Source organism: Limosilactobacillus ingluviei DSM 15946, assembly GCF_001435775.1.
Taxonomy (GTDB): Bacteria; Bacillota; Bacilli; order Lactobacillales; family Lactobacillaceae; genus Limosilactobacillus; species Limosilactobacillus ingluviei.
In genome coordinates this window covers 166-42,702 of record NZ_AZFK01000086.1, presented here as the reverse complement: position 1 = coordinate 42,702, position 42,537 = coordinate 166, and the positions used below count along the sequence as shown (strand labels likewise).

The following is a 42,537-nucleotide window of genomic DNA, read 5'->3' as shown; positions in this document are numbered from 1 at the left end:
GTCTACCACAAATGGCTTTTCTATTTTTCTAACTTAATTTTACAAACCGCGTCTAATTAAATATCATAAATTATGCCAAAATCGTCTTTTTGGTTGCTTGCTATTTCAATTAAAAAGTGGCACAATGGCATACGACAAAATAAAGAAGGCCCGTGAGCCTTCATTTTGGAGGAATTAAATATGGAACAGACAAGCAACAAACTGTTGACGCAGGCAAATAACGAAAAGTGGGTCATGGCCTCTACGGCGGCCGGTTTCTCATTGGAAAACATGGACATTATGTTTTTATCGTTTGCCCTGGCGCCGATCATCGCGGATCTGCACCTTTCTGGTACGGCGGCAGGTTGGATCGGCTCGATTACCAACTTAGGGATGCTCGCGGGCGGTGCGGTCTTTGGTCTGCTCGGTGATCGCATCGGTCGTGTTAAGACATTCTCTTACACGATCTTTATTTTTGCCTTCGCCACCGCCGCGATGTTCTTTGCCCACTCGCTGAGCGCCATTTATGTCCTGCGGTTTCTCGCTGGTATCGGAGCCGGTGGTGAATACGGGGTTGGGATGGCCCTGATTGCCGAAAACTTTGCCGCCAACCGGATTGGCCGCTTAACGTCGGTTGCCGCCATCGGGGGCCAAATCGGGGCGATTTTCGCTGCTTTAGCCGCGGCCGTAATCATCCCCCACTTTGGTTGGAACGCCCTGTTCTTGTTGGGCATCATCCCGGTAGTCTTAACCTACTTTATTCGGCAACACGTCAGTGAAAGTGCCGAATTCATTACGGCTCACGCGCAAGCGCAAGCCAAGCACGAAAAAATTGCCGTCAGTCGCCTCTTTGCAACCCCTCGCTTAGCGGTGCAAACCCTGGGCTTAATGGTAATGGCCATTGTCCAAATCGCTGGTTACTTCGGCTTAATGAACTGGTTGCCACCAATTGCCCAAAAGCAACAAGGCTTGTCGGTTTCCGGTTCCTCCCTCTGGATGATCGCTACCATCATTGGGATGAGCCTGGGGATGGTCGTCTTTGGGACCATCATGGATCAAAAGGGCCCGCGGTGGGCTTTTGGGATTTTTCTCCTTGGATCGGCCCTGGTGATGTTTGCGATCTTAATGGCTCACACCTCACTGCAATTAATCTTGGCTGGCGCACTGATCGGTTTCTTCTCAAACGGGATGTTCGGCGGTTACGGTGCCGTCATCAGTCGCCTCTACCCTACGGAAATCCGGTCAACGGCCAATAGCATGATCATGAACACCGGGCGGGCCATCGGGGGCTTCTCCTCGGTCGTGATCGGCTTTTTGATGGATCACGCCACCCTCTTGACTACGATGGGCTGCTTAGCTGCGCTCTACTTGCTTAGCTTTGCCATCATGCTGAGCTTACCGGGCATCCGCCACTTACAAGCCAACTAAACTTCAAGCAAAAATAAAAAATGAGCACCTCCGCGCTGGGAAGTGCTCATTTTTTTATTCCGCCGCATTTACCACGTAGCGTGGCGCCTTACCGGCTAAAACCGCTAACGCATTGTTCGTCACGATTTTGGCCATATCATCCCGGGCTTCAACCGTCGCATTCCCCACGTGTGGCGTCAAAATCACGTTGGTCAATTGCTTAAAGCCCTCTGCTACCAAGGGTTCTTTTTCGTAGACATCCAACGCTGCCCCGGCCAGTTCGCCGGTTTGTAACGCCGTCAAGAGGGCGGCTTCGTCAAGCACTGGTCCCCGGGCACAGTTGATCAACAAGGCTGACTTTTTCATCCGTTTAAACGCTGCCGCTCCCAGCAGATGGTGCGTGGCGGGCGTCAGCGGGCAGTGCAAACTAACTACATCGCTGACTTGTAAAAGTTCTTCTAGTGAAACGTATTGGGCATGATAGTGGGCTTCGGTGGCCGGGTCAGCCTGGTACCGCTGGGTATAGACAATCTTCATGTCAAACGCCTGCATCCGTTGGGCCACATTCTTTCCAATGTCCCCCAAGCCGACGATCCCCAAGGTCTTGCCCGCTAACTGGTGCCCCAAGAAGAAGAGCGGGGCCCAACCGTCAAAACCCTGAGTCCGCATTAATTGATCCCCTTCAACCATCCGGTGCGCCAAGGCGACCATCAACCCGCAGGCTACTTCGGCCGTCGAAACCGATGAGACAAACGGGGTGTTGGTCACATCGATCCCCCGGGCCCGCGCGGCTTGGACATCAATGTTATTGAATCCCGCCCCAAAGTTAGCAATCAACTTTAGTTTCGGGGCCGCCGCAATCACTTCTTCATCAACCTGGGTCGACAGCGGCGTAATCAACACCTCAATTTCCGCTACGTGTGCCAGCAATTCAGCTTTCGTAATCAATCCCGGCCCCGCAAAGCTTTCATAAGTGATGCCCGCTTGTTCTAACAATTTCGTCGCTACAGCTGGTAACGGCGCCGTAAGGTATACCTGCGTCATAATGCTCGCTTCCTTTTCTTTTTCATCAACAACTAGCGTTACTTTTATTATATTGGAAACGGTTTCGCTTGTTAATGGTTAAATTAACCGGCAACAAAAAAGACCGGGAAAACCTCCCCGGTCGCAGCCCTGGTTGCTAGGGTTTCCGCAATTTCGCCGTCAGCAGCTGACCAAATTCCGTCATCATCGAGGTCGTCAAGGCCGGGCGCCAAGCTAAGACATAGCGTTGCGTCAACGCCACCGTTTCGGACCCCTGCAAGGCGACCCGAGCAATTTGAGGTGCGGCCGGCCGCCAGGTCCCCACTTGGTCGACTAACAAATAGCCTTGGTTGGCCGCCACCAAAATCTGCGCCTCCGTGAGGCTGTTGACAAAGCGAAATTCACTCAACACGCCGATTTGTTCCCGGTAGTAACGGGCTTCTTCAACCGCCCGCTGCTCGGTCGCAATCACGATACAGGGCAGCTGCGAAAGGTGCGCCAAGCTCACGGTTGGTAATTGGGCCAGCGGGCTGGTTTGGGCCACCTCAACAAAACGCCGGGCCGCCAAAACCGGCTGCACCTGAAAGTCAGTCGGTACATCGCCGCGCTCGCCCACCAGGGCCAAATCTAACGTTTCGTTCGCTAAATTTTGCAATAAGTCCGCGTGACTTTGCGCCCGCACCGTCAGTTGCAACTGTGGATACAACTGACTAAAGGCACTCACCACGGCGCTTAACTCTACCCCATCATAATTTTGGGGATAGCCTAACGCCAGCTCACTGACCTCTTCTTTGCCAACGTTGATCGTTGCTTGCTGAAGCTCATCGGCAGCCGCTAACAGCCCCGGCCCGTGCCGATACAGATAATTACCAGCACTGGTCAGCGAGAAGCTGCGGTTATGGCGCCGCAACAATTTAACCCCCAACTCTTGTTCCAACGCCCGAATCTGTTGGGAAACGGCCGATTGAGAAATGAAGGCTGCATCCGCGGCTTTAGTAAAGCTCTTATTATCAACAACTTTTATAAAATAATCTAGCTGTCGCAACAACATCTCCGACTCCTCCATTTCTCATCCATTACATCCTTTGCCCATAGTATAGCTGATTTAGCGGAAAAAGCATAATTTTACGGTGAGTTCTTATACAAAAATCGTTTTTCTGTGATAAAAATTAAGAATAATAAACACAATCGATTATTTTGTTGGCGGTTTCACAGTTTTTTTAGGCAGCGCCAGTTTGCCCGGCACAAAATAAAAAAGACTGGTCCCCGGGGTTCACCAGTCCCTTTGCCGTCATTAATCATCCAAGCGCCGCATCGCTTGCCGAGTCACTTGGGCCAGTTGCTCAACTAATTGTTTGCCGCTGGCCATGCTAGGATTATGATCCGTATAAATGGCAATCGTGTAGTCATTTGCGCCTGGGCCATCGATATAGCCAATACTGTTGATAATCCACTGGTCCTTGCCATAGGGCAGCCACCCGTTCTTTAACGCAAACGAGTCGCTGCCCGCCGAAATACCCCACTGCTGATCGGTAGCCACATGGGCCATTAAATACCGCAAGTAGGCCCGGGATTGATCGTTCAATTGATCCGAACTAAAGTAAATCTGATTCAATAAGCGGACTTGGTCAGCCGGAGTCGTCGTTGAGAGCCCCCACGCCTTATGAGCCGTCGAATGGGTCATCCCAAAGGCCGCAAAAGTGGCTTGCAAGCCCGCCTGGCCGCCTAAATAATCTTCAAACAGCAAATTGGTAGCGGCATTATCCGAATTTTCAATCATCCGGGTGGCCAAGGCCTTTTCTTGCGCCGTTAAGTGCCCCTTTTCCTGGCGCAAAATGCCAGCTAAAATCGCTACCTTGACGGTACTGGCCATGTGAAATTGGTGGTGGGCGGCGTTGGTGCGACTATAGAGCTGGCCCGTTTGCGCTGAATACAGCGCAATACTTACCCGTTCACTGCGCCCCGCCAGTTGGGTTCGCCAAGCTGTTTGCAAGCCATAATGCACCCGGGGGCCGATAAATAAATTTTCCATGGCCTCCAGCGGATTAGAAGTGGTGGGGGCGGACCGTTGCGTGGTGATGCCCCCAATCAATAACAACGCAGTCAGCAAAAAGCCACCGCTCAGTCCCCACCGCCAGCGACGTTGGCGGCGGCGCTGCGCTTGGCGTTGGCGTCGTTGCATCGGTTTGTCCCCCTTTTAAATCTGAATTGATTTATCTTAACACATTTTCTGAGTAAAATAATTTTTCCGTGCTTGGTGCCGTTTTCAAGACGTTCTATAATAGAAGTTAAAAAGGAGGAGATAACCATGGCTAAGTGGCAGCAACTTTGGCAAACATTCAAAGCCGGCTGTAAAGAAAATTTCTTTGCCTACCTGGCCTTCTTCGCTCAAGAAGATGAATTTATCCATGCTCACCAACGGCCCAAATCAAAGCAGCAACCGCGCGATTAATTCCCGCGGCGTCATCGTCCGGGGATTTTGATCCCAAGCAGCTTCAGCAGGGTGGTAGTGATCAGCAAAGTCAAAGTACCCGTCCAACAAGGCGCGGCCGCTTGAGGTTAATAACACCCGCTGATCCTTATAGCTGACCAAACACAAATGGGCGGCCAATAGTGGAGCTAATTGCGCGGCCACGGGCGGTGCTACGGCTTGCCCCTGATAAAAAAAGTAGTCTGCCAACCAGTGCAGTTCACCGCCAGTCTGGTTGGCTTTTTCCACGAACGCCAGCGCCACAAAGGTCGCATATTCCACCGCTAACCCTTGGGCCGGTTGGGCCATGCGAGCTTGAATCGCACGCACCAAGGCCCTGCGCCCCGGATAACGACGTAAATTAAACGACCAGGGATCGGCCGCCGTTTGATCATGAAAGGCCAGCCGCACCACGTAAAGACGCGCTTGCTTCACGAGGGCCAAATACGTACTCTCGCTTTGCTTGGAATGGTGCTCGTGGATCAGCCAGACATCGGCTGGGGCGATTAAGTGCGCCCGCACGGCCGCGACTTCTTTTTGCCAATCACCTACCGTTACCGTCATTGCTTACCTTCTCCTTAATTTTTGTTCCGTCAGGGGGGTGCCCTGACGGATGGTTGTTTCCAGTTTACGCGGAAAATGGGGGGATTACCATGGATTTAAAACAATTTCGTAATACCAACGCTGACTTTCAAATTGCAACAGCCCCGACCAGTTTTGACACTGGCCTGGATCAAGCCGGGACCAAGGCTGAACTAGCCAAAACGATGGCCAAGATCAAACAAGAACAACGCAAACTCTTTGCTGATCGCCGTTACGGTATCATTGTCGTCTTGCAAGCGATGGACGCGGCTGGGAAGGACAGTTTGATCAGCCATGTCTTTTCACAAGTCAATCCCGGCGGGCTGCGGGTAGCCAACTTCAAACGCCCTTCGTCAACCGACTTGGCCCACGATTTTTTGTGGCGCATCAACGCCCAATTGCCGGAACGCGGTGAGATCGGGATCTTAAACCGGTCTCACTACGAAGACGTTTTGGTCTCCCAAGTGCACCCCGAATTGATCGTCAATGCCCACTTACCAGGAATCTACGATCTAGCAGACGTGACCCCGGCCTTCTTTGCCCAGCGGCGTGATGACATCAACCACTACGAAAGTTACCTGACCCACAGCGGCTTTGTGATTTTAAAGTTCTTCCTCCACGTTTCCAAGGCCGAACAAAAGAACCGCTTCTTAGCCCGGATCGAACGCCCCGAAAAGAACTGGAAGTTTGAACGTGCCGATATTGCCGAACGCCGCTTTTGGGATGCTTACCAACAAGCCTACCAAGACACCATCCAGGCTACGTCCAGCAAGGAAAATCCATGGTACATCATCCCGGCTGATGATAAATGGACCAGTCGCTTATTAGTCGCCAAAATCATGGTCAAGCGCCTCAAGCAACTCAACTTGCAATTCCCGGTTACCCCCGCGGACCAAGAACAATTGATGCAAGATGCCCTAAAAATTTTAGCTAAAGAATAGCGCCAGCGACCAGGAAGAACCCGCTTTTTTCCTGGTCGCTTGTTTTTTTCCGCTGGGGCGGGTAAAATCAAGCCATTGATTTTCATCAAATTTTAATTTAAAGGAGATTCGCGATGCCGCGCTCAGCTTTTAACGTTGCTTGGCATGCCTCCCTCCCCGTTTTGTTTGGCTACTTAATCTTAGGACTAGGCTATGGCTTATATATGCATAACCTGGGCTTTGCCTGGTGGTACCCGCCCTTAATGGCTGCTACCATTTACGGGGGATCCGTGGAATTTGTGATTGCCACCATGCTGACGCAACACTTCAACCCCCTCACCGTCTTATTAATCACCTTTGTCGTTGGTTTTCGCCAGTTTTTCTACGCGGTCAGTATGTTGAACCGTTACGACAGCGGTGACTGGCGACAATGGCTGCGCATTTATGGTCTTTCTGATGAAACCTTCGCGGTCAACTACACCCTGCACGTCCCAACTGGGGTCAACCGGCAAACCGTCTATACGTGGGTGACGGTGCTTGACTATGGTTATTGGATCAGTGGCGCCTTATTCGGCGGGTGCTTGGGCCAAGCCCTCGCCTTGCAAATTCCCGGGCTTGAATTTGTTATGACCGCCCTGTTTATCGTCCTGTGCTTGGACCAGTGGCAACGGGAAAGCGATCACCTCAGTACCTTAAGCGGGCTGGTCTTAACCGCTTTGACCCTGTGGTTGGTCGGGAAAACCTACTTTTTGCTGGTCACCTTGTTATTATTAGTTCTTGAATATAGTTGGTTAGATTGGAGGCGTCGGCAGTCATGATCCTTTGGCAACGTTTAGCGACCATCGGCCTTGCCGCCATGGCCAATTTTTTAACCCGGGTGTTGCCCTTTTGGCTGTTCAAACGGCCCGGCAGCCAAACGCCCCCGTTTATTCAGGGCCTCGGGGATTTTTTGCCCGGGGCGATTATGGCAATGTTGGTGATCTACTGCTTGCGTGACGTTAATTGGACCGGGCCCAGTCACGGCCTGCCGGAACTAGCGGCCGCTTTCATTACTGCCGGGGTCCATTTAAAGTGGCACCAAACCTTCCTGTCATTACTTTTGGGTACTGGTAGTTATATGCTCTTCATAAACTGGCCGTTTTAATTTTTTAACGCTAAAAGGGCGCCCAATCACCTTCGATCGGGCGCCCTTTTAGCTGGGGTCGACTGCTGATTAAAGTCTTAGCTGAAACGGCTGCGAATACCGTGGGAGAATGAAACAATAATCAGTGCGACTAACCCCAAAATTGCAATTACATTACTCATCGTTGACATCATATTGAACACTCCTTTTTTTCTTTTAATCGTCGGGCGCTAGGCCCCGTTCTTGTTTACAAGCTTATCGTAACAGCCTTTTGCGGCTTTGACCACTAATAATCTGCTGATGTTTTGATGAGGAAAATCCCCGCTCCGCCCGGGATTTTTAAGGCAATTCTGAGCAATTGTCCTGGTTTTAAAGTCTAGCTCTACTCGTCAACGTTAAACCCGCAGTCTAATCCCCTTTGCCTCCCCCGCGAAATTAATTATCTTTCGTCAGATTGGTCGAACCATTCAAATTTCTAAGAATCACGGCCATAATCTTCTTAGAATCGCAAGTTGAAGCGTCAAAAATTTTTTACCCGGACCCTTGGCAAAAATAAAAAAGCCGGGGAAATTTCCCTCGGCTGCTAAGTGATTAAAACTGCCACCAATGGTGCTTGGCAACGCTGGTCGTGGCCCAAGCGGGCAAAGTAAAGTCGGGCATCCCCGCCAACTGCAAGGTAATCGTCCCCACCCGTTGGCCGGCCTTGACGGGAGCCCGAACCTGGCGGTGCGCAATCGTATCTTGATCACTGCGCACCTTCAGCTTAGCTGGCCAATGCTTGGCAGTGGCCAGTTGCTTGGGCACCCATACCACCGTTGATTTAATTTTAACCCCCGTCTGGTGCCGGTGGTGACCATGCGCCACTTTTACCGTTTGGACTTGGGCACTCAATTGTTGGACCTTGGTTAAGGTCACCGGAGTCGCGCGGTTCATTACAATATCCAGCATTTTTTGGGTTTGGGTAAACTGGTTGTTAAACTCACCGGGGGCATGCAAAACAACGGTAATGATTCGCCGGTTGGCAAAGGTTCCCGACCCGACAAAACAGTTACCGGCCTTATCGGTTAAGCCGGTCTTGAGCCCGTCGATTTCGCCGCCCTTCGCCGCCACACCATTTTCTGGCAGCATAGCGTTAATATTGATCATTTGCTCCTCTTGGCCGTCGGTGACCCGGAAGTTGACAAATTTTTGACTGGTCAGTTTAGTAACGTCGGGGTAGTGATTTAACAAGTAAGCCGCAATTTTCGCCATATCTTGCGCCGAAAAAAGGTTTTCGGCATCCTTGTCGACCCCTTTTAGACCGTAGCGGCCCAGCTCGCCGTTCGACAGGCCAATCATATTGTAAATTTTAGCGTCCGTCACCCCCGCGCGGTGAGCCATCTTTTGCATCTTCTGATTAAAAGCCTGGGTGCTCCCCGCCGAGGCTAAGGCCAAGGCTTCGGCACTCCCATCGGCCGAAACAATCATCATTGATTCCACTAAGGCCTTAACGGTGTAACTTTCCCCTTCGTTTAATTGGACGTTGGAAAAACGCCAGTCATTGGCCAACTTCGCCACCGCGTGGTCAATTTTGATTTTTTGCTCCCAATCCAAGCGGTGGTGGGCAATATCATCTTCAATTACTAATAAGGTTAAAATCTTGGTCACCGAAGCCACTGGATAACGCTTAGTGGCATTTTGGGCGTACAAGACCTGCCCGGTTTGCTGATCAATCATAACCGCCGCGCGGGCATCCACCCGCGTCGCCGCTGCCCCTTGCACCGGAGCGCTCACGAAGCTGCCTAACAAGACCGCCAGCATCACCACGCCTGACCAGTGGTGCCGGAGCCAATTAACACTTTGTTTCCACATAAAAATCCCCATTCATGGTTTGCATTTTTGTCACAATAGGTAACATTGTACAAGATTTCGCCATGCCCGGGGGATTTTTTAACAAATTGTAGGAATTTAGTAACCAGGCCTTAATTATTGCCCGGGAAAAGGTTGGGCCGTCGTATGCGGTACCGTCGTCGTCGGGGCCTGGTGCTGGGCTTTAAAGGTCGCAATTGAATCATCGCGAACTTGCAGCGCCCGTTGCTTTAGCTCGCTGTCACTGCCGGGGGCATAGATTGAAAATTCCCCCGTCAAACGCATTTCCGTCAGCTCCAGTTCTCCCGGAATGATAAACTCGCTCTTCAGTAGGCTGACCAAGTACTTGGCGGAGTCGCTCAAGTCTTCGAGTTTCCCAAAGCTGTCACGAAAATGCTTCATCTTGGCCGCTTTTTCCGCGTGCCATTGGAAATACTCGTTGAATTGTTCAACGACGTGCATCAGCTTGCGCCGGTATTCACGCCGAAACTCCGGGATCCCCCGCAGGTCTTCGGCCACGTATTTTTTCAAAGCCACGAATTCCAAATTAAAGCCACTGTTGGGCGCCATTTGAATCCCGTTGGCCGCTTGGTCCGCTAATTGGGGGGTGATATGAAATTGAATCAATTGTGCATCCATTATTTTTCCGCCTTTTCTGTCTTTTCTTCAGCCTATCATTTTTTTGCGCTGCCGACCAGTCAAAACCAACCCAGTAATTGAATCAGCCACTTCAACCAGCTGAGCCAACTGAGCGCTAAGAGGACTGCCCCGACAACATCACTGGGGTAGTGGGCCCGTAAGGTCAAACGGGAATATGCCACCAGCCCCCACCATAGCAATAAGCTGCCGGCCAACCACCACGCTGGCCCATATAATTGCCAGAGCATTACCGTCATGACCGTTGTTCCCAGCACATGGCCAGAGGGAAAACTATAGCCATCATCATGGGCCAAATGTTGTACCGGACGTGGGCGCTTCAGGGTATGCTTAATGATAATTCCAATCACATTGGCTCCGCCCAGGCCGGCTAACACGCCCAACGCCCCCAGCCACCCACGGGTGGACCACTGGACCACCGCCAGTAAGAAGCACCAGCCCACCATCAACTTAGGCTGGGTTACCCAGGCGACACCCCGCCAAAACCAGCCCTGGTTGGCGGTAACGAAGTAGGCATGCCAACGTTCATCCCAGACTTGCACCTTGGTCACGCGACGCAATAAAAAGATCAGCCCCGCTAACGCCCCACTGCTGAGGAGGGCCACAATCAGTTGGTTAAGCATCTTCTTCCCCCGTTAATAAGCGCAAGAGTTGGTCATCCAGTGGTGTATCCAGGGCCAAATTGACCGCCAAACGCGTCAAATCCCCGTCGACCACCTTCGTCAAACTATCAGCTTGGTAATGACAAGTCCCAAGGTAATAGTAGCTCTGTTGATCGAGGGCATTGGAACGTTGGACAAACAAGTGGAGGCGGTCTTGGCCGCTAAGCAACCGTTGGACGTTTTTCGCGGTCGGTTTGATGTCCTTGCCATTCAAAAAGAAGCGTAACGCCCCGTGACCAATAAACTCATTTTGATAAGCCAATGCCTTTTTGATTCCCTGTCGCTTCTGATAGGAGACAAAGAAGATCCCCTCATGCAACTGTGACTCGGCATTGGTAAAGTAATAGCCGCTCACAATCTGGGCATTTAAATTCTTCGGGTTGTTAATTAAACGCACCGCATCCTTGCGGGTATACTTTTGCCCCCGGGTAAATAACTGGTCCGGGCGGTAGGCCTGGGCCAAGGCCAACCCCGTTTTCACCGTGTCGGCCACTAGCGCGCGAAACTGGGGCGTAGTCTGTAAAGCCGCCCGCATTTGGGGTCCCCACTGGTAGTGATTTCCCACGAACTCCACCACTGGTTGACTGCCGTAATCGGCCTGGGTCGGTCGCGCTCGCTTAGCAAAATACGACAAGTCCAAGACCTTGTGAACCGAGCGCAAGGTCAGCGGATCACTCACGCACCCGTGGGCTTGCAGCTGGGCTTGAAAGGCTTGGGCGGTGACCACCGGCTGATTAAGCAACTGGGCTAATAACAACAACTCGTGGCGCCGCTTGCCATTCAGCAATTCCGCGCTGCAAAAATTCAAGACCCGGTGTTGGTAATCAGTTAATGTCACGGGTTCACCCATTTTGGCCAAGAATTGGGCATAGTTGCGCACCGGACCGGTACTGGTCACGACCAAGGGATCGGCCACCCCATAACGCTGAAAGTCACTTAAGGCTGGGCGCCGCCCCAAACGTGCCTTTAAATCCATGTACAGGGGCCGTAACCGGCTCAGCGCCGTTAAATGGGCTTGACTCAGGGTTGCCAGCACCCGCTCCTGGGCGACCGGTTCAAATTCAATCGTCGACTGCCCCACCAACGTTTGCCCCTGGACAGTGGCCCGGGCAGCATCCGCCGAAGCCGTCGCCGCCCCGGTCAAGGCTAGGGGCAACAGGTAATTGTGCTTAAAATTCCCGATAAAATCAATCACCACCAGGTAATCTTTCCCCGGTGACTTGCGCAACCCCCGCCCCAACTGCTGTTGGTAAACGATTGGTGACGCGGTGTTGCGCAAGAAGACAACCTGATTAACGCACGGAATGTCGATTCCTTCATTAAAGATATCGACGGTAACCAAGTATTCTAACTGCCCCGCGGTGAGTTGCGCCACTAATTGTTCGCGGCGCGCAATTCCGTCGGTCCCACTTAGCGCCGCGGCCGGGTGCCCATGCCGGCATAAAGCGGCTGCCAGTTCCGTTGCTTCCAAGACACTGGCACAAAAAATCAAGCCGTGCCCCTGGTCACCACTGTAACCATAATAAGCCGTTTGGGCCAATAAATAGGCCACCCGTTCATCTGACGTCAACAACGCGACCGCTTTGGCATCCGCCCGGTGCGCTGAACCCGTCGCAAACTGCGCTTGGTACTTCGTCACCCGTTGGTTGTCCGCCGCGAGCGTAAATTGGTAATCAGCAATCCCCACGTAGTGAAAGGGCACCAGCATTTCAGCCGCTAAGGCCTCCGGCAGGCGAATTTCATAAGCGACTTGATGATCAAACAGGTCAAAGACGCTCACTTCGTCCGTCCGTTCCGGGGTCGCCGTCAACCCCAGACAAAAGGTGGGGTGAAAGTAATCCAGCAAGGCTTGGTACGTCGCTGCCCCGGCGTGGTGAACCTCATCGATGATCAGATAATCAAATTCTGCCGGTTCAAACGCGGCCAAATTTTTTTGCAGGGTTTGGACGGTCGCAAACAGGTACTTGGCGCCCCAGTCGTGCCGATTGCCAGTCAGCAAACCATAATCGCGTTCGGCACCCCCCAGAACCTTTTGAAAACTGCGCCGCGCCTTTTGCAAAATCTGCTCCCGGTGAGCCACAAACAACAACCGTTGGGGCCGCGCCGCTTGCACCGCAAAGGCCGCCAGATACGTCTTGCCCGTCCCGGTGGCAGAAATGACTAAGCCACGCCGGGCCCCGGTGCCACGCAGTTGCTCAATTGCCGCCAACGCCGCTGCTTGCATCCGGTTTGGCCGAATCACCGGCGTCGGGGCGGCCGCCAGTGGCTGAGCTTGCGGCGCCTGATAGTTAGCCTGATACGCGGCCAGCCACGCCGCAGTTAATGGTTGCGCTTGGGCCCATTGGCGCGCAAAGAGCTGCTGAAATTGCCCAGTAAAGGCCCCAGCGGCCCGGGAATCCAACTGCAACATCCACTCTTGGTTGCGCCCCAACATCGCCCCGGCCGTTAAATTCGCACTGCCCACCAAAAACGTTGCGTAAGCCCCGTGATCAAACCAGTAACCCTTCTGGTGAAAGCCCGCCCCGGCGGCGACTCTGACCTCAAGGTTAGGCAATTTCAATAGTTCCGCAAAGACTTTCGGGGTGTTGAAATTTAGGTACGTCGCCGTTAACAACTGGCCCTTCACTCCCTTGGCTGCCAATTGCCGCAACAGTGGTTTCAAATTTGATACCATCGCGTCACTGATAAAGGCGACACTAAAACAAAAGCGTCGGCAGGTCAATAAGTGGTGGCGCAGGGTCAGCCAAGTCGGTGTGCCTTGATTGTCCAATAGACGCGGGCCAAAGTTGACACTGGCCTGGCCATGACTTTGGTCCACCAGACTATTTACTAATGCCGCTTGTAGCTCCGTTGTTTGCCAATCCGTCATCCTGATTCCCCCTGAATTCAATTCACTTTTCCCATTATACCGAAAAGGCAGGACCCCCGCCGGAGATCCTGCCTGTGATTTAAAATTGTTTTCGTTCGCCGGGTCCACTGGCGAAGGGCCCCAGGCTGGGAGGAAGCCTGGGGTCCGAAGGAAGGCGGTCTAATTATAGCAAGTGAATGCCGACCTTATCGCATTCTTCCCGCATGCTTTCTGGCCACAGGCTGGCTTGCACTTCACCAACGTGGGCCTTGCCTAACAGCAACATGCACAGCCGGGATTGCCCAATCCCCCCACCGATCGTGTATGGCAGTTCCCCCGCCAACAGGGCGCGGTGGAATGGCAATTTCGCCCGCTCTTCAGCGCCGGCTTTCTTTAATTGTTCCGCCAGCGATTTTTCGGATACCCGGATCCCCATACTGGAAACTTCCAACTTGCAGCCCAGGGGTTCATACCAGAAAATAATGTCACCGTTCAACGCCCAATCATCGTAGTCGGGGGCGCGCCCGTCGTGACGTTCACCGGAACGTTGCAACTTGTCACCGATCTTCATAACAAAGACACAGCCCAATTCCTTAGCGATCTTGTCTTCCCGTTCCATTGGCGTCAATTCTGGCCAGCGGTCTTCTAGTTCTTGGGTCGTCACAAAGTGAATTTCATCTGGCAAGTGGTGCACAGCTTGCGGGTACTTGTACCACACCTCGTGTTCCATGTGCTTGATGACCTTGAAGATTTGCTTAACAGTAGCCTTTAAGGTCGCTTCCGTCCGTTCTTCTTTGGCGATCACCTTTTCCCAGTCCCACTGGTCAACGTAGATCGAGTGGAAGTTGTCCATGTCTTCGTCCTTGCGAATGGCGTTCATGTTTGTGTACAGCCCTTCGTGCATCCCGAAGCCATACTTTTTCAAAGCCAGGCGCTTCCACTTGGCCAGGGAGTGGACGATCTCGATCCGTTCATCGCCTAAGTCTTTGGCGGTAAAGTGGACTGGCGTTTCAACCCCGTTTAAATCGTCGTTGAGCCCGCTGGAGTGGCGCACAAACATCGGGGCTGACATCCGTTGCAAGTTTAATTCCGCCGATAATTCATCTTGGAACGTTTCCCGGATGTAGCGGATGGCTTCTTCGGTTTCGCGAATCGTCAGCTTTGAGTCATAATCTTTTGGTAAAATCAACGTCATAAGAAGGTCCTCCTTAATTAACTCACGTGCAACTTGGTTTTAAGAAATGAAAAGAAGCCCTTCATCCCCTGAATTCCAAGGGACGAAAGGCTTCTTTCCGCGGTACCACCCTAGTTGCTTGGGGGTCTGACCCAAGCCACCTCAAATAAGAGTACTAACATACTCTGCCGGGGGTAACGTTCCGGTAACGGCTGCGCCTACTTCGCTTTGCGTTTGGGGCAGCAACATCCGAAAGGGTTTTTCACCAGTCCAGGGTCGCTTGGGTTCCCACTAACCCCAAGTCACTGCACGAATGCGGCTGGCTACTCGTCTTTCTCATTGTTTTTTAAATTTGTTGATTATATTCTAACCAACTTTTGGGGAATTGCAAGCCCCGGTCCCGAAAAAATTTGAACTTTTTCTGCGCACCAGCTAACAAATTGGTTACGATTGGCGAAAAAACTACCATTTCGCAAGGGCTTCTTTTAAGATCAAAGGGAACGAAAGAAAGGATTTTATCATGCAGAAAAAAACACTGGTAGCCATCTTGATTGGCGGCTTAGCCCTCATCGCTTTAGCCGGCCTGACCGTCTTTTTAGTCAACCGGCCCAGCCAAACGCCGACGCGGGAAAGTCACCCGGCCGATATGACGGTCAAGCAATTCATCAAGCAAATCGCTCCGGCGGCCCAAGCAGAACAAAAAAAATACCACATTCCTGCCAGCATCGTGATTGCTCAAGCTGGCCTGGAATCGGATTGGGGCCGGGCTAAGTTGGCCTATAAATACAATAACCTCTTTGGGATGAAGGCTTCCGGCCACCAGGCCAAGGTCCGGTTAGCGACCAAAGAAACGCTCAACGGGCATACTAAGACCGTCAAACAGGATTTTGCCGTTTATGATTCCTGGGCAGACTCGATTCAAGCCCACGCCAAACTGATTTTAAACGGCACGGTTGATAACCACGACCGCTTCAAAGGCGTCACCACCGCCAAGGATTACCAAACGGCTGCCTGGGAGTTACAAAAAAACGGCTACGCGACCGACCCCGCCTACGCCAATAAGCTCATTTATGCCATCCAAAAGTTCAAGCTTGATCGCTACGACCATTTTGCTAACTAATTTTTCAATCGTCACCCAGCGTAATTGGTGCTATCCTAGAAGCAGCAAAATTATCACGGAGGCAGTTTAAATGGCAATTCCAATCTTAGTTCCCGCCAGCACGGCCGATCTCCCCGCCATTATGACGATTATTGACCAGGCGAAAGCCGCTTTAAGGGCCGCCGGATCCCCGCAGTGGCAAACCGGCTACCCGAATCAAGCCACGATTGAAACCGACCTAGCGGCAGAACAGGGGTGGGTCTTACGGCTGGAGCAAACTGTGGTCGGGTACCTGGCCCTCGTGGTCGGCGACGAACCAACTTACCAGCACATCGATGGCGCTTGGGCGGATACGACCGCACCATATGCGACCTTGCACCGGGTCGCCTTGAGCGACCAATACCGGGGCCAAGGACTGGGCAAATTCATGCTCAGTACCGCTATCTCAGTTGGCGCGGCGCAAGGAATTCGGAATTTCCGCATTGATACCTACCAACTCAACCAGCCGGTCCAGACCCTCGTCAAGGCAGCGGGCTTTAGCCACCGCGGCACGATTTACGTTAATGAACCCAACCATCCGGAACGTTTGGCCTTCGAATTAAATCTTTAATAAAAAATCACGCTAGCCACCTGGGCAAAGCGTGATTTTTCGTTTAGCTTTGGTTACGCCACTTGGCCGCCAACATAATCAAAACCGTGGCCAACGCCCCGTAGAGCGCCGCAATGTAGCCGACTTTCGTCAGATCCAAGAACCGAACCGTTTCCGCAGCCGTCAACGATCCCAGTGAAATCCCGATGTTAGCAAAGATCGAGTTTAACGACGAAGCCAGATCCAAGGCTTGCGGGTACTCTTTTTCGGCGATGTTTAAAAACATCAGCTGGGTCGAGGCCCCATACCCCGCCAAAGCCACGCAAACCAAAGCGATGATGGCAACCGTCGCCCACGGCCAAGCAAACGACGGGGCCATTAAGGCTAAGAGGATCGTCATCGCCACGTACATCCCCGGCAGCCGCTTAACACCACCGTTGTCAGCCAAAAAGCCCCCAAACTTGTTACCGATAATAAAGAAGATCCCCATCATCAATAAGAGCCAGTTTAACCAGGTATCATTGAAGCCCAAGACGGTGGTCAATAACGGCCGAATGTAAGTATAGAAGGTGTAGTCGGCTGCACAGACTGCCACGATAAAGGTAATCCCCACCAAAATCCGGCGATCAGCAAACAGGGCAAACTGATCTTTCAAATGTCCCTTAACCTGAGGGGTGTCTTTGGGTACCAACCAGACCAACAGGCCCATTACGATCACCGTCAACCAGGTAATCATCCAAAAGCTGTCATGCCAAGTGAGATGCTGACTGACCAAGGTCCCAATCGGCACCCCAATCACGGAAGCAATACTAAAACCGGCAAAGATCCACGAGACCAACCCCGCCCGCTTCGCTGGGGGCGCGACAAAGGCTGCAATCACCAATACCAAGGAGATAATTGCGCCGGCCACCGTCGCCGTCAACATCCGCGATAAAATCAAAGCCCAATACCCCTTGGCCAGGGCCGTCCAGGTATTGCCGATTAAAAAGACGACCATCAACGCCAGCAGCACCTTATGCCGGGGCCACCGCCCCGCCACCGACGTAATAATTGGCGTACTTAAGGCGTAGACAAAAGCAAAAATCGTCACCACGTAACCCAGCGAGGCCAACGAGACATGGTATTCGTGGGCCACATCGGGCAAAACCCCGACAATCACGTACTCATTACAGCCCAACATAAAGGCGACTAAGACAAAAACAATCGCACGCAATTGCTCTTTTCGCATTGTACGTTCCTCCGTTTCTTTATGGTCCCGCGGCCAAATTAAAAACCAGGCGCCAACCTGGTTTGCTCCGCCGCCACGGGCGCGTTAAATTCTATCCAATCTACTCTACCGGGTTCTGAAGTGACATGCAAGCCTTTAAACTTGACAATTTTCTTTGCAATCGCAATCATAACCATAAAATACGCTAACTGGAGGAAACGAAAATGCAAAAATTTTGGTGGCGTTGGTTGCTCGTGCTGGTGGCCCTGGCCGGGGCCGTAGTGGCAGCGAACCACAATCGCACGCAACAAGGAACGCAAGCCGCCCACTTTGTTAATTCCACCACCCCAACCCTCTTTTTTCATGGCTGGGGCTCGTCATACCACGCCGAACAGCAAATGGCCAATTACGCCCTCAGCCGTGGGGTCACCACGACGATCGTCCGCGCCGATGTCGCCAAGGATGGCCAAGTCACCTGGTACGGTCGCTTAACCCCTGGCGCGCGCAATCCAATCATCGAAGTTAACCTGCAAAATAACAAAAGCGTCAAATCAGGCGCCGGTTCGCTCGTGGACGCCTACGCCAACAGTAGCCAGTACGTTCTGGCCGTGATGCGGGCGGTCAAAGCCAAGTATGGCTTTACCAAAGTGAACGTGGTTGCCCACTCGATGGGGAACCTCCAAGTGTACTATTATTTGAAGGCCCACGGACAAGATCGCTCCCTGCCCCAAATCCAAAAGCTTGTTGACCTAGCCGGGCATTGGAACGGCCTGGTAATGGAGCCGGGGGCAACCACGGTAACCTTAGCGGGCAATGGGCGGCCCTCCATAATGTTGCCACAATACCAGGGCTTGCTGAGCTTACGGCAAACCTTTCCCCGTCAAATTGACGTGCTCAACGTTTATGGCAATTCAAAGAATAACACCGATGGGACCGTACCGAACGTTTCCTCGCGTTCTTTACGCTGGTTAGTAGCCGGCCGCGCCCATTCCTACCAGGAAGAAGTCATCAAGGGCCCCGGCGGCCAACACAGCCAACTGCACGAAAACAAGGCCGTCGACCGGCTCCTGGTCCGTTTTTTATGGCAAAAATAACCTTCTTGATGGTTTTTGAATATTACACAGATCACGTGGGAAATAACCGCAAGCCTAGTGGATAAGTACGAACGAAGAACGACGCGTACCGCGCCAACCTTCGTCCTAGCTTATCCATCCGGCTTGCCGAGCAGGTTATTTCCCACTCTCATTTTATTTCCCAGGAAATTATTTTTCTTCTGCCAACGCCGCGATTAGTTTCGTTGCCACCGCTTGGGCCGAAAACGGATTTTGTCCGGTAATCAAGCGACCGTCTTGCACAGCAAAGGTCGCATACGGCCGCCGTTTGACGAAGTGGCCACCTCGCCGGGTTACTTCAACTTGGTTTAAAAACGGCACCTGCCAACGCTTACCGGCCAGCACTTCTTCACCGGTGGTGAACCCGGTGACCTGGCGATTGACCAGCAAATACTCCCCATTTGGCCGCCGCAAATTCAAGAGTCCGGCAATTCCGTGGCAAACTGCGGTGACATAGCCGCCCTGCTGGTAAATCACTTCCGCCAACTGTCGCAGCCCCGCATCCGCCGGAAAGTCCCACATCACCCCGTGCCCACCGGCATAGTAAATCGCGATGTAATCCTGCGGTCGCACTGCCGCTGGTGGCAGGGTTTGGGCTAAGGCCGCCCGCTGAAAGGCTGGTTGGCGATACAGGGCCAAGCTGGCCGCATCGGCATACTTCATGCTTCGGGGATCCAGGGGGACATAACCACCCTTCGGGCTAACGTAATCAACTTGATACCCCACCGCTTGGACTGCTAACACAAATTCTGTGGTTTCTCCCAGCCACAGCCCAGTCGCTTCTGCCCGCTGGCCATAGCTGGTTTGATTGGTTTCCACAACTAAGATCTTTTTCATTTATCACCTCCACGGTATTAACGCCTTCAATCCTTGTTCACGTAAAGCATAGCCTAAAATCGGCCAAGCCGTCTGCGGCCGCGTAATGGCTTGCCCCGCTGCCAAACTGGCCATTTGTTGTTCATAGTAAGCCAAACCAATTAATGACCCTACCTTGCGATCTAATCGGTGCCACCCCGTCGAAAAATGGGAAACCTGCACTGGCCGAAGAGTACCGGCTTGGAGCTGGTGTGGCAAATCTGGCACTAATACCAACGGGCGAGCAAGCCCGACCAAATCAGTATCCCCGCTGGCCACTGCTTCTTCAATCCCTTCCCGGGTCCGAAAGCCCCCGTAACCATAATTGGCACGTCGACGGCGGCCTTTGCCTGGCGCGCGTAGTCAATAAAAGTGGCGCCCTGGCCATCCTCCATCATCTTGGGATGCTCGTATAAGCCACCTGAAATTTCAATTAAATCGATCCCACGATTGGCCAGTTCCTTCATCACCGCCAACGAATCCGCCGCCGTCTTAGCCGTCGCCATCAAGTCGAAGAAAAAGGATCGCAAGTCCTTAGGGATTGCCGCGGCCATCTACGGGATCAACCTGCGCTTCCGCAAGGTCTTTATCTCCGGGTTGGCTGGCTCAGCCGTCGGTGGTCTGATCACCGGGTTAATGCACGGCTCGATGTACGGCTTTACCGGGTCGCTGATCGGTTTCTCTTCCTTCTTTAATCCGGCGTACCCAACCGACTTAAATTCCTTCTACGCTTTCCTCTTCTCCAGTCTGGCGGCGATCATTGTCTCCTTTATCGTCGCTTGGGTCTGGGGCTATAACGATCAAATGGAAATGGGCAAGAAGGTCACCAAGAAACAAACGCCTAAATAACTTTCAGTTCAATTACCACTTAACCGCTGCTCAGCACGCCTCTCCCCGCTGCTGGGCGGCGGTTTTTGCTATCCCAGCTATAAAACGATAAAATGAGAGGCTTTTAATCCCACCGATGGAAGCCCTCCCACATGAATTGACGAATTTCTTTTGTTGACGCGGATCCGCGGACTTGCTAAACTAGATTAAGAATTTATGAGAGAGTTTTAACCCTACATAGCATTTATTTTGGTTTAGTTCAAAAGGAGGAGATACTTATGAGTTTTTGGCAAACCATTACCCGTAAGGAAGACCCGAATGTATACCAGGACAAGGACAGTCACCTGATCCGCACGCTGCGGGTCCGCGACTTCCTGGCCCTGGGGGTCGGGACAATTGTTTCAACGTCGATTTTTACCCTGCCGGGGGAAGTGGCCGCGATGCACACTGGGCCAGCGGTGGCGATTTCGTTCCTGCTCGCGGCGATCGTGGCCGGGCTGGTCGCCTTTGCTTACGCGGAAATGTCGGCCGCCATGCCGTTTGCTGGATCAGCATACTCATGGATTAACGTCGTCTTCGGTGAATTCTTCGGCTGGATCGCCGGTTGGGCCCTCTTGGCTGAGTACTTCATCGCCCTGGCCTTCGTGGGTTCCGGACTGTCAGCCAACCTGCGAGCCTTGCTGGCCCCAATGGGCTTGAAACTGCCGGCTTCGCTTTCTAACGCCTTTGGCACCGACGGTGGGATCATCGACTTGATTTCCTTAGTTGTTATCGGCCTAGTAGCCTTCTTGGTCGCCAAGGGGGTTTCGCAAGCCGCCCGGGTGGAAAACATCCTCGTTATCCTCAAAGTCGGTGCGATCCTGCTATTTATCTTCGTAGGGTTAACCGCCATTAAAGCGGCCAACTTCACCCCCTTTATTCCGAAGTACCACCCAACGGCCAACGGGCCATTTGGGGGCTGGCAAGGGATTTACGCCGGGGTTTCGATGATCTTCCTGTCTTACATCGGTTTTGACTCGATTGCCGCGAACTCCGCGGAAGCCAAGGACCCGCAAAAGACGATGCCCCGCGGGATCTTGGGATCGCTGCTGATCGCCGTGGTCCTCTTTGTGGCCGTCGCCCTGGTCTTAATTGGGATGGTCCCGTACATGAAGTACGCTAACTCCGCCGAACCAGTTGGGCTGGCCTTACGGAGTGCCGGTCACCCCGTGGTCGCTTCGGTCGTTCAAACGATTGCTGTCTTCGGGATGTTTACCGCTTTGATTGGGATGACGATGGCTGGCTCCCGGCTGATCTACTCCTTCGGGCGGGATGGGATGCTACCTAAGTTCTTGGGTGGATTGGACAAGGAAAACCGACCCAACCGGGCTTTGTGGACACTGGCGATCATCGCGATCTTAATCGGGGCCCTCTTCCCATTTGCCTTCTTGTCCCAACTGATCTCAGCCGGGACTTTGATTGCCTTCATGTTTGTCTCCCTCGGGATTTACGCCTTGCGTAAGCGTGAAGGTAAGGACATTCCAGAACCAGCCTTTAAAATGCCATTCTATCCGGTCCTGCCCGCGTTGGGCTTTGTAGCTTCTCTGATCGTTTTCTGGGGATTAGACATCCAAGCTAAGCTTTACGCCGGTGGTTGGTTCGTCCTCGGGGTTATTATCTACTTTGCTTACGGAATTCGTCACTCTTACTTAGCCAAGAAGGGGGCTGACGTAAATGGAGACAACCAATAAACAACTGCTCGCCGCTGAAGATACGGCCCTGGCCACTAGTGCCCGGATCAAGTACTACGATATTGTGATTGACCACGGTCATGGCGCCGTTTTGACCGACGTCGAGGGCCACCAATACCTTGATTTACTGGCCAGCGCCAGCTCAACCAACACCGGCCATACCCACCCCAAAATCGTGCAGGCCATTCAGCACCAAGCGGCCAAATTGATTCAATACACGCCCGCTTACTTTGCCAACACCAGCGCCGCGAAGCTTGCGCCCAAATTGGCCAGTTTGGCGCCGATCAGCGGCCCAGTGGAAATTTCATGGGGTAATTCCGGTTCGGATGCCAATGATGCGATCATTAAGTTTGCCCGCGCGGCGACCGGCCGGCAGTACGTGGTTTCCTTTACCGGGGCCTACCACGGCTCGACGTATGGCTCCATGAGTGCTTCGGCCGTCAGTTTGAATATGACCCGCAAAATGGGGCCGCTTTTGCCCGGGATGGTCAAGGTCCCCTTCCCCTCCCCGTGGCTGAAAGAAGCCGGCGAAAGTGAGGAGCACTTCGTTGACCGCTTCTTTGCCGCCTTCAAACTCCCCTTTGAAACTTACTTGCCGGCCGATGAAGTCGCCGTGATCCTAGTTGAACCAATCCAAGGGGACGGCGGGATCGCGATGATGCCCCCGGCCTTCATGACCAAAATTTATCAGTTTGCCAAGGCCCACGGGATCCTATTTGCCATTGACGAAATCAACCAAGGTTTGGGGCGGACCGGCAAATGGTGGTCAATCCAACACTTCCCCGGCATTGAACCGGACTTAATGTCCGTCGGTAAATCCTTGGCTTCGGGCTTGCCGCTCAGTGCCGTTATTGGGCGCCGCGCGGTCATGGAAGCCCTCGGGGCGCCGGCCCACCTCTTTACGACCGCTGGCAACCCGGTCACGACCGCGGCGGCCTTGGCTACACTAAACGTGATTGAAGAAGAAGACCTGGTCGCTCGTTCCGCCCGGTTGGGGGAAGAGGCGCGCCAATTCTTTACTGCCGCCCAAGCCAAGTATGACTTTATTGGTGACGTGCGCATGTATGGCCTGAACGGTGGGATTGACATTGTTGATCCCCAAACCGGTCAACCAGACCCTACCGCCACCACCAAACTGATCTACCGGGTCTTTGAACTTGGCGCGCTGATTATCAGCCTGCGGGGTAATATTCTCCGCTTCCAGCCTCCGTTAGTCATTACTGAGGATCAACTGGCGCAAGCGTTTGCGATCTTTACGCAAGCCTTTGATGAATTAGCCGCCAACAAACTGGCCTTACCGGCCGGCGCTGATCAAATTGGTTGGCAAGCGAAAAATTAACTAACGAAAAATCCCTCAGCAAGCCCGTCAAGCTTGCTGAGGGATTTTTATAGTGTACCAAGTGGTGCTTGCGGGGCGCTGTACCAGTAGCCCTGCCGATAAGGAATTTGAAGGCGTTGGGCTAAGGTATCCTGCGTTCCGTCTTGAACCTTTGCCAAGACTAAAGTCACCCCCAAACGCTTAGCATGACGCTGCCAGTCACCCAAAGTTAAATCAAGCCAATGATCTGCTGACTTTTTAAATGCTCCCGCCGCAAACTTTAAGTAGTCCACCTCAGTCAGCAGTGGCCGGAGGCTTTGATAGGTCCGCTTGGTCGCATCAATATCTTCGATGCTAATGGCCACGCCGCTCATTTTTAACCGTTGCAACTGCCGCTTAAAGCGCCACTTTTGCCAAGGCGTCAGCACATGAATCGCTACGGCATCAATTTCTAACACCAACTGGCGCTGAGGTCCAATGATACTTTGGGACCACTGGACAAATTGAAGGGCGCGAAAATCAGCGACTTGAGCAACTGTCAAATTCAGAGCAATGATCTTGACTGTTGGCTTCAAACAAGCTTGCAGGCGTTGCAATTGAGCTACCATTTGGGTTAATGGAAAGGTCGCCACGCGCTGGGGCAACTGCCAACGCTGACTCGACTGATCAAAGCTTCGCAATAATAATTCATAGCCTACCATCGTCTGCGCCTGGTCATAAATCGCTTGAACATGATAACGATACTGGACATTATGATCATCACCAATATCAATGCCTTGGCGTTGGCGATAGTACCACCAGCCCACCCCACAACAACTTAGGGCTAACAAGGTCAACAGCAGCCAAATTTTAAAGAGCTCCCACGCTAATTCAGTCATCATTAACCACCTTTCGGGTCGGACTGACCCAAGTTCCCTTCCCATAACCCGCGATTGTTTTCACCGCCCGGGGAAAGGTCGTCACAATTGTCAAGGGATTTACCAGCCAGGTAAAAAGCAAGTACCACGGCGCAAAAAACAAATAACGACGTTTGGCGCCGTGTAAATCTAAGATCAGGGCGGCCAAAACTTGCAACAAGCCCGCCGCTAACTGACACGTCACAAAGATCAAGCTCATCACAATCCCGTGCCAGACCCGTTCATAATTACCATTCCAAGCAAAGGACAGCATCGTCAGTCCAAACCACAAACTGGTTAACCAAAAGAAAAAGGCCCAAACAATCGAAAAAGTGGTGTCCCACATGATCGACCAAACGTGACGATACCGCCACGGATGGGCCAATAAGCGTGGCAGATTGGTCAGCCAGACTTCCGTCCCACCTTGCGCCCAACGTTTTCGTTGCCGATATAGATCACGAAAACTTTCCGGGACGTTCATATGAAAGACGATATCGGGCGCAAATTTAGGCGTCAGATTCAAAAAGGTCTGATCCCAAGCGATACTGATGTCTTCAGTCGCCCGATCCTGCCGAAAGCCCCCAGCCGCCAAAAGAAAGTCGCGCCGGTACATGGTATTAGCCCCACTGTAAGCGTACATCGTATTGTTGATCGCCGTTTGACTGCGCTTGATAATCCCTACAATACTAGCGAATTCCACTGTTTGCGACTTCCCCCACAAAGTTGTCCGGTTATAAACGTCCATGTTGGCGGTAATTGCCGCATAATTCAAACCGGCGGGACTGGTGAAGTACTGCATATATTTAGTCAAAGCATCGGGTTCCGGCAGAGTATCAGCATCGTTGCTCAAAATATATTCCCCACGGGCAAAAAAGGTCCCAATATTAAAAGCATGGGCTTTCCCTTGATTGGCCGTAATGGTAATCACCCGTAATTGGGCAAACTGAGCTTGCAACCGGGCCAATAGTTGGGGCGTCTGATCGGTACTGCCGTCATCTAAGACCAGCACCTCGTAATTGGGATAATCCAACTCCGTAAGCAAATACCTCAGGGTCCTTTCAATTACCACTTCTTCGTTATGAGCTGGCACCATGATCGTCACCATTGGTGTTTTTACTAGCGACTGACCAGGTCTTAACTCATCTTTTTGGCGAAACCAGCGGTAGGCCACAGCGCCCCAGAACCAATACATCGCTCCTAGAATGGGATAAAGGCATAGAATTAAACTGCAGAGCGCCACCAAACGGCTCCAACCTGGCGACACACCCAGAATTTCATTCATGAATTGTGAAGTCATTTTCCACCTCTCTAAGCCAATCGGCAAGCTGTTGATTCGTCAAATTTTGGTTTGGTTGGACCCGATAAACCCGCGCCCGGTGCCTTTGCGTTGCCGGACCAAAACGCAAGGCCATCTTGGCTTCCAAGTAGTGCTGCTGGCGTTGCCGTTTTAATGGGTTAAGCATCGGCCATTTTTCAACCAACCCTTGGCGCCGCCGGTTTTGCAGGTACGCACTGCTAAGGCAAAATACCGCCATCACCCCAAACATGAAGGGCAAAAAGACCACCAAAAATTTCAATTCAACAAAACCCTCGTGGTAGTGCCAAAAGTAATGCCCCCACCGGCCCTTGGTAAGCGCGGCTAGTGCCGTCGCACCGGTAATGACCCCGGGGACTAAAAATAACAGCCAGGCCAACAAGGTCCAAACCGTTTGCCAAATGGTGCGTCCCCAGTGGCCCCGGGCAAAATAATCATCTACGTAGTGTTGTTCCGGTCGCATTCATAAACTCCCTTTCCTTACACCTCAATTGACATTTGAGTGAACGAAAAAAACAATGCCACCGGCGAAGGAAACATTGGTTTTCAAGAATTAATTTGTAGTGTAACATACGAAATTCACCAGTGCGAATCGTAATAAGGAGATCAGCAATTTTGGAGAAAACGATTCCCTGTGATTACTTTTCTAATGATATCCCATTAAATCCGCCTATTTTTTAATAAAAATCAGGTTTGTAGGCGTTGACAAAGCTGGTTGATAACAAAAGCCAGCCACCGCAAATTTTTTTACCCCGGCGAGCGTAGTCACCTGATGTTCAGCTAAATAACGCACCATGTTGCCCCGGGCTTGTTTGGCCTGGGTCGCCTTTTGCTTGAATTTGCCGGCGTGCACTTCCCCGAACAGACAAGTAACCAATTGCCGCGCTGGCGTCAGGTAGGGCGTAATCGCCTTGGCATACTCGACTGAAGCCAGGTTTAAGACCAGGTCACTTTCCCGGTAGACTTCCGCAGCCAGCCGCTCGCCCCAGTACTGGTATAGATTGGCCGTCCCGGCCACCTGAGCGGCATCGCTGAGCCCCAGCCGGTATGGCACAATCCCATCCAAGGGCTTTAAGACCCCGTAAAAACCCGACAGAATCCGCAGGTGCTGCTGGACATAATTCCAGGCGGCATCATCGAAGACCCCCGGTCCCATCGCTTGGTATTGCAGCCCCGTAAAGGCCAGCAGGGCCGGGGTGAGGTCCTTTTTCAAGTCCATCGTCGCCAAGCGCGTCACATTTTGTTGAACCAGCCGGTCGCTGCACTGCCAGATTGCTTTTAATTCCGCCACGGACCGTTGCTTCAAATCCGCCAGGATCGTTTCCGCCTGGGGCAAAAAGACTGGTAAAGCTTGGTAAGGCAAAGCATCCGGGTCGCTTCGCATTTGGCGGGCCGGTGAAATGATAATTTGCATAGCACTTTCTCCCAACGTTTTCTCTAGCCTACCACATTCAAACCGCAGCGCAAAGCATCCCCGCTTCAGCCAAAGGGAGCGAGAAAATTAGGCGCGGGTTTGCGGCCGGTGGGCCTGAAAATGATAGTTCACTAAGGCCGCTACCAAGACCACCAGGGCAAAGCCCAAGGTCAGCAGAAAATCAACTCGGCCCCCTGCGTAGGTCCGGGCCGCCATCGTGCCCGTCCCCTGGTTTTCAAACAACGCCATCAATGACGCCAAGAAGACGACCCCGGTCGCCCCAGCTAGTTGTTGGAGCATGTTAAACAAAGAACTGACGTCCGCGGTATTTTGCAGTGCAACATGGGTGGATGCATTCGAAATCGTATTGGCAAAGGCCATGTTAAAACCGGCCCGCAACACGACAAACAGCAAGGTCATCTTTAGCACCGTCAATTGGGCTTGACCAAAGAAAAAGCCGGCGGCTCCCAAAGTAAGCAAGCAACTGCCCCCGATGACCGGAACCGCAAAGCCCACCCGGTCGGCTAAGGCCCCCGCTAACGGTGACATCACTGCCCCCACCAGGGTCCCAGGCAAGAGAATCGCCCCAGAGATAAAGGCCGAAGCGTGCAAGGTGTACTGGGCGTAGATCGGAATCACCAGCGACAACCCAATATTGATAAATTGCAAGCAGAAGTAGGTCAGCCCATCCAGACTAACGGCCAAGTGTTGGAAAATCCGTAAATCAACCAGCGGCGTCGCGCCCCGAAAGTTCAGGTAAATAAAGAAGCCGTAGAGGGCTAACGCCAGGACCAGCAACCAATAAAAGAGCCCGGTGAAACCAAAGCGGCCAATCATCGACAAGGCGTAGATCCAAGTAAACATGGCCAACGCCAGCGCCAAGAAGCTGGCTAAGTTAAAGTGCGCGGGCTGCTTTGCCGGGGTCGCAGTAATAAAGCGCTGGCCCAACCAGAGGCTGATTAGAGCCACGGGCAGCACAAACCAAAAGATCGCCCGCCAGGACCACACCGTTGCCAACCAGCCCCCGTAGGTTGGTCCCAAGGCCGGCGCAAAGGAGATCACCATCCCGGCGACCCCGGTCATCGCGCCCAGCTTTTCCCGCGGCACCAAGGTGAAGATCAAGTGGAAAAACATCGGGGTACTCAAACCGGTCGCCATCGCTTGCAACAAGCGACTGACCATCAAGACCGGAAAATTCATAGCCAGAGCAGACCCGACGTCGCCCACGATAAAGAGCAGGGCCGCCACTAACTGCAGGCGCTTGGCGGGGAAGCGTTTCAACAAATAGGCCGTCGTCCCCATCATAATCGTTACCATCAAGAGGTACCCGGCCGTCAGCCACTGGGTGATATCCAATGAAATTTGAAAGACCTGCGCCAATTCCGGGTAGGTCACGTTTAAGGCGGTTTCCGCTAGGATCCCAATTAAGGTCAGCAGGGCGACCGCAAGGAGGGCCAGGTAGTCGCCTCCACGCATTCTTGCTTTGCTCATCGTTTCTCTTCCTTTCCATGCTCTGTATGTAAAAAAGGCCCTGGCGTGCGCCACAGCCTTACAAAAACCTTATCTACTTTACTCGTTTCTCACCCTAAAAACAAGTCCCTTTTCATTACTGATCCGACGGCGGGCTCGGCTGCGGATCGTGCGTGGCGTGCCAGCGCTGAATGGCCTGCAACCGTTGCTTAACCTGCGCTTCCATCCCCATCGTAGTGGGGTAGTAGTAGCGGTGGCCCACCAATTGGTCTGGCATCGTCTGCATGCTCGTCAACCTATCTTTGGCCTCGTGGGCGTACTGGTAGCCAGCCCCGTAGTGCAAATCCTTCATTAATTTGGTCGGGGCGTTGCGGATCACCAACGGGACCGGTTGATTTTGCGTGGCTTTAATATCCTTGGCAACCTTGAGCGTCGCTTGGTACACCGCGTTAGACTTGGGAGCCAAGCTCAAATAGATTGCCGCTTCCGTCAGGTGAACATTGCACTCCGGCATCCCCAAAAATTGGCAGGCCTGGTAAACGTTGATCGCCAAATTCAAGGCATTCGGATCGGCTAGACCGATATCTTCACTGGCAAAGCGGACCAACCGCCGGGCCAAGTAAAGCGGATCCTCACCCCCCGCCAACATGCGGTTGACCCAGTAAACCGCCGCATCCGCATCCGAATTGCGCATCGCCTTGTGGACGGCCGAAATTAAATTGTAGTGTTCATCACCGGTTTTATCGTAACGCAGCGGTTTGCCGGCTAAGAGCTGATCGAGCAAGCCGGCGTCAACGGTCACCTGGCCGTTGTCCTGGCGGTCACTATTTTCCACCAGCATTTCCAAGGTGTTTAAAGCAATCCGGGCATCCCCGTTGGCAAAGGCGGCAATTTGCTTCAGGAGGGCCGGCGCGATTTCGACCGGAAAGCTAAAGCCCCGCTTCAGGGCCTGGGTCAGCAAAGTTTCAATGTCCAATGCCGTCAACTCTTTGAGGACAAAGACCCGGCAGCGCGACAGCAGGGCCGCATTAATTTCAAAGGACGGGTTCTCCGTGGTCGCCCCAATCAAAATAATGGCGCCGTTTTCCACAAAGGGCAAAAAAGCATCCTGCTGGGCCTTATTGAAACGGTGAAATTCGTCCACGAAGACGACCGTGCGCTGGCCAAAATCCCGGTTGGCCTGTGCCTGTTGCATCAACGCCTTGATGTCTTTAATAGAGGACGTCACCGCACTGTAAGTAACAAATTCCGCCTGGGTCCGCTGGGCAATGATCTTGGCCAGGGTGGTTTTGCCGACCCCCGGCGGCCCCCAAAAGATCATTGAAGACAGTTGGTCTTTATCAATTAATTCGCGCAAAATCTTGCCGGGGCCGACTAGGTGTTGTTGCCCGACAAATTCGCTCAAGTTGCGCGGCCGCACCCGATCAGCCAGCGGTGTTTGCCCTGGATTGGCAAAGAGTGATTCTTGTTGCATACCGTTCCCCCCTTTATCTTTCATTTTACCACCCCCTATGAAATTTACGTTAATCTGGCCCGGACCATGCGGCATTTTGACAGATCAATGTTGTAATCTTCCTGTTGCTGTTATCTAAATCTGAACTCATGATCTGAAAGCTGTTAAACCAGGATTAAGAATTAACCAAAATCTTTTACCAACTGTCAAAAAAGCCACCGATCCGTTCGATCGATGACTTAATATTTTTAAGACTGTTTCCACCGCGTTCTGCTTACCCCGAAGCAGATACTAAGCAAGGCCAAACCAATTTCCAAAAGAATTGATTCACTCGCCGTCCCAGTTTGTGGCAACTGAGCTTGATTCGTATCACGAACCGGTGTCTGGTCGGTTATCGTGATTGAGGTTGCGTGCGGAGTAGAATTTGGTTGATTCATTGTGATTACAGTTGCTGGAGCCAGCGGAAGCCATTTTGTTGGTTGTTCAGCTGGCAAAGCTGGCTTAACCGTCTTCGCTACATTGTTACTGTAGTCCGTCCACGGAATCACCGTCTTTGCTACATTGTTACTGTAATCCGTCCACGGGATCACTGTCTTTGCCGGATTGTTACTGTAGTCCGTCCACGGGATCACCGTCTTTGCCGGATTGTTACTGTAGTCCGTCCACGGGATCACCGTCTTTGCCGGGTTGTTGCTGTAGTCCGTCCACGGGATCACCGTCTTTGCCGGATTGTTACTGTAGTCCGTCCACGGAATTACTGTCTTTGCCGGGTTGTTACTGTAGTCCGTCCACGGGATCACCGTCTTTGCCGGATTGTTACTGTAGTCCGTCCACGGAATTGACGTCCGCTTTTTCTCGTTCTTGATCATCAGGGTTTGACCGGGTTGGTCTTCTAAGACCTCAACGGTCCAAACCTGCCCTTGAACCTTAGCAAAATCAATCCAATCCGGTGCGCTGATTTCACGCACTTCATATTTTCCTGGCAACATTCGTTGACGAGTAATAATCCCGTTTTGCTCAGTTGTTGCCTCAAACGTTTCGCCGGTCGCAACATTCTTAATCCTAAAGGTTACTCCCGCTAGCGCTTGTGGTCCCTTATCAGTTGGGTAGTACTTAAAAATCTTCAGTTCCCCCGGGAGCATCCCCGTAATGTCAGCTCCAAAACTGATATTTTGAACCGTTTTTTGGTACGTAAAGTTTTGAACTTCTTGCCCTTGCAACTGGTACGCCCCCGCTAAAGAATTAGTAAAGTTTAGGGCGTTTAAATCCTGAATTTCTGTCTTGTAACGGAACGTTATCCGACGACCAGAAAATTCATCTTGACTAAAGACGGCCGTAATCGTATTTCCGTTCAGTTGGATTGATGAGTGCGGGTAGCGTGCTTGGAAAGCTGCCAAATTAATTGGCTCATCATTATCAATCCAAAACGTCAATCGCTCCGGATCCAACCGCAAGCCGGCTGGAATCACGTCATGCAGTTTAATCGGTGCGGCCAAGTAGGCCCGGTACTCGTTTAAACGAACATCCCAGTCAACCCAGTTTTTACCGTTCCAAGGAACTGCGCGACCATTTTTATTACCATACCACGTTTGGTCGTGCGTAAGCGCGCCGGGATTATCCGATGATTGCGGTACCCCTTTGACTGCTAAGAATTCAACATAGGGACCGACTACTAATTTAGCCATCCCGTCTTGCTGACTCCGGGTGTAGAGCTTGGCATTAAAGAAAAAAGTTCCCTGGACCCCACTCATGAATTGCTCAACGTTATCGTTAAAGGTCAATTGGCCGCCCGTTTCCGTTACCGTAAAGTCCCCGATGTGCACACCGTGATGAGTTAACGCAGTCTGCCCAGAAAAGGCCACTAAGTACGGAGTTACTTCGTTATCCGTTGACCAGGCCAGATCAATGTGATCGCCACTGTGAATGGGCCCTTTGGCATCATTGAATGATCCTTCAATCTTCACTTCTGCCCCTTGGCTATACATGCCATTAGCATCCTTATTTCCTTGGACTGTCAGGCTCGCAATGTGACCACTGATCTCACGTTCCGATGCTGGGGAAGCTGCCGGCGGATGGGTTACCTCATTTGTCGGCGCGGTTGAGTCTGCAGTTGTTGAGGCAACGGTGTGATTCGTTGATGTACTCAGCATTGAAGTTGGGCCCATTGAATCAACCACGTCAGCCTGAACCCGTTGGCCGCCCCACAGGGTCAGGGTTACCATTACGGCCCCTAACCACAGCAGCAGCCCCCGGACTGTTCCTAGGCCTTGGTGTTTCAAACTTCAAATCCTCCTTTAATATTCAATTGTCAAAATTCCTTGTGCGCTCTTTTACAAGCACGACCACAACTATAGTTGAAATAAGATTACTGATCAATGAGTAAGTAAAATGCTTTATCAAAAATATGTTGTCAATCGATTTTTATTTTACTATTCAAATAAAAATCTATTTTTAGCAATCATTTCTTAAGCATGTTGTTTTAGTGAACTATTTACGAATAATAAGTTAACATTCATCAAAAAGCACGCGCCTGGATCAAGGGCGCGTGCTTAAAAGGAGGGTGTAGATTTTTCTAATTTGGAAAGAGAGATTTTAGTGTGATTAAGGTTAGTCTACTGGCACGACCCAACCGTGCTTGTCTTCGGCATCGCCGACTTGAACGGCGAAGAGGGCGTTGTAGAGCTTGGTCGTCACAGGGCCGACTTCGGTTTCAGAGTAGAAGACGTGCTTCTTGCCGTCCCAATCAGTTAAGGAACCGACTGGGGAGATCACGGCCGCCGTCCCCATTGCCCCGGCTTCGGCCAGGTCATCAAGATCCGCTAAGGTCAACCGCTTTTCAACCGGGTTCAAGCCTAAGTCTTCGGCAACTTGCAGCAGGGAACGCTTGGTGATGGAAGGCAGGATTGAGTCCGACTTTGGCGTTACGAATTGTCCATCCTTGGTAACCCCAAAGAAGTTGGCACCAGAGAATTCGTCAACATACTTGTGTTCCTTCGGGTCTAAGTAAAGAGCGTCAGCATAGCCGGCCTTCTTCGCTTCCATTTCTGGTAACAGACTGGCCGCGTAGTTGCCGGAGGTCTTCGCCCGACCCGTCCCAGCTGGGGCGGCCCGGTCATACTTGGACAGGACATACGGCATTGGCGTCAAGCCCTTGACGTAAGCGCCAACTGGGGTGGCATAGATCCGGAAGACAAAGTGTTCCGATGGCGTCACCCCAACTAATGGCTGGGTCCCGATCATGTACGGCCGCAAGTACAGGGTCCCACCGGTCCCGTACGGTGGTACGAAATCTTCGTTAGCCTTAACAACCGCCTTAACTGCGGCTAAGAACTTGTCGACTGGATAGTGGGGCATCATTAGCCGGTCGGCCGAGTCGTTCAGCCGCTTGGCGTTTTCTTCTGGCCGGAACAACTGCACTTTGCCGTCCTTGGTCCGGTAAGCCTTTAACCCTTCAAAAACTTCTTGGCCGTAGTGCAGCACTTGGGCCGCTTCATTTAAGACCAGGTTGGATTCAGACGTCAAACCGCCACCGAGCCATTCCCCATCATAATATTCTTCTTGCCAGGAATAGGGCAGGTCTCGATAACCAAAGCCCAACTTGTTCCAATCTAATTCAGATGCTTTTGCCTTTGCCATAGTGCTCATCCTTTCTAAAAAAACATTTCCTATGTATTTTCAATCCTTCATTAAACAAAAAGTCGCCCTGTCATTAGGACGACTTTCACCGTGGTACCACCTAGCTTCACCCCATTCCTGGAGCCTCTAAGCCCGGTAAGGGTGGGTAACCCCGGTTCACTCAAGACTGATCTTCACGCCCCTAACCTCCACCCGTCACATTCCCCCGGGCTTTTCTGAGCAGGTTTCGGGACGCTACTCGTTCTCTCATCGTGCCGATCACTGTTTAACTTCGATTGATTGTCACTATCATAATGAGAAAACTCTCATTTGTCAACCACCAAAATTAAAGTTTTGCCAACTTTTCTCATCTAAATTAATTTTGACTTTTCCATGCGGATGCATGTAAAATGGCAAGCGGAATTTAAATGCATCTGCATGGAATGGAGGAAATTTTTTGTATCAATTAAAACCTCGCCAACGGACCGTTATTGCGGCCATTATGTTGTTGGCTTCTTTTATCAGTTTGATGAGCCAGACGATGGTGGTCACCGCCCTCCCGGTAGTTGAAGCTCAGCTTCACCAACCGCTGGCCGTCGTTCAGTGGCTGACGACGGGCTACACCTTAGTGATTGGGATCATCACCCCTTTGTCAGCCAATTTGTACGAAAAATACAATAACCGCCAGTTCTTCTTGGCAATCATCGCCCTGTTCTTAGGGGGAACGATCGTTGGCTGTCTGGCCACTAATTTCTGGACCCTCCTCGGTGCCCGCTTGATTCAAGCCGCGGCGGGGGGCCTGTTGGTTTCCTTACAAATGACGACGTTGGTCACGATTTTCCCCCCGGAAAAACGGGGCACGATCATGGGATTATCATCGTTGGTGGTTTCCTTTGGACCGGCGATCGGGCCGACCCTGGCCGGGGTGATCTTAAACCTGTGGGGCTGGCGGTCGATTTTTTGGGTCGTCTTGCCTTTCATGTCCCTCATCTGGCTGATCGGCTTCTTTGCCCTGCCGGCTTATACGACCCCGCAGGCCGTTAAAATCGATGCTTGGTCGGTCCCCCTGCTCTTAATTGGCCCCGGGTTGACCTTAGCTAGCTTTACCGTGTTGACGACCCAAGTCTTGGTCGGCAGTCTGATGCTGATTGCTGGGCTGGTAGTATCGTTGCTCTTTTACCGGCGGCAACAAGCCCTCCCCCGCCCCTTGCTCGACTTTCACGTTTTTAATTACCGCCCCTTCACGATGACGTTGGCGATTGCTTCCTTGCTGTTTATGATCCTGCTGAGTACCGAGCAGATGGTTTCGGTCTTCGCCCAAAATTCACTCCACCAATCGAGCGCGCTGACCGGGTTGATCCTCTTACCCGGCGCGGTAGTCAATGCCTTAGTTGGCGCTGTGGTGGGCCGCTTGTATGACCGCCACGGTATCAAAGCGTTGGTCTGGACGGGCTTGAGCCTATGTTTAATCACCACTGTGCCCACCCTCTGCTTTACCGCCCACACCCCGCTGTGGTGGTTAACGGTCCTGTACGCCGGTCGGATGATGGCGATCGGGATCGCCTTCTCCCCGCTGATGTCCGAATCATATCTTGGAATGGCTGCCAAGGACATCAGTCAAGCGACCGCCATGAATAATGCGCTCCGGCAAATGACCGGGGCACTGGCAGTTACCCTAGTGGTCGTCGTCAGCAGTCTGCCGGCCAGCTCGGTCACCGGGATGCGCTGGGCCATGGCGGTCACCTTTGTCTTTAACCTCTTGGCAATCGGGCTGTTTGCCCAGTACTTGAAGGGGGGCCACCCGCATGGCTAATGATCTGATCCGGGCTACGGCGATCATCAATACCACGATCCGCCACCAACTTGACGCCGCCCTGCGCCCGCTGGGGCTCTCCGAGGTCAACTACTACTATTTATTAGTGGTTGCCGAACAACCAGGGATTAACCAAGCTGATCTGACGGCCCACATCGTCCGCGACCAATCGACCGTCACCCGGCAAGTCGACCGCTTGGTCAAGCAAGGCTGGCTCACCAAGCGCCAGGCCCCCACGGATGCGCGCCAGTCAGCCCTCTTTTTAACTCCTCAAGCCCAAGCGATCCTCCCGCAGCTCTGGGCGATCAATCAGACCGTCAACGAAACGGCCCTGGCCAGCTTAACGCCGGCCGAACAAGCCACCCTCTTAAACCTGCTGGGCAAGACCTTCGACGGCCTCAGCCAGGATTACCACTGATAATTAAAAGGCTCCCAGGCAATTGCCCAGGGTCCTTTTAGTGTGTTGAAGTTAATTAATCATTAACGCTGGCGCTGGCCGTGGTATCAATTTCGGGCAGCGGCGCATCATCATCAACGGACGCCGAGGCGCCGGCATCCACGCTTGGCGTGGCACTTGGCGCGGGAGTCGACGGAGCGGGTTGTTCATCCGCACTGACCGAAGCTGACGCCCCCGTATCAGCAGCCGGAACGCTTGAGGCCGGACTTGGCGTAGCATCTGCTTTGACCGATGCGGAGGCCCCGGTATCGACTTGGTTAGCCGGATCGTCAACCAGCTTTTGGCCGGTCATCGCCAGGTACTTTTCGACAATTGGCCAGAAGTCGAGCACAATTTCGTTGACCCCGCGGAAGTTGCCGGCTTCATCGTGCATCGCTTGGTAGTTGTTGACCACCCACTTGACGTTCTTCTTATCCACCGGTTCCGCCAGTTGGAAGAGGTCCTGCTTGCCAGTCCGCAGGGTGTGAATGACTTGCTTGACGTGGTCGTGGACGTTGCGGATATCGGGGTGGACTTCACTGAGTGGCAAACCGGTTTGGTCCGGCCGACGCTTAGCCCACATCTTGGTCGCCGGGTTCTTATGGTTATAGTAGATAAACTGGTTGTTCTCATCGACGTAGGTTAATTCAGCCGGGATTGATTTGAGCAGCCAGTTGATTTGGTCGACCGTCAGCACCCCAGAGTCGAGTTGGACGTAGTCACTGCCGACAGCGGCATGGGTCTTGGCTGCCGCTTTTTGGACCCACTTCGGATCATCCATCTCGACTCCTTCGATCGTCGTATCGGTCTTGCCGCTGGCGGTCAGGTCCTCATTTTTCCACGCGTCGGGTGCTTCGGGCCCCTTTAAGGCCTTCAGGACGGTCACCCACTTGGTGAATTGAACCAGCAGGTCGTTAAGCCGCTTGACGGTCGCTTGATCCTTGAGGTTGTCTTGCTCATCAAAGGCTTCCCGCACGTTGCCAAGTAAAAATTCATTCCCCGGCATCACCAAAGCGTTGACCCCCGGGGCCTCTAAGATTTCGCGCAGGTCTAACTGGGCCCGCGATGACCCTTGGGTAAAGTAGGACGCCCCGATTACCAAGACCGGCTTATCGGCCAAGGGGTGGATCTTGTAGGAAAGCCATTCGATCGTGCTCTTTAAGGCCGCCGTCGTGGTATGGTTGTGTTCTGGCGTCGCCATGATGACCCCGTCGGCGTTTTCAATCCGGTGCTTTAGGTATTGGACCGCCATACTGTTGGTTTGGTCATCGTCTTCATTAAACATCGGTACGTCCTTGATGCTTAAGACTTCAATGTCGGCCACGTTGTTAAAGCGGTTGGCCATGTACAGCATTAATTTGCGATTGTATGAATCTGCGGCAATTGAGCCGACAATTCCAACTAACTTCATCTGCTTATTCCCCCTGGGTTGCCATATTCTTTAAATCCAGTTTGCGAATATCGTTCATCGCGTGTTCTCGGTTGTAAACGAGGTTCTTGTTGACGTCAACGAAGGTTTCAAAATCATTAAACAAGCCGTCGAGTCGGTCGACCAGCTCTTCTTCCTTCAAATTGCCATCCTCATCAAAGGCCTGCAAGGAGTGCCCCACCATGTATTCCGAGCTCGGCATGATCCGAGCGCTTAATTCAGGGGAGTCGAGCATTTGCCGCAACATCATTTGAGCCCGCGACGTCCCCAACATTCCGTACGAGGCCCCGGTGATCATCACCGGCTTGTCAGCCAGCGGATGGACCCCGTAGGACAGCCAGCTCAGCGCATTCATCAAAACGGCGGGCACCCCGTGGTCGTATTCTGGCGTTGAAATAATCACCCCGTCAGCCGCGGCCAACTTAGCCACCATCTGTTCCACCCCGGCGGGCAAACTCCGGTCGGGCGTCTTATAAAAGACCGGCAGGCCGCCAATCTCCATAATTTCAATCGCGGCTTGATCCGCAAAGTGGTGTTGGATAAACTGCAAGAGCCGCCGGTTGGTCGAGCCCGCCCGGTTGGTCCCCGGAATGGCAATGTACTTTTTCATGTGGCACATCCTTTCAAAAAACACTTCTGGTTGGCTCTATTTTGCAATATTGTGAAGCGGTTTGCAAGACTTTTATTTAATTTTGGAATATTTATACCGAGATTAAATTTATTTATATCCGCACCGCTACCGTTGTCCCACCTTGCTTTAAGCCTTGTTACGGCTGAAAATTAAGGGCCCGCTCCAGCGTCATTGTTAAAGTTTAATAGGCAAAACCTGATTTATTGTTCACAATCTTAAACAAGCAAAACCGCTGGCGCCCACCACCAGCGGTTTAATCCCATTATTTCGTCAGGTAGGACAAGGGTTTGTCAACTTCCACCTTGGTCCCTTGGTACTGGTCGGCAATCCACTTTTGGATCTTTGGCTCATGGTAGAGTTTGACCAGCTTGCGGTATGCGGCCTTATGGGCGTTGGCCTTCGCCGTTGCTAAGACGTTAACGTTGTCCTTGGTACTTTGATCGACCTTTTCGTGGTAGATCGAATCCTTCAAGACGTTCAAATGCCCTTCTAAGGCAATCGTGTTCCCGATCAAGACGGCGTCCACCGAGTTGAGCACCCGCGGTCCAGTCGTGTCATCAATTTCTTCGAACTTAAAGTGGTGCGGATTCGTCGCGATTTCATTGGTCCCGCTGGTCGGGCCAAAGCTCTTTTTCAGGGTAAGCAAGCCAGCACTGGCCAGCAGCTTCAACCCCCGTGCCGTGTTGGCCGGGTTGTTGGCCAAGGCAATCGTCGCTCCATCCGGTAGGTCCTTTACGCGGTGGTATTTCTTAGAGTAAATTCCCATTGGTTCCAGGTAGGTCGTCCCTAAGGCCGCCAGCTTTTGCTTGCTTTCGTGATTGAAGTTTTGCAGGTAGGCCCAGGATTGAAAGGCGTTAACGTCAATTTCGCCGCTAGCCGTCCCGCGGTTGAGTTGGACCGGATCGGTAAAGGACTTGACCTTAATCTTGAGGCCGGCCTCCTTGGCAGCTGGACTGGCCGCGATGTGTTGCCAGGCCTTAACGTCCGCCCCAAGTGAACCAATCGTAATTGTCTCTTCATCATGATTTTGCCCATTGGTGACCCAATGCAAGCCCAGGCCGACGGCGACAATCGCCGCGAGCCCCAGTAAAAACCACCATTTGCCTTGTTTGTGTTTTGCCATATGTCTTCCCTCCGTTTGCTGGTGCGCCGAGCCCTGAAAAAAGAAAACGTCCCACTTTCATTGCACTTGCAATAAAAGCGGGACGCCGCAGCGTGGTACCACCCGAATTTAGCCCCCAAGGACCCTTAGTAGTGACTGATCATCACCCGGTCCGTTATCGAAGACCACCCGTGCCCAGCTTGTCGCCTTGCTGGCATCACGCTCCCAGACCATCTTCAGTTCCTTCTCGCCGCCAGCTTCCACCACCCCTGGCTCGCTTAATGCTTTCCGGAACTTACTCATCTTTTCTCAGCGTTTTCTCATTGAATTGTCATAATCATATCGAACCCCCGCCCGCTTGTCAATCCCTTTGAGCTTACTTTTTCTCAGTCTTGACCCCAGCCGGAAAAGCCCTATAATTTAAGGGAAAATCTGAATAAAGCAGGTGGAAAACTGTGACCCAACCAAAACTGCTGCTCCTTTCGACGGGGGGCACGATTGCCTCTGTTGCTTCGCAAACCGGGTTGACGCCCGGGGAATCCGGGGAAGATTTGCTGCAAACCCTGCAAAACCTCCCCTACCAGATTGACGTAGCCGACATTTTGGCCCTTGATTCGTCCAACATTCAGCCCGAAGAATGGCGCTTGATGGCCGAAAAAGTCTACCAAGCCCGCCAAACTTACGCGGGAATCGTGATTTCCCACGGGACCGACACCATGGCCTACACGGCGTCGATGCTGACCTTCATGTTGCCCAACCTGGACATTCCGGTCGTCTTAACCGGGAGTCAGGTCCCGATGAACGTCCTTTTGAGCGACGCCCCCCGCAATCTAACCTTGGCCTTTACGGCTGCGGCCAGTTGTGCCCCGGGAGTCTACTTGGCCTTTGACGGCAAGGTAATGCGGGGCTGCCGGACCGTCAAGGTCAAAACGACCGCCTTTGATGCCTTTGAAAGCGTCAATTTCCCGCCGATCGCCGAGGTTACCTCCGATGGCCTGGTATTCCGGGCGACCCAGCCCGCCCCGGAGGCGCCGTGCACCTTAAATACCAAGCTCGACTTGAACGTGTCGTTGATTAAACTCTTTCCCGGCTTTGATCCGCAAATCCTGCTGGCGATGGCCCAAAGCGGTTGTCACGGTTTTGTGATCGAGGGCTACGGGCTGGGCGGGATGACCTTTATCCGGCGCAACGTGGCCGCCGTGATTGGCCAGCTCAGCCGGCAAAACATTCCGGTCGTGGCCGCCAGTCAGTGCCTCTATGAACGCAGTGATTTGACCAAGTACGAAGTCGGGCGCCAGGCCCTGTTGGAAGGGGCAATCAGTGCCCACGATATGACTTCGGAAAGTGCGATCACCAAGTTGATGTGGGCCCTGGGCCAGGGGATGAACCTGGCTGCCGTAAAAACCTTTTTTGAGACCGATGTCGCGGGAGAAGTGACCTTGGCCTAATTAAAGCCCCGCGCTAAGCACCACGATGAGGTAGCCTTAGCGCGGGGTAATTAATTTAATTACCAAAAAATTAACTTTTTTCCAAAAAAGGGGTGACAAGCGCCAAAAATATGGTATTATATAAAAGTTGATTGATTTAATCACTTGCGGGTATAGTTCAGTGGTAAAACATAACCTTCCCAAGGTTAAGTCGCGAGTTCGATTCTCGTTACCCGCTTCAGGTAGCATCGCTTCGGCGGTGCTTTTTTTTGTTGTTTTCGTTCCGAAAAAGGGGCCCGCCCATCACCTTCCGGACTGCCCCATGGTAAAATTAAGCGCAAAAAAGAAAGGAACACCCGCCCATGCGTACCCCCTGGATTAGATTGGCCGCCGGGTTCATCCTCGGGCTTGCTTTGCTCGGCGTGATAGCTTTGCACTACTGCCCGGCCTTGGCCACGTGGCTGCACCACTGGACTGGCTGGTATTAAAAAATGGCTGCCCCAAAATCGGGCAGCCACTTTTTACTTTTCCTTCGTTTCCGCTTGGTGGTCCGCTAAGCTGCAGCCCGCTGGGCCACACACCGTGGCGGGCGCGGCCCCGAGGTCGGTCAACTTTAAGCTGGGTTGCTTTTCTTCACTCATTTTGCTTCCTCCTCTGCTTGCACTTTCTTTAAGGCCGCCACAAAGGCTTCATACGGCTGGGCCCCTGAGATGGCGTACTTTTGGTTGATCACAAAGAACGGCACCCCCCGAATCCCTAAGTTCGCAGCAGCGTGAATGTCGGCTTGTACTTCGTCGGCATACTGGTCGCTGTCCAATACGGCCGCCACGGCTTCAGCCTCTAACCCCACGGCCGCGGCAATTGCTTGTAAGACGGCGTGGTCCGCCACCGACTTGCCTTCGCTAAAGTAAGCTTGGTACAGCCGTTGAATCAAATCATCTACCTGCGCGGGGGTTGCTGCCGCCTTGGCGTACTTGATCAAGCGGTGCGCCGTCATGGTGTTGACCGGGATCGCGTTGGCATAATCCAGGTCCAAGCCGTCGGGTGCCGCCGCCAGTTCAATCTGCGCCAAGCGTTGGCTGGCCTGTTCGGCCGTCATCCCGTGCGCTTGGGCAAAGTGGGCCGCCATCTTGACGTCACTGGTGGCTTTTAAAGTCGGATCCAGCTGGTAGGCCTTAAAGTCCAACGGCGTCGTATCCGCCAAACCAAGTTGGGTCAACGCCCGCTTGAGACGGGTCGCCCCAATGTAGCAAAACGGACAGGCAATGTCCGACCAGTACATAATTTCCATTAATTTTTCCTCCATTTGTAACCGAAACGTTACGCTTACAATTAATTAGTACAGCGTTAGGATACCATTAATGGCGTTGATTAACACTTAATCTGCTCAGGCCGAACGCTTGCGTTGCCACCAGTGCCGTCGGGCTTTGGCCACCGTTGCCGGGGGCGTTGAGGCTGGATGATGAACCAGGGCGTGGGGCGCCGCCGGCGTCGTTTCCAGATCGGCATCCGGCCACGCTAGCCAGTTGGCTTCGGCTTGGACTTCTTGGTGCGTCTGGTCAAAAAATGGTTGGCTCATTATTATTTCCTCCGTTTTTTAGTCTGTCCCAGATGATACGCCCGGCGCGCCCGCTCGTCAACGAATTTAGCTTACTTTTTATCAGTAACTAAAATTGACCAGCCCGGCCCTTTCCCGTAAACTAACAACCGTAACTTAAATGAGAGAGAGAATTAATGATGAAGCCAAAATCCGCTGGCCAGGGTACTGTACCCTGTCAAGTTGACAGTCTGAAAAAATGAAAAATTGCTAGTCTTAAATGGCCTGCTGTTCGTAGTATTCTGCGACAGTCAGGTCATTTCGCTTAATTGAAATAAATTTAGTAGTGAAATAGTTGATCCCCTGCTTGACTTGAACTTCCAGTTCCGCTAAAGTCATTGCCTTGGCTTGATGGTTCATCCAAATACTCTTAAAGTCCGCCCACCAATGTTCCATTTTCGCATTGTCGGCAGGCGTTCCAGGAGCCGAGTAACTGTGTAAGATTCCGCGTCAGCTTAGTTCCTGATTGTAGACATGGGAGACGTAGGCTGAACCGCGGTCAGTATGA

Annotated in this window: 38 protein-coding genes, 1 tRNA gene, 2 pseudogenes and 1 other annotated feature; of the genes and pseudogenes, 15 read left to right on the top strand and 26 right to left on the bottom strand. The window is 52.5% G+C overall.

Going from position 1 to position 42,537, the window contains the following annotated elements:
- Window positions 1-180 precede the first annotated feature (180 nt).
- Complete coding sequence (locus FC43_RS09655; protein ID WP_056955503.1) at window positions 181-1,407, top strand: MFS transporter; 1,227 nt, start codon at window positions 181-183, stop codon at window positions 1,405-1,407.
- Window positions 1,408-1,461: 54 nt separating this feature from the next.
- On the opposite strand, the gene FC43_RS09650 is transcribed toward FC43_RS09655, so the two are convergent.
- The 3 genes from FC43_RS09650 to FC43_RS09640 all read right to left on the bottom strand — a co-directional run bounded on the left by FC43_RS09650 (window position 1,462) and on the right by FC43_RS09640 (window position 4,591).
- Window positions 1,462-2,430, bottom strand: coding sequence for a 2-hydroxyacid dehydrogenase family protein (locus FC43_RS09650; protein WP_056955502.1), 969 nt, complete (start codon window positions 2,428-2,430; stop codon window positions 1,462-1,464).
- Between the two features lie 136 nt (window positions 2,431-2,566).
- Complete coding sequence (locus FC43_RS09645) at window positions 2,567-3,460, bottom strand: LysR family transcriptional regulator (RefSeq protein ID WP_056955501.1); 894 nt, start codon at window positions 3,458-3,460, stop codon at window positions 2,567-2,569.
- A gap of 243 nt (window positions 3,461-3,703) precedes the next feature.
- A complete protein-coding gene (locus tag FC43_RS09640) occupies window positions 3,704-4,591 on the bottom strand; it encodes a serine hydrolase (RefSeq protein ID WP_019206753.1) in 888 nt (295 codons plus the stop codon).
- A 126-nt stretch (window positions 4,592-4,717) separates the two neighbouring features.
- Here FC43_RS09640 and FC43_RS11135 point away from each other — a divergent pair, with 126 nt between their 5' ends.
- Window positions 4,718-4,861: a hypothetical protein gene (locus FC43_RS11135; protein ID WP_019206752.1), complete on the top strand. Its 144-nt coding sequence runs from the start codon at window positions 4,718-4,720 to the stop codon at window positions 4,859-4,861.
- On the opposite strand, the gene FC43_RS09635 is transcribed toward FC43_RS11135, so the two are convergent.
- Window positions 4,838-5,443: a hypothetical protein gene (locus tag FC43_RS09635; protein ID WP_056955500.1), complete on the bottom strand. Its 606-nt coding sequence runs from the start codon at window positions 5,441-5,443 to the stop codon at window positions 4,838-4,840. The two genes, FC43_RS11135 and FC43_RS09635, sit on opposite strands and share 24 nt — an antisense overlap.
- An 89-nt stretch (window positions 5,444-5,532) precedes the next feature.
- Here FC43_RS09635 and FC43_RS09630 point away from each other — a divergent pair, with 89 nt between their 5' ends.
- From FC43_RS09630 to FC43_RS09620, 3 genes are all read left to right on the top strand, one after another.
- The gene (locus tag FC43_RS09630; protein WP_040470152.1) at window positions 5,533-6,402 is read left to right on the top strand and encodes a PPK2 family polyphosphate kinase; all 870 of its coding nucleotides are present in this window, start codon (window positions 5,533-5,535) and stop codon (window positions 6,400-6,402) included.
- A gap of 113 nt (window positions 6,403-6,515) precedes the next feature.
- Complete coding sequence (locus FC43_RS09625) at window positions 6,516-7,199, top strand: AzlC family ABC transporter permease (protein WP_019206749.1); 684 nt, start codon at window positions 6,516-6,518, stop codon at window positions 7,197-7,199.
- Window positions 7,196-7,525, top strand: coding sequence for a branched-chain amino acid transporter permease (locus tag FC43_RS09620; RefSeq protein ID WP_019206748.1), 330 nt, complete (start codon window positions 7,196-7,198; stop codon window positions 7,523-7,525). Before FC43_RS09625 ends, FC43_RS09620 begins: the two co-directional genes overlap by 4 nt.
- A gap of 570 nt (window positions 7,526-8,095) precedes the next feature.
- On the opposite strand, the gene FC43_RS09615 is transcribed toward FC43_RS09620, so the two are convergent.
- From FC43_RS09615 to asnA, 5 genes are all read right to left on the bottom strand, one after another.
- On the bottom strand, window positions 8,096-9,355 hold the full coding sequence (locus FC43_RS09615; RefSeq protein ID WP_019206747.1) for a D-alanyl-D-alanine carboxypeptidase family protein: 1,260 nt from the start codon (window positions 9,353-9,355) through the stop codon (window positions 8,096-8,098).
- 114 nt (window positions 9,356-9,469) lie between these two features.
- A complete protein-coding gene (locus FC43_RS09610; RefSeq protein WP_019206746.1) occupies window positions 9,470-9,991 on the bottom strand; it encodes a hypothetical protein in 522 nt (173 codons plus the stop codon).
- Between the two features lie 59 nt (window positions 9,992-10,050).
- On the bottom strand, window positions 10,051-10,632 hold the full coding sequence (locus tag FC43_RS09605; protein ID WP_019206745.1) for a phosphatase PAP2 family protein: 582 nt from the start codon (window positions 10,630-10,632) through the stop codon (window positions 10,051-10,053).
- Window positions 10,625-13,540, bottom strand: a complete 2,916-nt coding sequence (locus tag FC43_RS09600; RefSeq protein WP_056955499.1) for a DUF3427 domain-containing protein — start codon at window positions 13,538-13,540, stop codon at window positions 10,625-10,627. Before FC43_RS09600 ends, FC43_RS09605 begins: the two co-directional genes overlap by 8 nt.
- 163 nt (window positions 13,541-13,703) lie before the next feature.
- Window positions 13,704-14,714, bottom strand: coding sequence for an aspartate--ammonia ligase (asnA, locus tag FC43_RS09595; RefSeq protein ID WP_019206743.1), 1,011 nt, complete (start codon window positions 14,712-14,714; stop codon window positions 13,704-13,706).
- A 75-nt stretch (window positions 14,715-14,789) separates the two neighbouring features.
- Window positions 14,790-15,042, bottom strand: a binding site (T-box leader).
- A gap of 171 nt (window positions 15,043-15,213) precedes the next feature.
- Here asnA and FC43_RS09590 point away from each other — a divergent pair.
- Both FC43_RS09590 and FC43_RS09585 read left to right on the top strand, forming a co-directional pair.
- Window positions 15,214-15,813: a glycoside hydrolase family 73 protein gene (locus FC43_RS09590; protein WP_019206741.1), complete on the top strand. Its 600-nt coding sequence runs from the start codon at window positions 15,214-15,216 to the stop codon at window positions 15,811-15,813.
- A 70-nt stretch (window positions 15,814-15,883) separates the two neighbouring features.
- Complete coding sequence (locus FC43_RS09585; RefSeq protein WP_019206740.1) at window positions 15,884-16,402, top strand: GNAT family N-acetyltransferase; 519 nt, start codon at window positions 15,884-15,886, stop codon at window positions 16,400-16,402.
- Between the two features lie 43 nt (window positions 16,403-16,445).
- On the opposite strand, the gene FC43_RS09580 is transcribed toward FC43_RS09585, so the two are convergent.
- Window positions 16,446-17,609 (bottom strand): MFS transporter, encoded by a 1,164-nt coding sequence (locus FC43_RS09580; RefSeq protein ID WP_019206739.1) that lies wholly within the window; start codon window positions 17,607-17,609, stop codon window positions 16,446-16,448.
- A gap of 203 nt (window positions 17,610-17,812) precedes the next feature.
- Here FC43_RS09580 and FC43_RS09575 point away from each other — a divergent pair, with 203 nt between their 5' ends.
- The gene (locus tag FC43_RS09575; RefSeq protein ID WP_019206738.1) at window positions 17,813-18,682 is read left to right on the top strand and encodes an alpha/beta hydrolase; all 870 of its coding nucleotides are present in this window, start codon (window positions 17,813-17,815) and stop codon (window positions 18,680-18,682) included.
- 168 nt (window positions 18,683-18,850) lie between these two features.
- On the opposite strand, the gene FC43_RS09570 is transcribed toward FC43_RS09575, so the two are convergent.
- Entirely contained in the window at window positions 18,851-19,537 is a 687-nt protein-coding gene (locus FC43_RS09570; RefSeq protein ID WP_019206737.1) for a type 1 glutamine amidotransferase domain-containing protein, read from the bottom strand.
- 3 nt (window positions 19,538-19,540) lie between these two features.
- The gene (locus FC43_RS09565) at window positions 19,541-19,834 is read right to left on the bottom strand and encodes a hypothetical protein (RefSeq protein ID WP_155818361.1); all 294 of its coding nucleotides are present in this window, start codon (window positions 19,832-19,834) and stop codon (window positions 19,541-19,543) included.
- Between the two features lie 201 nt (window positions 19,835-20,035).
- On the opposite strand from FC43_RS09565, the pseudogene FC43_RS09555 reads away from it, so the two are divergent.
- The 3 genes and pseudogenes from FC43_RS09555 to FC43_RS09545 all read left to right on the top strand — a co-directional run.
- Window positions 20,036-20,404, top strand: a pseudogene (locus tag FC43_RS09555) (PTS beta-glucoside transporter subunit EIIBCA); the annotation flags it as partial.
- Between the two features lie 257 nt (window positions 20,405-20,661).
- Window positions 20,662-22,113, top strand: a complete 1,452-nt coding sequence (locus FC43_RS09550) for an APC family permease (RefSeq protein ID WP_019206734.1) — start codon at window positions 20,662-20,664, stop codon at window positions 22,111-22,113.
- Window positions 22,097-23,452, top strand: a complete 1,356-nt coding sequence (locus tag FC43_RS09545) for an aspartate aminotransferase family protein (protein ID WP_019206733.1) — start codon at window positions 22,097-22,099, stop codon at window positions 23,450-23,452. Before FC43_RS09550 ends, FC43_RS09545 begins: the two co-directional genes overlap by 17 nt.
- A gap of 47 nt (window positions 23,453-23,499) precedes the next feature.
- Here the strand turns inward: FC43_RS09545 and FC43_RS09540 are convergent, their stop codons facing one another.
- The 8 genes from FC43_RS09540 to FC43_RS09505 form a co-directional block, all read right to left on the bottom strand.
- A complete protein-coding gene (locus FC43_RS09540; protein ID WP_019206732.1) occupies window positions 23,500-24,309 on the bottom strand; it encodes an EAL domain-containing protein in 810 nt (269 codons plus the stop codon).
- Window positions 24,302-25,624, bottom strand: a complete 1,323-nt coding sequence (locus FC43_RS09535) for a glycosyltransferase family 2 protein (RefSeq protein WP_082611498.1) — start codon at window positions 25,622-25,624, stop codon at window positions 24,302-24,304. The genes FC43_RS09540 and FC43_RS09535 overlap by 8 nt, the downstream gene beginning before the upstream one ends.
- The gene (locus tag FC43_RS09530; protein ID WP_019206729.1) at window positions 25,602-26,105 is read right to left on the bottom strand and encodes a hypothetical protein; all 504 of its coding nucleotides are present in this window, start codon (window positions 26,103-26,105) and stop codon (window positions 25,602-25,604) included. Before FC43_RS09530 ends, FC43_RS09535 begins: the two co-directional genes overlap by 23 nt.
- A gap of 207 nt (window positions 26,106-26,312) precedes the next feature.
- A complete protein-coding gene (gene yaaA, locus FC43_RS09525) occupies window positions 26,313-27,056 on the bottom strand; it encodes a peroxide stress protein YaaA (protein WP_019206728.1) in 744 nt (247 codons plus the stop codon).
- A gap of 87 nt (window positions 27,057-27,143) precedes the next feature.
- Window positions 27,144-28,547: an MFS transporter gene (locus tag FC43_RS09520; protein ID WP_019206727.1), complete on the bottom strand. Its 1,404-nt coding sequence runs from the start codon at window positions 28,545-28,547 to the stop codon at window positions 27,144-27,146.
- A gap of 115 nt (window positions 28,548-28,662) precedes the next feature.
- The gene (locus FC43_RS09515) at window positions 28,663-30,000 is read right to left on the bottom strand and encodes a replication-associated recombination protein A (protein WP_019206726.1); all 1,338 of its coding nucleotides are present in this window, start codon (window positions 29,998-30,000) and stop codon (window positions 28,663-28,665) included.
- Window positions 30,001-30,227: 227 nt separating this feature from the next.
- The gene (locus tag FC43_RS09510) at window positions 30,228-32,258 is read right to left on the bottom strand and encodes an MSCRAMM family protein (RefSeq protein WP_056955498.1); all 2,031 of its coding nucleotides are present in this window, start codon (window positions 32,256-32,258) and stop codon (window positions 30,228-30,230) included.
- Between the two features lie 328 nt (window positions 32,259-32,586).
- On the bottom strand, window positions 32,587-33,615 hold the full coding sequence (locus FC43_RS09505; protein WP_019206724.1) for a branched-chain amino acid aminotransferase: 1,029 nt from the start codon (window positions 33,613-33,615) through the stop codon (window positions 32,587-32,589).
- 436 nt (window positions 33,616-34,051) lie between these two features.
- On the opposite strand from FC43_RS09505, the gene FC43_RS09500 reads away from it, so the two are divergent.
- Both FC43_RS09500 and FC43_RS09495 read left to right on the top strand, forming a co-directional pair.
- A complete protein-coding gene (locus FC43_RS09500; RefSeq protein ID WP_235807620.1) occupies window positions 34,052-35,407 on the top strand; it encodes an MFS transporter in 1,356 nt (451 codons plus the stop codon).
- A complete protein-coding gene (locus FC43_RS09495; RefSeq protein ID WP_056955497.1) occupies window positions 35,400-35,825 on the top strand; it encodes a MarR family winged helix-turn-helix transcriptional regulator in 426 nt (141 codons plus the stop codon). Before FC43_RS09500 ends, FC43_RS09495 begins: the two co-directional genes overlap by 8 nt.
- Window positions 35,826-35,880: 55 nt before the next feature.
- On the opposite strand, the gene FC43_RS09490 is transcribed toward FC43_RS09495, so the two are convergent.
- From FC43_RS09490 to FC43_RS09480, 3 genes are all read right to left on the bottom strand, one after another.
- On the bottom strand, window positions 35,881-37,254 hold the full coding sequence (locus tag FC43_RS09490) for an NAD(P)H-dependent oxidoreductase (protein ID WP_056955496.1): 1,374 nt from the start codon (window positions 37,252-37,254) through the stop codon (window positions 35,881-35,883).
- Between the two features lie 4 nt (window positions 37,255-37,258).
- Complete coding sequence (locus tag FC43_RS09485) at window positions 37,259-37,882, bottom strand: NADPH-dependent FMN reductase (protein ID WP_019206720.1); 624 nt, start codon at window positions 37,880-37,882, stop codon at window positions 37,259-37,261.
- A 283-nt stretch (window positions 37,883-38,165) separates the two neighbouring features.
- Window positions 38,166-39,026 carry a MetQ/NlpA family ABC transporter substrate-binding protein gene (locus FC43_RS09480; RefSeq protein WP_019206719.1) on the bottom strand — a complete coding sequence of 287 codons (861 nt, stop codon included), beginning with the start codon at window positions 39,024-39,026 and terminating at the stop codon, window positions 38,166-38,168.
- A gap of 434 nt (window positions 39,027-39,460) precedes the next feature.
- Between FC43_RS09480 and FC43_RS09475 the strand changes: the two genes are divergently transcribed.
- Both FC43_RS09475 and FC43_RS09470 read left to right on the top strand, forming a co-directional pair.
- On the top strand, window positions 39,461-40,453 hold the full coding sequence (locus FC43_RS09475; protein ID WP_019206717.1) for an asparaginase: 993 nt from the start codon (window positions 39,461-39,463) through the stop codon (window positions 40,451-40,453).
- Window positions 40,454-40,599: 146 nt separating this feature from the next.
- Window positions 40,600-40,670: transfer RNA gene (locus tag FC43_RS09470), tRNA-Gly, on the top strand.
- Between the two features lie 399 nt (window positions 40,671-41,069).
- Here the strand turns inward: FC43_RS09470 and FC43_RS09465 are convergent.
- The 3 genes and pseudogenes from FC43_RS09465 to FC43_RS10930 form a co-directional block, all read right to left on the bottom strand.
- Window positions 41,070-41,723 carry a DsbA family oxidoreductase gene (locus FC43_RS09465; RefSeq protein ID WP_056955495.1) on the bottom strand — a complete coding sequence of 218 codons (654 nt, stop codon included), beginning with the start codon at window positions 41,721-41,723 and terminating at the stop codon, window positions 41,070-41,072.
- A 96-nt stretch (window positions 41,724-41,819) separates the two neighbouring features.
- Window positions 41,820-42,011: a hypothetical protein gene (locus tag FC43_RS09460; RefSeq protein WP_019206714.1), complete on the bottom strand. Its 192-nt coding sequence runs from the start codon at window positions 42,009-42,011 to the stop codon at window positions 41,820-41,822.
- A 234-nt stretch (window positions 42,012-42,245) separates the two neighbouring features.
- Window positions 42,246-42,537 (bottom strand): annotated as a pseudogene (locus FC43_RS10930) (hypothetical protein); the annotation flags it as partial.

What these genes read in the sequence shown, in the direction of transcription:
- FC43_RS09655 (WP_056955503.1), top strand. Translation starts at nt 181, where the DNA reads ATGGAACAGACAAGCAACAAACTGTTGACGCAGGCAAATAACGAAAAG.
- FC43_RS09650 (WP_056955502.1), bottom strand. Translation starts at nt 2,430, where the DNA reads ATGACGCAGGTATACCTTACGGCGCCGTTACCAGCTGTAGCGACGAAA.
- FC43_RS09645 (WP_056955501.1), bottom strand. Translation starts at nt 3,460, where the DNA reads ATGTTGTTGCGACAGCTAGATTATTTTATAAAAGTTGTTGATAATAAG.
- FC43_RS09640 (WP_019206753.1), bottom strand. Translation starts at nt 4,591, where the DNA reads ATGCAACGACGCCAACGCCAAGCGCAGCGCCGCCGCCAACGTCGCTGG.
- FC43_RS11135 (WP_019206752.1), top strand. Translation starts at nt 4,718, where the DNA reads ATGGCTAAGTGGCAGCAACTTTGGCAAACATTCAAAGCCGGCTGTAAA.
- FC43_RS09635 (WP_056955500.1), bottom strand. Translation starts at nt 5,443, where the DNA reads ATGACGGTAACGGTAGGTGATTGGCAAAAAGAAGTCGCGGCCGTGCGG.
- FC43_RS09630 (WP_040470152.1), top strand. Translation starts at nt 5,533, where the DNA reads ATGGATTTAAAACAATTTCGTAATACCAACGCTGACTTTCAAATTGCA.
- FC43_RS09625 (WP_019206749.1), top strand. Translation starts at nt 6,516, where the DNA reads ATGCCGCGCTCAGCTTTTAACGTTGCTTGGCATGCCTCCCTCCCCGTT.
- FC43_RS09620 (WP_019206748.1), top strand. Translation starts at nt 7,196, where the DNA reads ATGATCCTTTGGCAACGTTTAGCGACCATCGGCCTTGCCGCCATGGCC.
- FC43_RS09615 (WP_019206747.1), bottom strand. Translation starts at nt 9,355, where the DNA reads ATGTGGAAACAAAGTGTTAATTGGCTCCGGCACCACTGGTCAGGCGTG.
- FC43_RS09610 (WP_019206746.1), bottom strand. Translation starts at nt 9,991, where the DNA reads ATGGATGCACAATTGATTCAATTTCATATCACCCCCCAATTAGCGGAC.
- FC43_RS09605 (WP_019206745.1), bottom strand. Translation starts at nt 10,632, where the DNA reads ATGCTTAACCAACTGATTGTGGCCCTCCTCAGCAGTGGGGCGTTAGCG.
- FC43_RS09600 (WP_056955499.1), bottom strand. Translation starts at nt 13,540, where the DNA reads ATGACGGATTGGCAAACAACGGAGCTACAAGCGGCATTAGTAAATAGT.
- asnA (WP_019206743.1), bottom strand. Translation starts at nt 14,714, where the DNA reads ATGACGTTGATTTTACCAAAAGATTATGACTCAAAGCTGACGATTCGC.
- FC43_RS09590 (WP_019206741.1), top strand. Translation starts at nt 15,214, where the DNA reads ATGCAGAAAAAAACACTGGTAGCCATCTTGATTGGCGGCTTAGCCCTC.
- FC43_RS09585 (WP_019206740.1), top strand. Translation starts at nt 15,884, where the DNA reads ATGGCAATTCCAATCTTAGTTCCCGCCAGCACGGCCGATCTCCCCGCC.
- FC43_RS09580 (WP_019206739.1), bottom strand. Translation starts at nt 17,609, where the DNA reads ATGCGAAAAGAGCAATTGCGTGCGATTGTTTTTGTCTTAGTCGCCTTT.
- FC43_RS09575 (WP_019206738.1), top strand. Translation starts at nt 17,813, where the DNA reads ATGCAAAAATTTTGGTGGCGTTGGTTGCTCGTGCTGGTGGCCCTGGCC.
- FC43_RS09570 (WP_019206737.1), bottom strand. Translation starts at nt 19,537, where the DNA reads ATGAAAAAGATCTTAGTTGTGGAAACCAATCAAACCAGCTATGGCCAG.
- FC43_RS09550 (WP_019206734.1), top strand. Translation starts at nt 20,662, where the DNA reads ATGAGTTTTTGGCAAACCATTACCCGTAAGGAAGACCCGAATGTATAC.
- FC43_RS09545 (WP_019206733.1), top strand. Translation starts at nt 22,097, where the DNA reads ATGGAGACAACCAATAAACAACTGCTCGCCGCTGAAGATACGGCCCTG.
- FC43_RS09540 (WP_019206732.1), bottom strand. Translation starts at nt 24,309, where the DNA reads ATGACTGAATTAGCGTGGGAGCTCTTTAAAATTTGGCTGCTGTTGACC.
- FC43_RS09535 (WP_082611498.1), bottom strand. Translation starts at nt 25,624, where the DNA reads ATGACTTCACAATTCATGAATGAAATTCTGGGTGTGTCGCCAGGTTGG.
- FC43_RS09530 (WP_019206729.1), bottom strand. Translation starts at nt 26,105, where the DNA reads ATGCGACCGGAACAACACTACGTAGATGATTATTTTGCCCGGGGCCAC.
- yaaA (WP_019206728.1), bottom strand. Translation starts at nt 27,056, where the DNA reads ATGCAAATTATCATTTCACCGGCCCGCCAAATGCGAAGCGACCCGGAT.
- FC43_RS09520 (WP_019206727.1), bottom strand. Translation starts at nt 28,547, where the DNA reads ATGAGCAAAGCAAGAATGCGTGGAGGCGACTACCTGGCCCTCCTTGCG.
- FC43_RS09515 (WP_019206726.1), bottom strand. Translation starts at nt 30,000, where the DNA reads ATGCAACAAGAATCACTCTTTGCCAATCCAGGGCAAACACCGCTGGCT.
- FC43_RS09505 (WP_019206724.1), bottom strand. Translation starts at nt 33,615, where the DNA reads ATGGCAAAGGCAAAAGCATCTGAATTAGATTGGAACAAGTTGGGCTTT.
- FC43_RS09495 (WP_056955497.1), top strand. Translation starts at nt 35,400, where the DNA reads ATGGCTAATGATCTGATCCGGGCTACGGCGATCATCAATACCACGATC.
- FC43_RS09490 (WP_056955496.1), bottom strand. Translation starts at nt 37,254, where the DNA reads ATGAAGTTAGTTGGAATTGTCGGCTCAATTGCCGCAGATTCATACAAT.
- FC43_RS09485 (WP_019206720.1), bottom strand. Translation starts at nt 37,882, where the DNA reads ATGAAAAAGTACATTGCCATTCCGGGGACCAACCGGGCGGGCTCGACC.
- FC43_RS09480 (WP_019206719.1), bottom strand. Translation starts at nt 39,026, where the DNA reads ATGGCAAAACACAAACAAGGCAAATGGTGGTTTTTACTGGGGCTCGCG.
- FC43_RS09465 (WP_056955495.1), bottom strand. Translation starts at nt 41,723, where the DNA reads ATGGAAATTATGTACTGGTCGGACATTGCCTGTCCGTTTTGCTACATT.
- FC43_RS09460 (WP_019206714.1), bottom strand. Translation starts at nt 42,011, where the DNA reads ATGAGCCAACCATTTTTTGACCAGACGCACCAAGAAGTCCAAGCCGAA.